General features: G+C 61.7%; 57 protein-coding genes (1 of these 57 running past the window's edge). 27 read left to right on the top strand and 30 right to left on the bottom strand.

Translation table 11 applies throughout. The features are described from left to right. Positions 1–986 carry the 5' portion of a homoserine O-succinyltransferase MetX gene (gene metX / locus FLQ44_RS05885; RefSeq protein ID WP_147693511.1) on the bottom strand. Its footprint begins 157 nt before the window's first position, so 986 of the gene's 1143 nt are visible here — the first part of the coding sequence; its start codon is at positions 984–986; its stop codon lies beyond the left edge, outside the window. Positions 987–1167: 181 nt separating this feature from the next. Between metX and FLQ44_RS05880 the strand changes: the two genes are divergently transcribed. The 4 genes from FLQ44_RS05880 to ybaK all read left to right on the top strand — a co-directional run bounded on the left by FLQ44_RS05880 (position 1168) and on the right by ybaK (position 3507). Further along, a complete protein-coding gene (locus tag FLQ44_RS05880; protein ID WP_147693510.1) occupies positions 1168–1347 on the top strand; it encodes a protein MIGRI in 180 nt (59 codons plus the stop codon). A gap of 111 nt (positions 1348–1458) precedes the next feature. Next, positions 1459–2367: a protein-methionine-sulfoxide reductase catalytic subunit MsrP gene (msrP, locus tag FLQ44_RS05875; protein WP_147693509.1), complete on the top strand. Its 909-nt coding sequence runs from the start codon at positions 1459–1461 to the stop codon at positions 2365–2367. Further along, the gene (gene msrQ, locus FLQ44_RS05870; RefSeq protein ID WP_147693508.1) at positions 2367–2993 is read left to right on the top strand and encodes a protein-methionine-sulfoxide reductase heme-binding subunit MsrQ; all 627 of its coding nucleotides are present in this window, start codon (positions 2367–2369) and stop codon (positions 2991–2993) included. Before msrP ends, msrQ begins: the two co-directional genes overlap by 1 nt. A 31-nt stretch (positions 2994–3024) precedes the next feature. Beyond that, complete coding sequence (gene ybaK, locus FLQ44_RS05865; protein ID WP_147693507.1) at positions 3025–3507, top strand: Cys-tRNA(Pro) deacylase; 483 nt, start codon at positions 3025–3027, stop codon at positions 3505–3507. Positions 3508–3516: 9 nt separating this feature from the next. Here ybaK and FLQ44_RS05860 read toward each other — a convergent pair whose 3' ends face one another. Beyond that, on the bottom strand, positions 3517–4719 hold the full coding sequence (locus FLQ44_RS05860) for a multidrug effflux MFS transporter (protein ID WP_147693506.1): 1203 nt from the start codon (positions 4717–4719) through the stop codon (positions 3517–3519). Between the two features lie 71 nt (positions 4720–4790). On the opposite strand from FLQ44_RS05860, the gene arsC reads away from it, so the two are divergent. Further along, positions 4791–5135: an arsenate reductase (glutaredoxin) gene (gene arsC, locus FLQ44_RS05855; RefSeq protein ID WP_147693505.1), complete on the top strand. Its 345-nt coding sequence runs from the start codon at positions 4791–4793 to the stop codon at positions 5133–5135. A gap of 162 nt (positions 5136–5297) precedes the next feature. Here the strand turns inward: arsC and FLQ44_RS05850 are convergent, their stop codons facing one another. Continuing rightward, positions 5298–7676 carry a penicillin-binding protein 1A gene (locus tag FLQ44_RS05850; RefSeq protein ID WP_147693504.1) on the bottom strand — a complete coding sequence of 793 codons (2379 nt, stop codon included), beginning with the start codon at positions 7674–7676 and terminating at the stop codon, positions 5298–5300. A gap of 215 nt (positions 7677–7891) precedes the next feature. Here FLQ44_RS05850 and FLQ44_RS05845 point away from each other — a divergent pair, with 215 nt between their 5' ends. From FLQ44_RS05845 to FLQ44_RS05810, 8 genes are all read left to right on the top strand, one after another. Beyond that, entirely contained in the window at positions 7892–8932 is a 1041-nt protein-coding gene (locus tag FLQ44_RS05845; RefSeq protein ID WP_147693503.1) for a pilus assembly protein PilM, read from the top strand. Beyond that, positions 8933–9502 (top strand): PilN domain-containing protein, encoded by a 570-nt coding sequence (locus FLQ44_RS05840; RefSeq protein ID WP_147693502.1) that lies wholly within the window; start codon positions 8933–8935, stop codon positions 9500–9502. Next, a complete protein-coding gene (locus FLQ44_RS05835) occupies positions 9499–10107 on the top strand; it encodes a type IV pilus inner membrane component PilO (RefSeq protein WP_147688513.1) in 609 nt (202 codons plus the stop codon). The genes FLQ44_RS05840 and FLQ44_RS05835 overlap by 4 nt, the downstream gene beginning before the upstream one ends. A gap of 2 nt (positions 10108–10109) precedes the next feature. After that, positions 10110–10625 (top strand): pilus assembly protein PilP, encoded by a 516-nt coding sequence (locus FLQ44_RS05830; RefSeq protein WP_206208685.1) that lies wholly within the window; start codon positions 10110–10112, stop codon positions 10623–10625. Beyond that, positions 10622–12757: a type IV pilus secretin PilQ gene (locus tag FLQ44_RS05825; protein ID WP_147693500.1), complete on the top strand. Its 2136-nt coding sequence runs from the start codon at positions 10622–10624 to the stop codon at positions 12755–12757. Before FLQ44_RS05830 ends, FLQ44_RS05825 begins: the two co-directional genes overlap by 4 nt. Before the next feature lie 33 nt (positions 12758–12790). Beyond that, positions 12791–13333, top strand: coding sequence for a shikimate kinase AroK (aroK, locus tag FLQ44_RS05820; protein ID WP_206208693.1), 543 nt, complete (start codon positions 12791–12793; stop codon positions 13331–13333). 5 nt (positions 13334–13338) lie between these two features. Beyond that, positions 13339–14424, top strand: coding sequence for a 3-dehydroquinate synthase (aroB, locus tag FLQ44_RS05815; RefSeq protein WP_147693499.1), 1086 nt, complete (start codon positions 13339–13341; stop codon positions 14422–14424). An 84-nt stretch (positions 14425–14508) separates the two neighbouring features. Further along, the gene (locus tag FLQ44_RS05810; protein WP_147693498.1) at positions 14509–14895 is read left to right on the top strand and encodes a type IV pilus assembly protein FimV; all 387 of its coding nucleotides are present in this window, start codon (positions 14509–14511) and stop codon (positions 14893–14895) included. A 1-nt stretch (position 14896) separates the two neighbouring features. On the opposite strand, the gene FLQ44_RS05805 is transcribed toward FLQ44_RS05810, so the two are convergent. The 12 genes from FLQ44_RS05805 to cysG form a co-directional block, all read right to left on the bottom strand. After that, complete coding sequence (locus tag FLQ44_RS05805; RefSeq protein WP_147693583.1) at positions 14897–15313, bottom strand: type IV pilin protein; 417 nt, start codon at positions 15311–15313, stop codon at positions 14897–14899. Then, entirely contained in the window at positions 15313–15825 is a 513-nt protein-coding gene (locus FLQ44_RS05800) for a GspH/FimT family protein (protein WP_170252839.1), read from the bottom strand. Before FLQ44_RS05800 ends, FLQ44_RS05805 begins: the two co-directional genes overlap by 1 nt. Before the next feature lie 254 nt (positions 15826–16079). Then, positions 16080–17825: a lipid A export permease/ATP-binding protein MsbA gene (gene msbA, locus FLQ44_RS05795; protein WP_147693496.1), complete on the bottom strand. Its 1746-nt coding sequence runs from the start codon at positions 17823–17825 to the stop codon at positions 16080–16082. A gap of 2 nt (positions 17826–17827) precedes the next feature. Further along, positions 17828–18931 carry a glycosyltransferase family 4 protein gene (locus FLQ44_RS05790; RefSeq protein ID WP_147693495.1) on the bottom strand — a complete coding sequence of 368 codons (1104 nt, stop codon included), beginning with the start codon at positions 18929–18931 and terminating at the stop codon, positions 17828–17830. After that, positions 18924–20228, bottom strand: coding sequence for an O-antigen ligase family protein (locus FLQ44_RS05785; RefSeq protein ID WP_147693494.1), 1305 nt, complete (start codon positions 20226–20228; stop codon positions 18924–18926). Before FLQ44_RS05785 ends, FLQ44_RS05790 begins: the two co-directional genes overlap by 8 nt. Then, on the bottom strand, positions 20225–21346 hold the full coding sequence (locus tag FLQ44_RS05780; RefSeq protein WP_170252836.1) for a glycosyltransferase family 9 protein: 1122 nt from the start codon (positions 21344–21346) through the stop codon (positions 20225–20227). Before FLQ44_RS05780 ends, FLQ44_RS05785 begins: the two co-directional genes overlap by 4 nt. Further along, on the bottom strand, positions 21343–22488 hold the full coding sequence (locus FLQ44_RS05775) for a glycosyltransferase family 4 protein (RefSeq protein WP_147693492.1): 1146 nt from the start codon (positions 22486–22488) through the stop codon (positions 21343–21345). Before FLQ44_RS05775 ends, FLQ44_RS05780 begins: the two co-directional genes overlap by 4 nt. Then, positions 22485–23567 (bottom strand): putative lipopolysaccharide heptosyltransferase III, encoded by a 1083-nt coding sequence (gene rfaQ / locus FLQ44_RS05770; protein WP_147693491.1) that lies wholly within the window; start codon positions 23565–23567, stop codon positions 22485–22487. Before rfaQ ends, FLQ44_RS05775 begins: the two co-directional genes overlap by 4 nt. Before the next feature lie 18 nt (positions 23568–23585). Beyond that, complete coding sequence (ptsP, locus tag FLQ44_RS05765; protein ID WP_147693490.1) at positions 23586–25325, bottom strand: phosphoenolpyruvate--protein phosphotransferase; 1740 nt, start codon at positions 25323–25325, stop codon at positions 23586–23588. Between the two features lie 34 nt (positions 25326–25359). Further along, entirely contained in the window at positions 25360–25629 is a 270-nt protein-coding gene (locus tag FLQ44_RS05760; RefSeq protein ID WP_017508632.1) for an HPr family phosphocarrier protein, read from the bottom strand. After that, positions 25610–26023 carry a PTS sugar transporter subunit IIA gene (locus tag FLQ44_RS05755; protein ID WP_147693489.1) on the bottom strand — a complete coding sequence of 138 codons (414 nt, stop codon included), beginning with the start codon at positions 26021–26023 and terminating at the stop codon, positions 25610–25612. The genes FLQ44_RS05760 and FLQ44_RS05755 overlap by 20 nt, the downstream gene beginning before the upstream one ends. A gap of 78 nt (positions 26024–26101) precedes the next feature. Further along, the gene (gene cysG, locus FLQ44_RS05750) at positions 26102–27526 is read right to left on the bottom strand and encodes a siroheme synthase CysG (protein ID WP_276607830.1); all 1425 of its coding nucleotides are present in this window, start codon (positions 27524–27526) and stop codon (positions 26102–26104) included. A gap of 161 nt (positions 27527–27687) precedes the next feature. Between cysG and FLQ44_RS05745 the strand changes: the two genes are divergently transcribed. After that, positions 27688–29349 (top strand): sensor domain-containing diguanylate cyclase, encoded by a 1662-nt coding sequence (locus tag FLQ44_RS05745; RefSeq protein ID WP_170252834.1) that lies wholly within the window; start codon positions 27688–27690, stop codon positions 29347–29349. Here FLQ44_RS05745 and FLQ44_RS05740 read toward each other — a convergent pair. Further along, positions 29346–30479, bottom strand: a complete 1134-nt coding sequence (locus FLQ44_RS05740; protein ID WP_147693487.1) for a GGDEF domain-containing protein — start codon at positions 30477–30479, stop codon at positions 29346–29348. The two genes, FLQ44_RS05745 and FLQ44_RS05740, sit on opposite strands and share 4 nt — an antisense overlap. A gap of 251 nt (positions 30480–30730) precedes the next feature. Further along, positions 30731–33535 carry a DNA polymerase I gene (gene polA / locus FLQ44_RS05735; RefSeq protein ID WP_147693486.1) on the bottom strand — a complete coding sequence of 935 codons (2805 nt, stop codon included), beginning with the start codon at positions 33533–33535 and terminating at the stop codon, positions 30731–30733. A gap of 19 nt (positions 33536–33554) precedes the next feature. Here polA and FLQ44_RS05730 point away from each other — a divergent pair, with 19 nt between their 5' ends. From FLQ44_RS05730 to FLQ44_RS05700, 7 genes are all read left to right on the top strand, one after another. Beyond that, a complete protein-coding gene (locus FLQ44_RS05730; RefSeq protein WP_147693485.1) occupies positions 33555–34283 on the top strand; it encodes an LOG family protein in 729 nt (242 codons plus the stop codon). 62 nt (positions 34284–34345) lie between these two features. Beyond that, positions 34346–34651, top strand: coding sequence for a DUF2782 domain-containing protein (locus FLQ44_RS05725; protein WP_147688475.1), 306 nt, complete (start codon positions 34346–34348; stop codon positions 34649–34651). Positions 34652–34660: 9 nt separating this feature from the next. Next, positions 34661–35599: a homoserine kinase gene (locus tag FLQ44_RS05720; protein ID WP_147693484.1), complete on the top strand. Its 939-nt coding sequence runs from the start codon at positions 34661–34663 to the stop codon at positions 35597–35599. Positions 35600–35714: 115 nt separating this feature from the next. Beyond that, positions 35715–36281: an outer membrane beta-barrel protein gene (locus FLQ44_RS05715; protein ID WP_170252832.1), complete on the top strand. Its 567-nt coding sequence runs from the start codon at positions 35715–35717 to the stop codon at positions 36279–36281. Between the two features lie 80 nt (positions 36282–36361). Further along, positions 36362–37063, top strand: a complete 702-nt coding sequence (locus tag FLQ44_RS05710; RefSeq protein ID WP_147688469.1) for a response regulator — start codon at positions 36362–36364, stop codon at positions 37061–37063. After that, positions 37060–38388 (top strand): ATP-binding protein, encoded by a 1329-nt coding sequence (locus tag FLQ44_RS05705; protein WP_147693482.1) that lies wholly within the window; start codon positions 37060–37062, stop codon positions 38386–38388. Before FLQ44_RS05710 ends, FLQ44_RS05705 begins: the two co-directional genes overlap by 4 nt. A gap of 149 nt (positions 38389–38537) precedes the next feature. Next, entirely contained in the window at positions 38538–39128 is a 591-nt protein-coding gene (locus FLQ44_RS05700; protein ID WP_170252830.1) for a porin family protein, read from the top strand. 168 nt (positions 39129–39296) lie between these two features. Here the strand turns inward: FLQ44_RS05700 and FLQ44_RS05695 are convergent, their stop codons facing one another. The 10 genes from FLQ44_RS05695 to FLQ44_RS24555 all read right to left on the bottom strand — a co-directional run bounded on the left by FLQ44_RS05695 (position 39297) and on the right by FLQ44_RS24555 (position 49384). Further along, entirely contained in the window at positions 39297–40493 is a 1197-nt protein-coding gene (locus FLQ44_RS05695; protein ID WP_147693480.1) for an EAL domain-containing response regulator, read from the bottom strand. A gap of 108 nt (positions 40494–40601) precedes the next feature. Beyond that, positions 40602–41693: a protein-glutamate methylesterase/protein-glutamine glutaminase gene (locus FLQ44_RS05690; protein ID WP_147693479.1), complete on the bottom strand. Its 1092-nt coding sequence runs from the start codon at positions 41691–41693 to the stop codon at positions 40602–40604. Next, entirely contained in the window at positions 41690–42229 is a 540-nt protein-coding gene (locus tag FLQ44_RS05685) for a chemotaxis protein CheD (RefSeq protein WP_147693478.1), read from the bottom strand. Before FLQ44_RS05685 ends, FLQ44_RS05690 begins: the two co-directional genes overlap by 4 nt. Then, complete coding sequence (locus FLQ44_RS05680) at positions 42226–43026, bottom strand: CheR family methyltransferase (protein ID WP_147693477.1); 801 nt, start codon at positions 43024–43026, stop codon at positions 42226–42228. The genes FLQ44_RS05685 and FLQ44_RS05680 overlap by 4 nt, the downstream gene beginning before the upstream one ends. Before the next feature lie 86 nt (positions 43027–43112). Then, a complete protein-coding gene (locus tag FLQ44_RS05675; protein ID WP_147693476.1) occupies positions 43113–43670 on the bottom strand; it encodes a chemotaxis protein CheW in 558 nt (185 codons plus the stop codon). Between the two features lie 14 nt (positions 43671–43684). Continuing rightward, positions 43685–45331: a methyl-accepting chemotaxis protein gene (locus FLQ44_RS05670; RefSeq protein WP_147693475.1), complete on the bottom strand. Its 1647-nt coding sequence runs from the start codon at positions 45329–45331 to the stop codon at positions 43685–43687. Positions 45332–45370: 39 nt separating this feature from the next. Beyond that, positions 45371–47518 (bottom strand): chemotaxis protein CheA, encoded by a 2148-nt coding sequence (locus tag FLQ44_RS05665; protein ID WP_147693474.1) that lies wholly within the window; start codon positions 47516–47518, stop codon positions 45371–45373. Next, on the bottom strand, positions 47508–47804 hold the full coding sequence (locus FLQ44_RS05660) for an STAS domain-containing protein (RefSeq protein ID WP_147693473.1): 297 nt from the start codon (positions 47802–47804) through the stop codon (positions 47508–47510). The genes FLQ44_RS05665 and FLQ44_RS05660 overlap by 11 nt, the downstream gene beginning before the upstream one ends. 51 nt (positions 47805–47855) lie before the next feature. Then, complete coding sequence (locus tag FLQ44_RS05655) at positions 47856–48224, bottom strand: response regulator (protein ID WP_147693472.1); 369 nt, start codon at positions 48222–48224, stop codon at positions 47856–47858. Positions 48225–48241: 17 nt separating this feature from the next. After that, positions 48242–49384, bottom strand: a complete 1143-nt coding sequence (locus FLQ44_RS24555; protein WP_170252828.1) for a methyl-accepting chemotaxis protein — start codon at positions 49382–49384, stop codon at positions 48242–48244. A gap of 342 nt (positions 49385–49726) precedes the next feature. On the opposite strand from FLQ44_RS24555, the gene hemF reads away from it, so the two are divergent. The 4 genes from hemF (at position 49727) to FLQ44_RS05630 (ending at position 52623) form a co-directional block, all read left to right on the top strand. After that, a complete protein-coding gene (gene hemF, locus FLQ44_RS05645) occupies positions 49727–50635 on the top strand; it encodes an oxygen-dependent coproporphyrinogen oxidase (protein WP_147693470.1) in 909 nt (302 codons plus the stop codon). Positions 50636–50637: 2 nt separating this feature from the next. Beyond that, positions 50638–51219, top strand: coding sequence for a hypothetical protein (locus tag FLQ44_RS05640; protein ID WP_147693469.1), 582 nt, complete (start codon positions 50638–50640; stop codon positions 51217–51219). An 18-nt stretch (positions 51220–51237) separates the two neighbouring features. Continuing rightward, positions 51238–51636 carry an HIT family protein gene (locus FLQ44_RS05635; RefSeq protein ID WP_147693468.1) on the top strand — a complete coding sequence of 133 codons (399 nt, stop codon included), beginning with the start codon at positions 51238–51240 and terminating at the stop codon, positions 51634–51636. 147 nt (positions 51637–51783) lie between these two features. Further along, positions 51784–52623: a sulfurtransferase gene (locus tag FLQ44_RS05630; RefSeq protein WP_147693467.1), complete on the top strand. Its 840-nt coding sequence runs from the start codon at positions 51784–51786 to the stop codon at positions 52621–52623. Positions 52624–52692: 69 nt separating this feature from the next. Here FLQ44_RS05630 and FLQ44_RS05625 read toward each other — a convergent pair whose 3' ends face one another. Together FLQ44_RS05625 and FLQ44_RS05620 are read right to left on the bottom strand one after the other, a co-directional pair. Next, complete coding sequence (locus FLQ44_RS05625; RefSeq protein ID WP_147693466.1) at positions 52693–53289, bottom strand: RBBP9/YdeN family alpha/beta hydrolase; 597 nt, start codon at positions 53287–53289, stop codon at positions 52693–52695. Beyond that, positions 53289–54062, bottom strand: a complete 774-nt coding sequence (locus FLQ44_RS05620; RefSeq protein WP_147693465.1) for an exodeoxyribonuclease III — start codon at positions 54060–54062, stop codon at positions 53289–53291. Before FLQ44_RS05620 ends, FLQ44_RS05625 begins: the two co-directional genes overlap by 1 nt. A 73-nt stretch (positions 54063–54135) precedes the next feature. Here FLQ44_RS05620 and pyrE point away from each other — a divergent pair, with 73 nt between their 5' ends. Beyond that, entirely contained in the window at positions 54136–54780 is a 645-nt protein-coding gene (pyrE, locus tag FLQ44_RS05615; protein WP_147688436.1) for an orotate phosphoribosyltransferase, read from the top strand. A 2-nt stretch (positions 54781–54782) separates the two neighbouring features. Further along, entirely contained in the window at positions 54783–55397 is a 615-nt protein-coding gene (locus FLQ44_RS05610) for a DUF4124 domain-containing protein (protein ID WP_147693464.1), read from the top strand. Positions 55398–55403: 6 nt separating this feature from the next. Here the strand turns inward: FLQ44_RS05610 and FLQ44_RS24025 are convergent, their stop codons facing one another. After that, complete coding sequence (locus FLQ44_RS24025; RefSeq protein ID WP_206208684.1) at positions 55404–55598, bottom strand: hypothetical protein; 195 nt, start codon at positions 55596–55598, stop codon at positions 55404–55406. Positions 55599–56033 lie beyond the last annotated feature (435 nt).

The following is a 56033-nucleotide window of genomic DNA, read 5'->3' as shown; positions in this document are numbered from 1 at the left end:
CGCGAGCGCTCGGGCGAGAAGCGCCAGTCGCTGGTAAAGCTGGCCACCATGAAGCTGGCGGTAGCGCGCTGCAGTGCGGCCACCAGGTCGCCGCCGTAGTCTTTGGCCGGGTCGAAGTAGTCCAGCGCCTTGGTCATCAGCAGGTAGGTGTTGGCGTCAAAGTAGTCGGAGAACTTGTCGCCCTGATAGCGCAGGTAGCTCTCGATCTCGAACTCCACGTCGTAGCCGAACTTGTACTCGCCCGAGCGCAGCATGCGGCCGAATTTCTCGCCCATGCCGTCGTCGGACAGATAGGTAATGTGGCCCAGCATGCGCGCCAGGCGCAGGCCGCGGCGCGGGATGGTGCCCTGGGCGTAAAAATCGCCGCCGCAGAAATCGGGGTCGGTAATGATGGCCTGGCGCGCCACGTCGTTAAAGGCGATGTTCTGCGCCGACAGCTTGGGCGCAGAGGCAATCACCAGCGCGTTGGCCACGCGGTCGGGGTAGTCGATCGCCCACTGCAGCGCCTGCATGCCACCCAGGCTGCCGCCAATCACCGCCGCCCAGCGTTCCACGCCCAGGCGGTCGGCCAGGCGGGCTTGCGCCGTGACCCAGTCGGGCACGGTGACCACCGGAAAGCGCGAGCCCCAGGGTTGGCCGCTGGCCGGGTCGAGACTGGACGGGCCGGTACTGCCGTGGCAGCCGCCCAGGTTGTTCAGCCCCACCACAAAGAAGCGGTTGGTATCGATGGGCTTGCCAGGGCCGATCATATTGTCCCACCAGCCGGCAGCTTTATCGTCTTCGCTATAGCGGCCTGCCACATGGTGGTGGCCGGACAGCGCGTGGCAGATCAGGATGGCGTTACTGCCTGCGGCGTTCAGCTGGCCGTAGGTTTCAAATACCAGCTCGTAGCTGGGTAGCACCGTACCGCCGGCAAGCGGCAGGGGTGTGTCGAACAGCGCGCGTTGTGCGCTGACAATACCGACAGAGGATGCGTTACTGGACATGGTTGTCTCTTTGATAGTCGGCCAGGGGCGGGTAGCGTGGCTACAGGTGGCCTTTGCGGCTCTGCCGCCCCTTTTTCAAGGCTTCTCCCGGGCAATGCTGCGATTATATAGGCATCGCTGGCTTGCGCACCTGTCCTGTCGCTGCCAATAATCGTGCCCTCCCTGCTGATGGATGCTTTTGATGATAGGTCGCCTGTTTCGTCTGGCCCTGCTGTGCCTGGTGCTGGTGATGGTGGTGCGCTGGCTGCTGAACCGCCGGCAACGCGCCACTGTGCACGAGTTTATCCATACCCTGGCCATTGCCCTGCTGGTGAGCGGGGTGCTGTTTCTGGGCCTGGCACTAGCGGGTATCCGCCTGTAGGCGCATGCTGGGCACAGGGGCCACCGGCCGCCCGAGAATTTTTCTGCCACGGGCCTGTCAGAAAGCCGGCTGCCAAACGACTGACTGTCGATACCCTCCGGAGCCCACGCCATGCTGATACGCCGCGCCACCGATATCCTGCCATCCGAGATTACCCCGCACAGTGTGTACCTGAACCGCCGCCAGTTCATGCTGGGCAGCGCGGGCCTGCTGCTGCCGGTGGCGTCCATTGCGGCGCTGCCGGCCAGCAAAAGTGGCTATTCCACTACGGAAAAGCCCAATAGCCGCCAGGACATCACCAGCTACAACAACTATTACGAGTTTGGCACCGGCAAAGACGAGCCGGCGCAGTACGCCGGGCGCCTGAAAACCCGGCCATGGGCGGTGGCCGTGGGCGGCGAAGCGGGCAAGCCGCGCAGCTTCAGCATCGAGGAGCTACTGAAGTTTCCGCTGGAAGAGCGCATTTACCGCCTGCGCTGTGTGGAAGGCTGGAGCATGGTGATACCGTGGGTGGGCTTCCCGCTGGCCAGCTTGCTGAAACAGGTGGACCCTACCAGCCGCGCCAAATACGTGGCGTTCGAAACCGCCCTGCGCCCGGGCGAAATGCCCGGCGTGGCGCGCCGCGTGCTGGACTGGCCGTACCGCGAAGGCTTGCGCATGGACGAAGCCATGCACCCGCTCACCATCCTGGCCGTGGGCCTGTACGGCGAGGCGTTACCCGGCCAGAACGGCGCGCCGGTGCGCCTGGTGGTGCCGTGGAAGTACGGTTTCAAGAGCATCAAGTCCATCAGCCGCATCACGCTGCTGGAAAAACAGCCGCCCACCAGCTGGAATATGGCCGCCCCCAGCGAGTACGGCTTTTACTCCAACGTGAACCCGGCGGTAGACCACCCGCGCTGGAGCCAGGCCAGCGAGCGCCGCATCGGCGAATTCCTTAAACGCAAGACGCTGCCATTCAACGGCTACGCCGACCAGGTAGCCGGCCTGTACCGCGGCATGGATCTGGTGAAAAACTTCTGATGCGGCCAACCTTGCTCTCCAACCCCACGCCAGCCATGATTGGCCGCATCAAGGCGCTGCTGTTCGTGCTGTGCCTGCTGCCGCTGGCCGCCAGCCTGTGGCAAGCCCTCAGCGGCCAGGCGGTGAACCCGGTAGAAACGCTCACCCGCGACAGCGGCAGCTGGGCGCTAAACCTGCTGCTGGCCGGGCTGGCCATCACCCCGCTACGCCGCCTGGGTGCGCCTGGCTGGCTGCTGCGCCTGCGCCGCATGCTGGGGCTGTACGCCTTTTTTTACGCCAGCGTGCACCTGCTGATCTACCTGTGGCTGGACCAGCTGTTCGACTGGGGCGCCATCGGCCACGACATTATCAAGCGCCCGTTCATTACCGTGGGCATGGCCGCGTTTGCCCTGCTGCTACCGCTGGCCATTACCTCTACCGATGGCTGGCTGCGGCGGCTAAAACGGCGCTGGGGCCAGCTGCACCGGCTGGTCTACCCGCTGGCGGTGCTGGCGGTGATCCACTATCTGTGGCTGGTGAAGCGCGATCTCACCGAGCCGCTGCTGTACGCCGCCGTGCTGGCGCTGCTGCTGGGCCTGCGCCTGTGGTGGCGCTTGCGGCCAACCCTGGGCCGGCAGGTACAATAGCGCCCTGTCCTACCCTGCCCTATCGATAGCCATGTCCAAGGAAAAAGCCCCGGTCACCCAGGCCGTGCGCATGCTGCGCGAACACCAGGTGGCCTACACCGAGCATCTGTACAAATACGAAGAAAAAGGCGGCACCCGCGTGTCGGCCCGCGAGCTGGGCGTAGACGAGCACGCGGTGATCAAAACCCTGGTGATGGAAGACGAACAGCGCAAGCCGCTGATTGTGCTGATGCACGGCGACTGCGAGGTGGCCACCGGCATGCTGGCCAAGCAGATCGGCGCCAAGAAAATTACCCCCTGCGACCCGAAAACCGCCGACAAACACAGCGGCTACCAGGTGGGCGGCACCAGCCCGTTTGGCACCAAGAGCAAGATGCCGGTGTATATGGCCGCCGGCATTGCCGCGCTGCCGCGCATCTACATCAATGGCGGCAAACGCGGCTTTCTGATCGGTCTGGCGCCCGCCGAGCTGCAGCGCGTGCTGCAGCCGGTGCTGGTAGACGCCAGCGCCTGAGCGCGGCGGCTACACTGGCCGCTGGATACGGCGGCGGTAGGCGCTGCGCAACACAAAGCCCGCCACCAGAAACACCAGCATGGTCAGCGCCAGGCTTTGCACGCTGCCCCACACCAGCGGTGAAATCCCCCCCGCCAGCAGGGTGGAAAACATGGTCTGCACAAAGCCCTGTACCGACGATACCGTGCCGCGCAGGTGCGGAAACTGGTCCATCAGCGTCAGCGTCATCGACGGCGCCGACATCGACATGCCCGTGGTGTACAGCGCCAGCGGCAGCACCGCCCACGGCACCGCCGGTGTCAGCAGGAAAGCCTGCAGCAGGTTGGCCGCAGTGGCGGTAAACATCAGCGTGTAGCCGATATTGACGATGGTGCGGGTATCGCGCCGCCCCGCCAGCTTGCCGGACAAAAACGCGCCAAACATGATGCCGGACACGATGGGCCCGAACATCCACAAAAAGTCGTTATGCCCCAGCCCCAGGTGCTGCATGACAAACACCGGTGCCGACGGGATGTACACAAAAAAGCCGGCAAAATTGCACGATACCGCCAGCGCCAGCAGCTGGAACTCGCGCTTGCGGCCAACTTCCAGGTAGTTGGCCAACAGCTGCCGCCAGGCAAACGGCGTACGCGCCGCGACCGGGTGGGTTTCCGGCATGGCACGCCAGCACACGGCAAAAATCGTGAGCCCCAACAAGGCCAGAAACACAAAGATGGACCGCCAACCCAGCGCGCCAAACAGCAAACCGCCCACCAGCGGCGCCACCGCGGGCGACAGCGAAAACAGCATGGTGACCTGCGACATCATGCGCTGCGCATCATGGCCATGGAAGGTATCGCGGATAATGGCCCGCCCCACCACCAGCCCGGCCCCGCCACACAAGCCCTGCAGGCCACGGAACAGCAGCAAGGTGCCCAGGTTGGGTGCCAGCGCGCAGCCCACCGACGCCACGGCGAACACCAGCGTGGAGGCCAGAATCACCGCGCGGCGGCCTACCGAGTCGGAAATGGCGCCGTGCCACAGCATCATTACCGCGTAGCAAAACAGGTAGATCGACAGCGTCTGCTGCATTTCGATAGGGGATGCGCGCAGCGATGCGCCCATATCGTGCATGGCCGGCAAAAAGGTATCGATGGAGAACGGCCCCAGCGATGCCAATGCGGCCAACATCAGCGCCAGCACGCCAAAACGGCGGTTTGATGAATCAGACATGTGAAAAAAGACTTTCTTGCCCAGAAAACTGCGATATAAAAGTGACACTCTCGCAGCACATGGAAAGCATCATGATTCGTTACTACCACAACCCGCGCTGCTCGAAATCCCGCGAGGGCCTGCAGCTGCTACAGCAGCATGGCGCCCAGCTAGAGGTGATCGAGTACCTGAAAACCCCGCCCAGCGCCACCGAGCTGGCTGCCATCATTGCCCTGCTGGGGGGCGACCCGCGCAGCATGATGCGCAAGAAGGAAGAGGAATACACCGCCCTGCACCTGGACGATGTCACGCTGGAAGACAAGCATCTGATACAGGCCATGCTGGCGCACCCCAAGCTGATAGAGCGCCCGCTGGCGGTCAGCGACAGCAAGGCTGCCATCGGCCGCCCGCCGAAAAACCTGTTATCGGTATTATAAGGCAAAGCCGGGGCGCGCTTGCGCCATGGCCTGGCCTGCAGGCCTGCCGGCACTGACACGCCAGCCCGGCGCCTCAAAAAGGTTATTCATTTCAATAAGATAAAAAAATCCCCGGCATGCCGGGGATTGTTCTTGCTGGTAGACCAGTGTGTTTACCGCCTTTTAGAACAGCTGGTCTTTCACATTTTCCACCGCATCCTGTACCGGAGCGGCAGGTTCTTCGGCCCCCGCTTCGGATGCATCGGTTTCGGTGCTGCGGCCAGCGCCAGGTACCGAGCCACGGTTATTGATGCGCAGCTCCGGGTTGGTACGCTGGAATTCTTCCAGATAATACTCATCGTTACCACGCAGGCCGGCACCAGGCTTCACTACCACGCCAGCAGGCGGCGGCAGCTCGACATCCGGCACGCCTTTCAGCGCGTTACCCATGTAATTGACCCAGATAGGCAGCGCCGCCGTACCACCGTAGCCGTAACGGCCCAGGCTACGCGGCTGGTCGAAACCCACCCAGGTAACGGCCACCAGATTAGGGTTGAAGCCGGCAAACCAGGCATCGCGGAAATCGTTGGTGGTACCGGTTTTACCGGCGATATCGTTACGGCCCAGCGCCATGGCGCGGTTGGCCGTGCCGTAGCGCACCACGTCGCGCAGCATATTGCTGATGATGAAAGCATTGCGCGGGTCGATGGCCTGCGGGGCGTTCTGCCCGGCAATGGCCGGCAGGGTACGGGCCAGCACGCGGCCGCCGGCGTCTTCGATACGGTCGATAAAGTAGGCGCGGGTGCGGTAGCCACCGTTGGCAAACACCGAGTAGCCTTCGGCAATCTGCATCGGTGTCGCGGTACCGGCGCCCAGCGCCATGGTCAGGTAGGCCGGAATATTCTTGCCATCAAAACCGAAGCGCTGCACGTACTGCTGGCCAAAATCGGTACCGATAGACATCAGGATGCGGATGGACACCAGGTTTTTGGACAGCGCCAGCGCACGGCGCATGGTGATCATGCCGGCGTAACGGCCGTCGTCGTTTTTCGGGTCCCAGCTCTGGCCGCCGATGGTCTGCGGGTCTACCGTGATCGGTGCATCGTTGATCATGGTAGACGGGGTAAAGCCCCGGTCCAGCGCGGCAGAATAAACAAACGGTTTAAAAGTAGAGCCGGGCTGACGGATGGATTGCGTCACATGGTTGAACGGGCTGCGGTTAAAGTCGAAGCCCCCCACCAGCGAGCGGATGGCGCCGGTGCGCGGGTCCATCGACACAAAACCGCCTTCCACCTCCGGCATCTGGGTAATCTGCCAGCCACCCTTGGCGTCTTTCACCACGCGTACATGCGCCCCAGGGCGCAGGCGCTGCGCCGGCGTTACGCGCTCGGATAGCGCCGAGCGGGCAAAGCTCAGGCCGCTGCCGGTGATATCGACTTTTTTGCCGCCGCGCAGATAGACACGCACACGGGACTGGCTGGCGGCCAACACGATGGCCGGCTGCATATTGCCACTGTCGCGGATGGCAGCCAGCGATTCGTCCAGTGCCTCTTCCAGCTCTTCCGGTGCAATGGCCGACAGATCGGTAAACGACTCGGGGCCACGATAGGCCTGGCGACGGTCGTAGTCGATCAGGCCGGCACGCAGCGAATCGAATGCCCACTGCTGATGCTTGCTATCCAGCGTGGTGTAAACACGGTAGCCCTCGGTATACGCCGCCTCTTTATAACGGCCATACATCGCCTGGCGCACCATCTCGGCCATGTACTGTGCCGGCAGGCTGGCCTCTAGCGCGGGCTTGGCCAGCACCATGGGTTCGGCCTTGGCCTGCTCGTATTCGTCCGTGCTGATGAAGCGCAGCTCGTGCATGCGGCGCAGTACATACAGCTGGCGCAGGCGTGCGCGTTCCGGATTAACAACAGGATTGTAGCTGGACGGGGCTTTGGGCAAACCGGCCAGCATGGCCATTTCGGCCACGCTCAAATTGGCCAAAGGCTTGCCATAGTAGGCTTGAGCGGCCGCAGAAAAGCCGTAAGCACGTTGGCCGAGATAGATTTGATTGATATACAGTTCTAAGATTTGGTCTTTCGATAAAGTATGCTCAATTTTGAATGACAACAAAGCTTCATTGAATTTACGCGTGAAAGTGCGCTCACTCGATAAGAAGAAATTTTTTGCCACTTGCATAGTGATGGTACTTGCACCAGAGTGCGCGCGACCGGATACTATATTGCCTACCGCCGCACGTAATACGCCCAGGTAATCGATACCACCGTGTTGATAAAAGCGTTCGTCTTCGGCAGCCAGCAGTGCTTGCTTCATGTGCTGCGGCACATCCTGGATACGGGTAAAAGAGCGGCGCTCTTCGCCAAATTCGCCAATCAGGACGTTATCGGCCGAATAAACACGCAACGGCATCTTGGGCCGGTAGTCGGTTAGCACATCCAGACTAGGCAAGCGCGGGTAGGTAATCACCACGGCAATCAGCAACAAGCCCGCTACAATAACGGCCAAGCCGGCAAGCAGGCCTGCGGTAACGGTAAAGAAGCGCTGGAGCATCATTGTTCTAGCCTATAAAAGTGATGGCGCATTATAACCGCAAGGCAGCGCCTTAAGACGAATCGCAAACGCGCACCCTAGTGTGCACTGCAACAAGGAGGTTGGTGACCAGCCCGCGATGGCGGCACCAGATAATGATGCCCGGAGAAAAAAGTCGTTTCGATAGAAACCGCCTTCAACAGCTGCTGAGCAGCTGGCTCCCCTCCTCACGTCAATCCATGCTTGGCCTGGATATCAGCTCCACCTCCATCAAGATGGTAGAACTCAGCCGCAGCGGCCGTACCCCGCAGCTGGAGCGCTATGTGGTGGAGCCGCTAGCCAAAGACCTGATTACCGACGGCAACATCAATAATATGGACGAAGTGGCCGACGCCATTCGCCGTGCCTGGCACCGTCTGGGCTCGCCGACACGCCGCGCCGCCATTGCTCTGCCTACGTCCATGGCCATTTACAAGAAAATCCTGGTGCCGGCCGGTGCATTGGGGGATGACCTGGAAATGCAGGTTGAAAACGAAGCCAACCAGTACATCCCGTTTCCGCTGGACGAAGTAAACCTGGACTATCAGGTACTGGGCCCCTCCAGCAATAGCGCCGACGACCTGGACGTGATGATCTGCGCCTCTCGCAAAGAAAAAGTGGAAGAGCGCGTGGCAGTGGCCGAAATGGCGGGCCTGAAGGTAGAGATTGTCGACATCGATGCCTTTGCCATGATGACCGCCTTCGAGCAGATCCAGCAGCAGCTGCCAGACCAAGGCATGAATCAGACGTTTGCCTTGTTTGATATCGGTGCCAGCAAGATTCACTGCTCGGTAATACGTAATGGCCAGCAGCTTTACTACCGCGAACAGGTGTTTGGCGGTGTGCAGCTCACGCGCGACATCCAGCGCCGCTATGGCTATACCTACGAAGAAGCAGAAGCCGGCAAACGCAGCATGTCGCTGCCGGACGGCTACGAGTCAGAGCTGCTCTATCCCTTTGTGGATTCGCTCGCGCAGGAAATCCAGCGCGCCTTGCAGTTTTTCTATACCACGGTGAGTGTGTCGCAATACCTGCGCGTGGACTACATCCTGCTGGCCGGCGGCTGCAGCATGCTGTCCGGCCTGGACGACGCCATCCTGAACCGTACACAGATCAGCACCATGATTGCCAACCCGTTTACCACCATGACACAGGCACAAGGCATACAGCTCAAAGAGCTGCTGCTCGATGCGCCGTCGCTCCTGGTGTCGTGCGGCCTGGCCCTGCGGAGATTTGACTAGATGATCCGCATTAACCTGCTGCCACATCGCGAACAGAAAAAAGCGGCCCATCGCAAACGCTTCCAGACCTTGCTGCTGTGTAGCGTGCTGGTAGCGCTAGGTCTGACCTACCTGTGCCACATGGCACTGGAAGACCAGAAAGCCAGCCAGCTGGCACGCAATCAGCGCCTGGAAGAAGAAATCAACAAGATCAATAGCAAACTCAGCAATATCGAGACTCTGCGCCAGAAAAAAGCCGTTCTGCTGTCACGCAAGCAGCTGGTAGAAAAACTGCAGTTTGACCGCACACAGGCAGTCTACGTTTTTGATGAGCTGATCCGGCTGGTTCCCGAAGGCGTCTACCTGAAAGATTTCCGCCAGACCGGCAGCAGCATTGCGCTCAGCGGCTATGCGCTCTCTAGCGCCCGCGTATCTGCCTTCATGCGCAATATGGCGGAATCCAGTACTTTTGCCGACCCGGTATTGATCGAAGTCAGCGCGGCCAACGTAGACAAAATACGCGCCAACCAGTTTAGCCTGAGCGTGGCACTCAAAGCCCAGCACACGCCCAGCACCGGAGCACCACAATGACCCTAGACGAAGTACGTAATCTCGACTTCAAGGACATGCCGAACTGGCCCCTGCCCGGGCAGCTGGCGGCCCTGTGCCTGCTGGTATTGCTGGTATTGGGTGCAGCGTACATGGCTGTGTTCTCGTCGGTGCAGGACGAGATCGAACAAGCCCGGCTACAAGAAGAGCAGCTGCGCCAGACCTTCGTCGACAAAAAGCGCCAGGCCAGTAACCTGGTGGCACTGGAAAACCAGCTCAAGCAGATAGAAGTCTCCTTCGGTACGCTACTCAAACAGCTGCCGACCAAGTCGGAAATGGATTCGCTGCTCACCGAGATTAACCAGGCCGGTATCGGCCGCGGCCTGCAGTTCGAGCTGTTCCGCCCGGCAGGCGAGGTAAAAACCGACCAGATGGCCGAGCTCCCCATCCAGATACGGCTTACCGGTACCTATAACGAGTTGGCCGCGTTTGTTACCGACGTGTCCCAGCTGTCGCGCATCGTCACCATCAGCGACATCTCGCTCACCCCCGTGGGCGACGCAAAGAGCAACCGCCTGGTCATGATGGCCACCGCCAAAACCTACCGCGCGCTGGAGGCAGAAGAGAAACTCTCTGCACCGAAATGACCATGACGCGACTTATTCCCCTTCTGCTGCTACTGGCAGGCTGCAGCTTTACCGAGCAGGACGACCTGGAACAATGGATGCAGCAGGCCGGTAGCGGCCTGCACGGCCAGGTAGAGCCTCTGCCGCAGATCGAACCCTACAAACCTTACCAGTACCGCGGGCAAGACCTGGTCTCGCCATTTGAAACCAACCGCCTGCAGATAGCGCGCAAGAACACCGCAGGCAACCTGCCAGATACCGGCAGGCCGCGCGAAATACTGGAAAACTACGAGCTGGACAAGCTCAAGCTGGTCGGCACCATACTGCTGAAATCAGAGCGCCTGGGGCTGATCCAGACACCGGAAGGTGGCATTTACCGTGTACGGGTGGGCAGCTTCATCGGCCCCAATTACGGCATGGTACGTGCCGTGGCAGAAACCGAAATCAAACTGGAAGAAACTGTCGAGGATGTGAACGGCGAGTGGGTAAAACAGGACAACAACCTCTACCTGCTTCAGGAACAAGGAAAAACACCATGAAAACAATGACCCTGACGCACCTCGCTTGTGCCATGTTGCTTGCCGGCCTGACCCAGGCAGCGTGGGCGGCCAATGGTATTACCGGTATCGAGCTGATCAAGAACAGCCAGGACCAGCAAGTACTGGCGCTGACCTTCAATACCGCCCTGCCTGCCGCGCCCAATAGTTTTGCCATTTCGAACCCGCCACGCGTCGCCTTCGACTTCCCCGACACACGCAACCTCACCGGTAAAAGCCAGCTGCCATTTGCGGCCAGCCTGCTTAACACGGCCACCCTGGTAGAAGGCCAGGGCAAGGCACGCCTGGTGCTGAACCTGAGCAAATCCACCGCGTACACCAGCGCGATGCAGGACAACAAACTGCTGATCACCCTGAATGGCCCCAGTCACGCCAGCCAGCAAAACCCGATAGTTGGCCGCACCGAAACCCCGACCGAGATTTTGCCCCCTGTCGTGGCAGCCGCCCCGCACGCCATGGCGCCGAATGGCGTGGTGCAAAATGTTGATTTCAAACGGGGCGACAATGGCGAAGCGCGCATCCTGATCGACCTGAACAGTGCCAGCACACCGGTAGATATCAAGCGCGAAGGCAAGTCCGTCGTTATCGACCTGGCTGGCGTGAAAGTACCGCGCCACCTGGAGCGCCGCCTGGATGTGACCGACTTTGCCACCCCGGCACGCCGTATCGATGCCACCAACCAAGGCAGCGGCAGCCGTATCACCGTGCAATCCGAAGGCGACTGGGCTTACTCCTCTTACCAGACCGACAAACGCCTGGTGGTAGAAGTACGCAAGAGCTCGGCCGAAGAGGTAGAAGCCGCACTGCTGGCACAAGGCAAGGCCAACTATAAAGGGGAGAAACTGTCGCTGAACTTCCAGAACGTGGAAGTACGCTCCCTGCTGCAAGTCATTGCCGAATTTACCGGCATGAACATCATCACCAGCGACTCGGTCAACGGCACGCTGACACTGCGCCTGAAAGACGTTCCCTGGGACCAGGCACTGGACTTGATCCTGGCACAAAAAAACCTGGAAAAACGCCAGGTCGGCAACGTGGTACGCATCGCCCCGCGTGAAGAGCTGCTGGCCATCGAGCGCCAGGCCGCCGAATCGCAAAAACAGCGCACCACCAACGAGCCCATCATTACCGAAACCTTCCAGATCAAATACCGCGCTGCCGAAGAGATTCGCGAGGCGCTGAAAGACCTGGCCGGTTTCTACAGCGAAAGCAGCACCTCGGCACAAGGCGGTAGCAGCAGTAACAGCACCAAGGCAGCCATTCTGGTTGACCCGCGCTCCAACAAGATCATCATCCGCGAGCGTATCTCCGTCATAGAAGAAATCCGCAAGGTGATTCAGACACTGGACATGCCACTACGCCAGGTGCTGATCGAGGCGCGTATTGTCGAGGCAAAAGACAACTTCCAGCGTGACCTGGGCGTACGCCTGCAATACACCCGTGCCGGTGGCGATACCTCGGTCGGCTCGCTGGCCAATGGCGGTACCGTGCCTATTGGCGGCATTCCTGGCGGCGACGTAACTTTCAACCCGAACGTGAGCCTGCCATCGTCGCTGTCTGGTGCCTCGATTGCGGCCATTTTCAAGGGGGCCAGCTCGATTATCGGCCTGGAGCTGTCCGCCATGCAGGCAGAAGACCGCGGCAAGGTGGTATCCAGCCCGCGTATTCTCACCGCGGACCGCACCAAAGCCACCATCACGGAAGGGACGGAAATCCCCTACCAGACCGTAGACGACAACGGCAAATCGTCCACCACCTTCAAGAAAGCCAACCTGAGCCTGTCCGTTACCCCGCAGGTAACACCAGAGGACGATATTGTCCTGAAGCTGAATATCACCAAAGACACCCCCAACACCAAGCTGAAAGTGGGTGAAAACCCGGCTATCGATAACAAGACCGTGGACACCGAAGTACGCGTAGAAAATGGCGGCACCGTGGTGATTGGTGGCATTTATATCCAGGAACAAAACACGGTAGAAAACCGTGTGCCCCTGCTGGGTGACCTGCCTGTGGTCGGTGCATTGTTCCGCAACAGTTCCAATACCAATAACCGCCGCGAACTGCTGGTTTTCATCACGCCACGTATCGTGGAGAATGAGTTCATCAGCCGCTAAGCTAGCAGACACGTTATGAAGTCATCCGATACAATGCCTGCCATGGAACTGGCAGGCAATTTTTTTCTGGTGGGCCTGATGGGCTCCGGCAAAACCACGGTTGGCCGCACACTGGCAAGGCATACGGGCAAAACCTTCTACGACTCGGACCATGAAATCGAGCGTCGTACAGGCGTGCGTATCACCACGATTTTCGATATCGAGGGTGAGCCGAAATTCCGCGAGCGCGAACGCGATACCATCGCCGAGCTATGCCAGCAGCAAGGCATTGTGCTGGCCACCGGCGGCGGCGCCATCCTGGCGCCGGAAAACCGCCAGGCACTACGCAAGCACGGCACGGTGATCTACCTGCGCGCCCAGATCGATGACATCCTGGCACGCACTCAGCACGACAAGAGCCGCCCTCTGCTACAAACTGCCGACCCGCGCAGCAAGCTGGAAGAGCTGTTTGCCGTACGCGACCCGCTGTACCGTGAAATTGCCGACATCGTGATAGACACCTCGCACCAGAATGTGAACGTGCTGATTCACCGGCTGGAACAACGGCTGTTATCCCTTCAAAGCAAACCCCGCTAAACGCCATGATCACGCTAAATCTCACCCTGCCAGACACACGCTACCCCATCTATATCGGCCAGCACATCCTGGGTAATGCCGAGCTGCTCTTGCCCCATCTGAAGCAGAAAAAAGCCGTGATCATCAGCAATACCACCGTGGCGCCGCTCTATCTGGCACCACTCAAAGCCGCACTGGAACAGCACGGTGTCAGCATTCTCACCGTCACCCTGCCCGATGGCGAAGACTTCAAAACCTGGGAAACCCTGAACCTGATTTTTGACGCCTTGCTGCGCCATAAATGCGAGCGCAGCACCACCCTGATTGCCCTGGGCGGTGGCGTGATTGGCGATATGGTGGGGTTTGCTGCGGCCAGCTACCAGCGTGGCGTACCGTTTATCCAGGTACCGACTACCCTGCTGTCGCAGGTAGATTCCTCTGTCGGTGGCAAAACAGCCATCAACCACCCGCTTGGCAAAAACATGATTGGTGCGTTCTACCAGCCCAAAGCCGTTATCGCGGACATGATGCTGCTGGACACCCTGCCGGAGCGCGAGCTGTCGGCTGGCCTGGCCGAAGTGATCAAGTACGGCCTGCTGGGCGATGCCAGCTTTATTGGCTGGCTGGAAGACAATATGCCGGCGCTACGCGCCAAAGACAAAACCGTGCTGGCCGAGGCGGTACGGCGCTGCTGTGCCATGAAAGCCGATATCGTGAGCCAGGACGAGCGCGAAAGCGGTGTCAGGGCGCTACTGAACCTGGGCCATACCTTTGGCCATGCCATCGAAGCCGGGCTGGGGTTTGGTACCTGGCTGCACGGCGAGGCCGTAGCAGCGGGCATGATGCTGGCAGCAGAAGCCTCCCGCCAGCTAGGTTATCTGAGCGATGCCGATGTTGGCCGCATCGAAGCCTTGCTGCATGCCGCTGGCTTACCCACCGTCAGCCCCAACCTGGGTTATGGCGAATGGCTGGAGCACATGAGCCATGACAAAAAAGTGAGCGATGGCGCCATCCGCTTCGTGCTGATGCGCGAACTGGGCCATGCCATTGTCGCAACGCTACCAGATACGGTACTGCACGCCACCCTGCACAGCCGCTTCATCGCCGAATAGCACCGTACGGATACTACGAATTTCTACGAATAGGCAGCGCGGATAGAAGGCTGGACAATAGCAACACTCGCTCAGGAGATTGCTATGTTAGGCCTTGCCAAAATACTCGCCGATAAAGTGCAGACCAGCCAGGAATGTGGCCTGCTCAGCCACCGTCTCAGCCCGTGGCGCTATGTGCCGCCACGCGAAAGGCTGATCGACCCTATCGGGGAAGCCGAAGTTTTCCTGGCCTACGGTAAGCGCCGCGAAGCATTTCAGGTGCTAAGCCATACATTGCGCTGCGAGCCGGATAACCTGGAGGCCAAGATGCTGCTACTGCAGACACTAGCCTACCTGCGTGACATTCCAGGCTATTGCAAGCTGGCAAGAGAGCTGGCCCCTCAGCTTTCCGGCCAACCATCCTGGCATACCATCTGTACTGCAGGGCAGGAGCTGGCCCCTTACGAACCCCTGTTCATGTACCAGGCCTGAGCTAGGCCAAACGGCAGCGTTCTTTGCTGCCATCGGGTACGCAGTATTTCATGATGCCGGTCTGCGTCAGCTCGACATAGCCCAGCTGCTCATCCTCCGCTGTGGCCCGCAAGACAAAATAGCCATTGTCTGTATTGCGTGCGGCAGAAGCAAAAGCCAACCTATAACGCGCAGTACCCTGTGCCGGGTACTGCGTATGCGGCAAACCAGGCCAGCTTGCCGCCGTTTCTTTGTAACGGCCATGCTGGCTGTAGTATTGCTCCATGAACACGGCATTGTGGTGAAGTAGTGCTGCCACGGCAGCCTGGGCTGCACGCTCTTGCTCGGCCTGATAACGCCATGCGGCCAACATGGTCAGAATGGTGGCGATCGCCAGTGCCACCATCATCTCCAGCAGCGTAAAGCCGCGGCTGGCCATCAGCAGTCACTCAGCTTGCGAAAGCCCGTCGCACTGACCTGCAAACGCCGGCACAAACCACTCCCCAGGCCACGAGCGGTATAGCTGACGCCACCATGGGCAGACAGCACGCCGCTGGGCTGTATACGGTAGCTGGGGACGCTGCTGAACAACTGCAGGCGCATACCAGGCGGTAACGTCAGTACATCCATGGCTTCCTTGCTGTCGTACAAGCCCGGCCTGCCGCCAGCACTATCGATGAAGAACAGGATGCCCTCGGACAAAGGGTAGCCATTTGCTTCCATAGCGACTTGCTGGCAGCCCTGGATATCCAGGTTTGATTTCAAATTGCCGATGCAGATATGCACCGAGGCATTGCGGGTAATCGCTTCGCTGCGCACCCGCATCAAGCCGGATGCAATGCGCGATAGCTGCGTATCGACGGCTTGCTGCTCCTGGAAACGCGCATACGGGGCGGCCGACCAAGTCCATAGCAATAGCAGCAAGGCCATCACCAGCAGTAGCTCCAGCAAGCCTATTCCGTGTTGTGTCCGAGACATCTTCCCCCCCGCGCCAACCCGGCAGCACAAGTGTGGCTGTGATGCAGGATGAATGAGATGTGGCAGCTTAGGAAAGCACTTTTATCCATGTCAATGTATTTTTCAGCAGCGGTACACCGACTGTATCTATTCATGAAAGTGGTTCAAGCAGCACCGACTATTCAATAATCCATGCCCAAAATAAAAAACCGCAGCACCCGGCTGCGGTTTGGTCTGCCCAGTATCGGCTATTCCGTAAATTGCATGCTGTGTAGCCTGGCGTAAAAACCTTCGGCTGCCAGCAGCGATTGATGGGTACCGGTCTCGACGATCTCGCCCTGATGCATCACCACGATACGGTCGGCTTGCTCAATCGTAGACAGACGATGCGCAATCACCAGCGTGGTGCGGTTCTTCATCAGGTTATCCAGTGCCGCCTGCACCAGGCGCTCGGACTCGGTATCCAGTGCAGAAGTCGCCTCATCCAGAATCAGTAACGGTGCATTTTTTAACAGGGCACGTGCAATGGCCAGACGCTGGCGCTGTCCACCCGACAGACGGGTGCCGTTTTCACCGATTTCGGTATCAAAGCCTTGTGGTAGCGCCTCGATAAAGTCCAGCGCGTTGGCCGCACGCGCCGCCTCGATAACCTGCTCGCGGCTTACCTGATTCAAGGCACCGTAGGCAATGTTGGCCGCCACGGTATCGTTAAACAGCACCACGTCCTGGCTCACCAGTGCTATCTGCTGACGCAGCGCCGGCAGAGCGTAGTCTGCCAGTGGCTTGCCATCCAGCAACAGCTGGCCGCTTTCTGGCTCGTAAAAACGCGGCACCAGGCTAGCCAGCGTGGTTTTGCCCGAGCCGGACGAGCCCACCAATGCGACAGTTTCACCGGCACGAATGGCCAGATTGATCTGCTGCAAGGCGCGCTTCTCTACCCCCGGGTAGCTAAACGACAGGTTAACGATCTCCAGTTCGCCACGGGTCTTGTGCAACATGGCCGCACCGGTGTTTTTCTCTTCCGGCTCATCCAGAAACTGGAAAATGGTCTCGGCGGCAGCCAGACCACGCTGCAGCGCCTGCGAGATACCGGTGATGCGCTTGATCGGCGCGAACAGCAGCATCATGGCCGTAAGGAAAGACATGAAGTCGCCCGCACTGAAATCACCATGCTGTGCACGCAGCGCGGCGAAATACAGGATGGCAGCCAGCGCGCAGGCAATCATCAGCTGGGTCACACCCGTATTGGCCGAGCTGGCCGCGCTTTGCTTGACCTGATTACGGCGCAGCGCATCGGCGGCCTCGTGAAAGCGGCCGATCTCGTAGCTTTCGCCACCGTAGATCTTGACCACTTTCTGGCAATCGATGCTCTCGCTCACCACCTGGGTCATCTGGGCCATACGCAGCTGGTTTTCCCGCGCCAGGCCACGCAGGCGCTTGCCGACAAAATGCATGCAGGCGGTAACGGCAGGCATCACCACAAAGCAGATCAGCGTGAGCTGCCAATCGGTATACAGCAGCAATGCCAGCAAACCCAGCGTGGTGACGCCGTCTTTTACCGCCACGGTGATCACATTGAAACCCGCCTCGGTCACCTGGTTCACGTCGTTGGCAATACGCGAAATCAGCCGCCCGGACTGGCTTTCGTCGTAAAAGCTCACCGGCAGGCGCAAAAGCTTGGCAAACATCTCCTCACGCAGGGTCTGCACCAGGCGGCCAGTCAGCCAGCTGGCCGTGTATTCATTGATAAAGCTGGTGAGGCCACGCAGCATGAATACACCGATGATGGCCAGCGGCACCCAGCGGATGGTGTCCGGGTCTTTGCTGACAAAGCCGCCATCGATCAGCGGTTTGAGCAGGCGGGCAAACGCCGCCTCGGTCAACGCGGCGATGGTCATGGAAACCAACGACAGGATCAGTACTTTCCAGTAACGCTGGATGTAGGCGAGCAGCCGGCGATACACCCGCCAGCTATGTTTGAATGAGTCGTTCATGGTCACTTCACGGCAGTAGCGGCCAACCCTGCCAGCGCCAGCAGGCGGGCAGTATTGGTATGGGGTGAAAAGCGGTGGCGCACGTCCTGGCAACCTGCCTGGGCCAGGCTTTGCATCTTGTCGGGGTGCAATAAGGCATGGTCAATGGCGCCGGCCCAGGCCTGCACCTCACCCGGCGGCAGCAAGCAGCCGGTTTGCCCGTCGGTAATGGTTTCGGGAATACCGCCGGTACGGCTGGCCAGTACGGGCACGCCCAGGCCCAGCGCTTCGATCTGCGACATGCCCAGGGGCTCGTAGCTGGACGGCATCAGCACCAGGTCGGCCCTGGCCAGCAAGGCCGCCACCGGCTGCACCATCCCGGCTAACAAGACATTGTCTGCCAGGCCAAGACGGGTGATTTCTGACTGCAAATGCGCAAGCTCCGGGCCTTCACCCGCAATGACATAGCGCAGGTGCGGCCAACGTGCCCGCAGCAAGACCATGGCCTGCAAGATCGTCTGGTGGCCCTTTTCGCCGCGCAGCATGGCCGCCTGCACCAGCAGCGGGCCGGGGTGTTCGTGCAGCCACTGCTGCACGGGCAGGGGCAAATCGGCGCGGGCATCGCGGTCGATACGCTCAAAGTCGATACCCGGGTACACCACGTGCAAGCGTTCAGCCCGGATAGCCGGGTTCTGCAGCAGGGCATCGCGCAGATACTGGCTGGGCAGCATGGTGGCATCCACCAGCTGGTTATACGACCACGCCGAGGCCTTGCCCGGCTGATAGGTACGCGAGCGCAGCAGGAAAGGGCGATGGCGCACCAGGCGCGCCGCCATGGCCAGGTTGTTGCTGTCGTGCCCGCTATGGCAAATGGCCAGCCGAGGCTGATACGTGGCGATCCAGCGCCGCAGAATGGCAATGGATGGCAAATGCACGCTGTTACGGAAACGCACCGGCAGTACCTGCAAACCCTGCTCTTGCGCCACAGCAGCCACCCGGCTGCCAGGCCGGCAAGCCAGCACCGGCTGGTAGCCCAGCAAGGCCAGCTGGCGCATTTGCTGCATCAGCTGCAGTTCCTGCCCGCCGACATTGGGGGAGGATTCGGTGAAAAGAACGTGACTAGACATGTGACTTACCAGTCTGACCCTGATAAATCTGTGCAAGCAGTGCCGCTACGGTAAACAGGAAAATATGCAGCATATGATCTTTACTGACACTCTCCAGCACCATGCGCCCAAGAAAGCCACAAGTTACCAGCATCAATGCCAAGCCAGCAGCATCACGACGCAGAACAAAAGCCTTCAAACCGATCACAATCAGACTCACGCAGAAGGATAACCATAGCAGGACACCCGGTACGCCTAGCCCCACCACCATATCGATAAAACCGCTATGGCTATGGCCAATCTGGTTGGGTTTACCCACAGAAAACAGCGCCTGGCTAAATGCTCTCCTGTCATAACCGTATCCCATAGGCCGTTCAGCCACCAGATCCAGACCGGCACGAATCCACGCCACACGTTCATAAGCAGAGCTATCTACCGCCCGACCATCTTCAAGCAACGGGAAAGGCGCCATACGCAGCCATCCCAAGCCATCGCGATCCTGCCAACCCATCGTAACGGACTGCACAAAAATCTGATTACGGGCATCTTTCTGGATAGCTTTGGATACAAAACCGACCATCCCGATGCTCACTACCAACAACAAAACCACGAGCCGTGCTCGAGATAGCTGCTGACGATGTGTCAGTACATAAATGAAGGTAAATGACAGCACCAAGTAGCTCAGGCCGATCAAGCCATTGCGCGCGCCAGCGTGGAAGCTGGCAAAAAACATCAAGGCACCAATTGCCAGCAGGTACCACAGCGGGAAACGAGTCTTACCCTTACCAAAACCGGCAAGCACGGCCACAAATGCCATGGCAAAGTTCACAAAAAACGTGAACTCAAGCTTGGTCGCCGTAGTGAATACATCCATGTAAAGCCACGAGCCGTGCAGGTAGTAATAGCGCATCGCCATGAACACTTCCGCCGCCACCAGCAAAAGCCCTGCAGTCACTACGCAATCCATGATGGACAAAGGGCGTTGGCGGCTAAACAGTACTGTTCCAGCAATAAACCACAGCCCCCCCATCAGTAGCTGACTACGCCATTCGGCCAACGATGTGGCCATCCAGCCGGATAGCACCACACTGTGTAGCAGGGCATACAGCAGAAAGCTCCCCAACAGCAAGGTTGGTACCTGCCAACTGGATAGCGTACGCACTAGTACCTGTCTCTCGACAAAAGCCCACACCAGAAAAACAGTCAGCAGCACGTAACGCAGTGCGATCGTATGGGAAATATTGGATACGGTCAGAAAGATTATGGCCAGCAGAACCGCCCAATAACCCGGCTGACGCCATATGGCAAGCGCCTTCATGTGATGATTCCTGCAGTCAGAATAGATTGAAACACCGCCTCAGGCCTTACCGCCGCCATACATTGCACCTGCTTGCAGCCACCTGGCTGCTCGCCGGCAGGCCGGAAGCAACGTAGCGCCCAGTCCACCGGGCGATGGTGCACGCTACGCTGAAAACGGCAAGGAAACAGGGCCGGGCCGGCACCGACACAGGTGTACCGGCTAAAGAAATGGCTGGCACCAAACAGCGTTTCACTGCCCGGGCCAAACAGCATCACCAATGGCACGCCCGCAATCTTGGCCAGGTGGGCAATACCCGTATCAGGGCACACGCAGGCCTGGGCTGCGGCCAACACCGCACGCAGTTGCGGCAAGGAAAGCGTGCCAGAAATAACCTTATCTTGCGGCAGCGGGGCCACCCCCTCGATAAGGTGATCCTCGCCCGGCCCACCGGACCAGACCACCGCCAAACCCCGCTCGCGCAACGATGTCGCCAGGCTTTGCCAGTATTCGCTAGGCCAATAGCGCGTGGGGGAGCTGGCCCCCACGTGCAGCACCACATAGCGTGCGGGCAGGGCTGGCAGGCTTTGCTCACCCAGCGGCCAATGCGCCAGGTCGAATGGCTGGGGTGCCGGGCCGTCTACCAGCCTGGCGGCGGTATCCGTCCACGCTTCCGGCTCATCCGCGTAGGGGATGCGCTCATCCACCAGCCAGTTTTTGTAATGCGGTATCTCGCCGTCAAAGCCCACAATCCAACGCGCACCGATGGCGCGGGCCAGGTAGCTCAGGCGGTTCTCTCCCATCAGGTACACCATATCAACACGTGGCAGGGCAAACAGGCGGCGGATGCTGGCAAAGTCACGCGGGTGCCACGGGATGGCACGCACACCGTAGGGGCGGCTGTCGTACAGGCCGGCTTGCAGTGGCGGGCAGGCCAGCACGATGTCCGCCTGGGGGAAACGCTCGCGCAGCTTGGCCAGCAAGCTGGTAGCCATCAGCGCGTCGCCCAGCAAAAACTGGTGCAACACCAGAATGCGCTGCACGGTGTGCGGCTGCGGTTTGCGCCGCAGCCATTGCCACGGCAAACGGAACAACAAGGTAGCAAAAATCAGCACACGGCCAGGAAAGCGACCTTTCATGCCAGGCCCTCCGCGTCGGGCAGCAGCCGGGCGAACAAGGCCAGCATCTGCCCTACCATGCGCTGCTCGGTATAAGGCAGCACGGCCTGGCGCGCTTGTGCACCCATCTGCGGCCAGCTGGCGCGTGCGGCCAACCATTGGCCTACATTGTGCTGCCATTCGGCCGTGGCATCCGGTGCGGCCAGCCAGCCGGTTTGCCCCGGCTGCAGCAGCTCGCCACCACCGCAACGCGTGCTGGTAAGCACCGTCAGGCCGCAGGCCATGGCCTCGGCCACCACCAGGCCAAATGGCTCGTAGATGGAAGGCAGGATGAAGCCATCGGCCATGCCGTAGTAGCTGCGGACATCGCGCTGGGCGCCGGCAAAATGCACACGCGCCGCCACGCCCAGCTGCTGGGCTAACGCCTGGTAATGCCGGCTTTTCTTGTCGCTGCCCACCACCACCAGCTGCACCTCGGGGTGCGGCACGATGGCGCGCAGGGCTTGCGCCAGGCCTTTGCGCTCGAAACCGGAGCCGACATAGAGCAACACCGGTGCGTCGGCGCTGACACCGTATTGCTGGCGCAGGGTATCGCGCTGGGTGCGGGCATCCTGCGGGTTGAAAAACGCGCTGTCGATGCCGTTGTAGATAACGTGGCAACGCTCGGCCGGCAGGCCGGTGTACTGCATCACGTCGCGCTTGACCATCTCGGAGATACACACCACGCCGCGAAACGCCGGGTCGCGGTACATGCGCTGTTCCATGGCCAGCATGTAGTGGTGGTAAGGGTTCAGCGCCATCGCCACACGGGCAACCATGCCGCCACGCTGGCGGCGCACCGCGAGCCAGGCTGCGTGCACGCCATCATCGGCGCGGTACACATGGCAGCCGGGAATGCGCTCGTGCGATAACACCAGTGCCGCGTCCAGCGCCTGCCACAAGCGGCGCGCAGCGCGGGCAAAGCCCCAGTCCCGCCACACACTGCCCAGATAAAACGGGTTGACGCTATGCGCCTCGATACCCGGCACCGCTTCCCATTTCCGGTTTATCAACAAGGTATGCAGCGCAGCATGCCCCTGTAGCTGGCGCAGGATGGCGCTCACCACGCGCTCGGCACCACCGGCGGGGTTGAATTTCTGGCGGATGATGGCAATACGCTTCATGCCAGCTCCTCTTGCAGGCTATCTACCGCGGCCAACACCTGCTGTACGCTGATTTTTTCCAGGCACTCGCTGCGCCAGCTGCCCCCGCAACCGGCGTTGCCACAGGGGCGGCAGGCCATGTTGGCCGCTACCACGCGGTGTGCGACCTGCCACGGGCCCCATTCGATATCGCCGGACGGGCCAAACAAGGCCACGCAGGGCGTTTGCACCGCGGCGGCAATATGCATGGGGACAGAGTCCACGCCAATGTACAAACGCGCCGAGGCAATGGCGGCAGCCAGCTCTTTCAGGCTGAGCTGGCCTGCCAGGCTGACAACCGGCCGCTGCAAACGCGCGGTAATGTCAGCCAGCATGGCCATTTCGTCTGCGCTGGGGGCCGCCGTCAGCAAGATCTGCTCGCCACGGGCGGTAAGCTGGTTGATCAGCTCGGCCATTTTGTCTGCCGGCCAGCTTTTGAACAGCCAGCGCGAGGTGGGATGAACCAGCACGTAACCGCCAGGAGCCAAGCCCGATGCGGCCAACTTGGCGGCCAGGCTAGCCTCGGCGTCGGCACCGGGCAGTAGCGTGAGGCGGCGGGCGTCTGGCGCGGGATAGATACCGATACGGCGCAGCGCATCCAGGTGGATTTCCACGGTGTGGCGGCGGTTACCCGGCACCTGCAGGTAGCGGTGGGTAAAGGTTTTTTTGAAGAAGCGCCCATACGGGCCGTGCGGCCCTACCGACCAGCGCGGCTTGAGCAGGCGCACCAGCCAGGCACCACGGTTATGCTCGGTCAGGGTGATCACCAGGTCGTACTGACGGGCTTTCAGCGCCGACAGCAGCTGCCACTCGGCCCGCAGCTGGCCCAGCGGGCCATGCTTTTTCCACTGCCGGTCTATGGTGTGCAGCTGCGACAAAGCCGGGTGACCAGACAGCATCTCGCGCGTGTCGTGGTACACCAGCGCGTCTATCTCGGCGTGCGGGGCGTGCGTTTTCAGCGCCGACAAAACCGGCGAGGACAATAGCACGTCGCCGTGGTGGCGTAGCTTGATCAGCAATACGCGGCGCACGGCAGTCAGATCGATGGCGTCTATGAGCATGAAAAGAAAAAAGCCGGATCAGGCGTCCGGCCCGGCATTCAGTTGTGTCAACAAGTCAGCGATTCTATCAGGGTCTTCGCTGCGCAGGATACGCGCGACCTGCGGGGCCAGGGTATCCAGATCGCTGTTGAGCACATTCTGTTTCACAGCCAGCAGGTTGGCCGGGTGCATGGAGAAGCGGCGCAGCCCCATGCCCAGCAGCAGGCGGGTCAGGCGCTCGTCGCCCGCCATCTCGCCGCACACCGACACCTGCACGCCGGCTTTGGTAGCGGTCTTGATGGTGTGGGAAATCAGCTTCAATACTGCCGGGTGCACCGGGTCGTACAGGTGGCTAACCGAGTCGTCGTTACGGTCTACCGCCAGCGTGTACTGGATCAGATCGTTGGTACCGATAGACAGGAAGTCCACGTATTTGACAAAGCTGCCCGCCACCAAGGCGGCAGACGGGATCTCGATCATGGCGCCCACTTCGACCTTATCGGCAAAGGGGATGTTTTCTTCGCGCAGCTCTTTCTTGGCGTACTCCAGCTGCGCCAGCGCCTGTTTCAGCTCGCCCAGGCCGTTGATCATGGGAAACAGGATACGGATCTTGCCGTACACAGTAGCGCGCAGCAGCGCACGCAGCTGGGCACGGAACATCAGCGGCTCGGCCAGGCACAGCCGCACCCCGGTCAGGCCCAGTGCCGGGTTTTCGGCAGCGCCGTGGTTGAGCCAGCGCGGGTTCTTGTCTGCGCCCAGGTCCATGGTGCGGACGGTAACCGGAGCACCACGGGTAGCCTCGGCTACCTCGCGGTAGGCGGCAAACTGTTCGTCTTCCGACGGCAGGCTGTCGCGCCCCAGAAACAGGAACTCGCTGCGGAACAGCCCTACCCCGACGGCGCCAGACTCCAGGACGTTGGCCGCATCCTGCGGCAGCTCGATATTGGCCAGCAGCTCGATGGGGGTGCCGTCCTGGGTCAGCGCGTCGGTCTTGCGGATGCTGGACAGCTTGCGCCGTGCTTCTATCCAGTTACGCTGGCGGCGGCGGTATTCGGCCAACACGCTTTCTTCCGGGTTGATGATCAGCACACCTTGCTGGCCATCCACCACGATCAGCTCGTCCTCGCGAATGAGCTCGCGCGCGTGGTGCAGCGCGATCACCGACGGCAGGTCCAGGCTGCGGCCCAGAATGGCGGTGTGGCTGGTGGCGCCGCCCACGTCGGTCACAAACGCGGCGACGCTGGAATCCTTGAAATACACCATATCGGCCGGCGACAGGTCGTGCGCCACCAGAATGGCGTCTTCGTCCATGTCTTCGACAAACTGCAAGTCGGTGCTGTGGCCGGCCAGGTTCTTGAAGATGCGCTCCACTACCTGCAGCACATCGTGCTTGCGCTCGCGCAGGTAGTCCTCCTCGATGGCGTCAAACTGCTCTACCAGGGTGTCGCACTGCAGCTTCAGCGCCCATTCGGCATTGCAGCGCTGGCTGTCTATCAGGTCGCGCGGGTCGCGCGAGATGGTGACATCGGACAGCAACATGATATGCAGGGACAAAAATGCGCCCAGCTCGGCCGGGGCATTTTCGGGGATGCTGCCCCACAGCAGCTCCAGCTGCTTGCGGGTATCGCGCACGGCGCTATCGAAACGCTGCTGCTCGGCGGCGATCTCGCTGTCTTCCAGCGCCAGATGCACCACGTCGTCCATGCTTTGCGATAACAAATGCGCCCGCCCGATGGCGACGCCGCCACCGATCGGTACACCGTGCAGCACGATACTCATGTCTACTCCCCTGCCTGTTTATTATCGCGGGCGTTTATTCCGCCTCGTCGAAGCGGTTGTTGATCAGCTCGACCAACGCCGCCATAGCCTGCTCTTCGTCTTCGCCATTGGTTTCCAGCTCTACCGTGGCACCTTTGGCTGCTGCCAGCATCATCACGCCCATGATGCTTTTGCCGTTTACACGGCGGCCGTTGCGCGCAATCCAGACTTCGGCCTTGAAGCGGCTGGATATCTGGGTAAATTTGCTGGAAGCACGTGCGTGCAGGCCCAATTTATTGATGATTTCAATTTGCTGTTTTTGCATTTTTTCCCTCCGGAAGCATATAGAAGACCCCTTCCAGGCCCCCGGTAATGGCCTTGCTGACCACGATTTCCAATGGCTGGCTGCTATAACTCAGCGCCCGCACCAGCATGGGCAGGTTTACCCCCGCCACGGCTTCCACCCGGCCCGCCTGCACCAGGCGGCCGGTAATATTAGCGGGCGTGCCACCTACCATATCGGTTAGCACCACCACGCCATCCCCTTGTTCCAGCCGGGCAATCAGCTCCTGGGCTTCCTGGCGCTTGGCCTCGGGGTCGTCGTGCTTTTCCACCCCCATGATGGCCAGGTTGTCCGGCACGCGGCCCAGCACATGACGGGCACAGTCGGCCAGGCTCAAGCCCAGATTGCCATGCGAAATTAGTAGTACACCAACCATATTCTTCACCCCGGCGCATGCCGGCTATTGCCAACACGTCAAACACTGCCCGGCGGGCAGCCCCTGGAGGCCGTGCCCTCAGGCCCCGTCTACCGAGCTACGATACCAGCCCAGCTGCGGTGCCAGCGACACTACCTCACCCACGATAATCAATGCAGGTGAGCTGATACTATTCGCACGAATCAAGGCAGGCAAGGTTTCCAGTGTCCCCAGCACGGTTCTTTGCCGGGGTGTCGTGGCTTGCTCCACTACAGCCGCCGGTGTGCTGGCGGCTTTGCCATGACTAATGAATGCCTGGCAGAGTTCCTCCGCCATGGCCAAGCCCATGTAAACCACCACCGTTTGCCCGCTACGCGTCAGGGCGGGCCAGTCTAGCGTAATGCTACCGTCCTTTTTATGACCTGTGACAAAGGTCACCGACTGGGCATGGTCGCGGTGCGTCAGCGGGATGCCGGCGTAGGCTGCAGCGCCACTGGCAGAGGTAATACCCGGCACCACTTCAAACGGTATGTGGTGCGCCGCCAGCAGGGCAATTTCTTCGCCGCCACGGCCAAAGGTAAACGGGTCGCCGCCTTTCAGGCGCAACACGCGCTTGCCTTCCTGCGCCAGGCGCACCAGCAGAGCGTTGATGTCTTCCTGCGGCAAGGTGTGGTTGGCGCGCTGTTTACCCACAAACACGCGCTCGGCATCGCGGCGTACCAGCTCCAGCAGCTCGGGCGCCACCAGGTTGTCGTACAACACCACATCGGCCTGCTGCATCAGCCGCAGGGCACGAAAGGTCAGCAGATCCGGGTTGCCCGGCCCGGCCCCTACCAGATACACCGCACCTGCCGGCGCCGCATCCGCTGCGGCCAACCTGCGCTGCATGTCTTCACGCGCGGCGGTTTCATTGCCATTCATTACCTGCTCGGCCAGGGGGCCCTCCAGCACGGCTTCCCAGAACGCACGGCGCTCTTCCACATTACTGAAGCGCGCCTTCACCTGCTCGCGAAAACCCGTGGCAAAACGCGCCAGGCGGCCGAACCCGGCCGGGATCATGCTTTCCAGCCGGGCACGCACCAGGCGCGCCAGCACCGGCACACCGCCGCCGGTAGATACCGCAATCACCAGCGGGGAGCGGTCAACAATGGCGGGCGTGATGTAGCTGGACAGCTCCGGGTCGTCCACCACGTTCACCGGAATGCCCAGCGCCTGCGCGGTATCCGACACCACACGGTTTACTGCACGCACGTCGGTGGCGGCCACCACCAGCTTGTAGCGGTCGATATGTGCCGGTTCGAAGTTGGCCGCAATATGCACCACCTCGCCGCGCGCAGCCATCTGTGCCAGCTCCGGTGCCAGCTCGGGCGACACCACGGTAAGGCGCGCGCCTGCAGACAGTAGCAGCCGCGCCTTGCGCAGGCCTACTTCGCCCCCGCCTACCAGCAAGCAGGACTCGCCCTGCAAGCGCATGAAAATCGGAAAGTACTCCACATTGCCTCCTGCCAGAATGCGCTCGAGCATAACCCGCAGCGCCACGCTTGGCGACCGCCACACCACAGATAAGCCCAGGCAAATCATGAAAAAGGCATGATCTAGCATGCATTTCATGACACCGCGCCTTTTATCGCTACAATCCAGAGTAAGCACGGTCTGTCCGTGCGCGCCCAGCCATGGAGAACAATGTGCCGGCCATTGCTACACTGGAAACAGCCCTCAGCGCCCTGCCGGGTGGCTACCTGCTACTGGATGAAACGCACTGCGTGCGCTTTGCTACTGCGCGCTTTTATCAGCTATTGCATTGCGAACCACTGCAATGCGGCCAAGCCCTGCCTACCAGCCTGCTACCGGCGGAAATGCAGCCTGCATTGCTGGCCGGCCAGGCACACGCCAGCCAGCAGCTTTATGCCGGCCAGCTGCTGGACTGGCTGCTGACCCCGCTGCCGGATGGCACCATGCTGAGCATTCGCGAAGACCGGCAAACCTTCCGCAACCTGATAGAAAACTCGCCCGACATCATCAGCCGCTATAACCCGCAGCTGGTCTGCCTGTATGCCAATAGCGCCCTGGGCCGCTACTCGCCCATACCGCCAGCCTTGCACGTTGGTCTGGGCATAGAAGAGCGTGGTTTGCCGGCACACGTGTGCGACGCGTTTCGCCATGCCAGCAGCCAGGTGCTAGCCAGCGGCAAACCGGTGATCTTTGAAAACCAGCTGAACCACCACGACAAACACTACGTTTTTGAATCGCGGCTGTTTCCCGAAACCGACGAGCACGGCCAGGTGCAATCGCTGCTGTGCATCGACCGCGATATCAGCGAAGAACACGCCATGCGGCTCTGGCAGGCCGACGAAAACCGCCTACTGGAAATGATTGCCAACAACCGCCCCATGAAAGAAGTCATGGTGTGGACCTGCCATATGATCGAGTCGCAAATTGAAGGCTCGATGTGCTCCATCATGCTGCTGGACGATGAAGGCACCCACCTGCACGTGGCAGCCGGCCCCAGCCTGCCAGACGAATACAAGACACAAATTGACGGTGTCACCATAGGCGCCAGCGTAGGCTCGTGCGGCACGGCGGCCTTTACCGGCGAGGCGGTTATCGTGACCAACATCCAGCAGCACCCCTACTGGGCAGACTACGCAGCGCTGGCCAGCAGCCATCAGCTACGCAGCTGTTGGTCCTACCCCATCAATGCGCACGATGGCAGCGTACTGGGCACCTTTGCCATCTACTTTGCCCACCCCTGCGCCCCGGACAACCATAGCGAATACATTACCCTGCGCACCTCGCACCTGATGGCCATTGCCATCCAGCAAGAGCGCCGCGCCAGCCAGCTGTTCCAGCTGGCCACGCAAGATGCCTTGACCGGGCTGTACAACCGCCGCCATTTCATGACCCTGGCCGAGGAAGCGTGTGATAACACCCTGCTGCTACCCAAACCACTGTGCATGCTGATGTTTGACCTGGACCATTTCAAACAGGTCAACGACCGCTACGGCCATGCCGCCGGCGACGATGCACTGCGCTCGTTTGCCCGCATCCTGCAAGACAGCCTGCGCGCGCAAGATCTGGTCTGCCGCATGGGCGGCGAAGAGTTTGCCGCCCTGCTTACCGACACCAGCGCAGAAGATGCCATGAGCGCCGCACAGCGCATTTGCAACCTGGTGGCGCAAACCCCGGTACTGAGCCACGGCCAAAGCATCCCGCTCACCGTCAGCATCGGGCTGGCCCGCTGCGCACCCGGCCAGGCGCTGGGTGACATGATGCGCCAGGCAGACAAAGCGCTCTACGAAGCCAAAAACGCTGGCCGCAACCGCGTACATATTGCCCAGCAGCCCTAATCGCCCACCGCCCCCACCGCCACAACACAATTACGCCCGGCACGCTTGGCCTGGTAGAGCAAATCATCCGCCTGCTGCAAATATTGGTCGGGGTTTGCCTTGGTGTCTTCCCAAGACACCAGACCCGCCGAAAACGTACAATGTAAGGCGTGCCCGGCGGCCAGTACCGGCAGCCGGGCAAACTGCTCGCGCAGGGCATCGAGCTTGCGCAGTGCATCTGCCGGGCCGGCACCGGGTAGCAGCACACAGAACTCCTCGCCACCGTAGCGGGCAAACACATCCTGCTCGCGCAATGACTGCCGGCAAAACTGCGCCAGCTGGCGCAACACCTCATCCCCGGCAGCGTGGCCGTAGCGGTCGTTTACCTGCTTGAAGTGGTCCACATCCAGCATGGCCATTGCCACGCGCCGGAACGGCGGCACCGCCTGGCGCAGCTGCTGCAGCGCCTCGTCCAGGCCACGGCGGTTCAGCGCACCGGTCAGGCTGTCTTGCAGGGTTTCGCGCACCAGGTGCTGGGTACGCTGCCGCAAGATCACCATCAGAAAACCGAAGCTGCCATAGATGGTGGCAGTCGATACAAACAGGTACAGCAACGGGTCGGACATATCCAGCAACAGCATGCTGTCAGCCTGCCAGCCCAGCACGACCAGGCGCAGGGCAAACGTTATGGCGCCCAGCGCGTACAGCGTGGTCAGGATAGGGTAGCCGGGGCGGATATGCTGCTCGATCTGCCAATGCAACCACGACAGGCGTACAAACACCGCGCCCAGTGCCAAGGCATTCCACATGGCAGCCCACTGCAGCGGCAGCAAGGCGGTATTGGCCAGCAGGGTCAGCAGACACAACGCAGCATCTGCCACGTACCAACACCGACGCCGCTGCAGGCAGGCCAACACCAGCGCAAACTGCTGATAGCCACCCAGCAAGAAAACCATGCTCAGCGCGTCCAGCCAGCGCCAGTGCAGTACCGGCTGCGCCTCTACCACCAGGCCGCAGGCAATGCACAGGCAACCCTGCAGCCAGATACGCCGCTCGCGCACCAGCTCGGCCTGGCTGGCGGCAAAGCGCCAGCTGCTCCAGCCCACCAGAATGATGGTGAGGGCAATGGGCAGAATATGGACATCGATCATGACAAGCGCCGGCTTCGATAAACAGACTTACTGCTTTATAGCGCAGCACCCGGCACTGCTGCGGCCAACCATGGCAGCGGCCTGCACGATGCGGTGGCCATCAGCGCGGGCGGCCACGGCCAAAGGCGCCGCCAGCAGGCAAAGAAAAACCCTGGCTGCGGGGCAACCAGGGTGCGGTATCGGGGTAGCAAGGCCGCCCGCCGGGCGGCCTTGCGCTGGCCACTGCGGCCAACCTTTCAGGCAAGTACGGCTTAGTGCGCCGCCTCCCAGCTGTCGCCCACGCCCACCTCGGCCAGTAGCGGCACCTTCAGCGCCGCCACACCCGCCATCAGCTGCGGCAGGCGGCTGCGTACCACCTCCAGCTCGTCCTGCGCCACTTCCAGCACCAGTTCATCGTGTACCTGCATGATCAGGCGGCTGCGCAGGCCGTCCTGCAGCAGCCAGCCCTGCACCGCAATCATGGCCAGCTTGATCAGGTCGGCGGCGGTGCCCTGCATCGGCGCGTTAATGGCGGCGCGCTCGGCACCGGCGCGGCGTGCCTGGTTGCCGGCGCGGATATCCGGCAGGTACAGGCGGCGGCCGAATACCGTCTCCACATAGCCCTGCTCGGCCGCCTGCTCGCGGGTGCGCTGCATGTAGTCGGCCACGCCGGGGTATTTGCGGAAATAGCTGTCGATATACACCTGCGCCGCGTCGTTGCTGATGCCCAGCTGCGAGGCCAGGCCGTATTTGCCCATGCCGTAAATCAGGCCAAAGTTGATGGCTTTGGCGGCGCGGCGCTGCTCGGTGCTGACCTCGGCCAGCGGTGTGCTGAACACCTCGGCGGCGGTGGCCTTGTGAATATCCTCGCCACTGGCAAAGGCGGCCAGCATGCCCTCGTCGCTGGACAGATGCGCCATGATGCGCAGCTCGATCTGCGAATAGTCGGCGCTGACAATGACAAAACCCGGCTGGGCGATGAAAGCCTCGCGCACGCGGCGGCCTTCGGCGGTGCGCACCGGAATGTTCTGCAGGTTAGGCTCGCTGCTGGCCAGGCGCCCGGTAATGGCCACTGCCTGTGAATAAGTGGTGTGCACGCGGCCGGTCTGTGGATTAATCAGCGTCGGCAGCTTGTCGGTGTAGGTGGACTTAAGCTTGGCCAGGCCGCGGTACTGCAAAATCAGCTTGGGCAGCGGGTGGTCCAGCGCCAGTTTTTCCAGCACTTCTTCGTCGGTAGAGAAGCCCCCCGACGGCGTTTTGCGCACGCCCTTGGTGGGGATGCCCAGCTTGCCGAACAGGATTTCCTGCAGCTGCTTGGGCGAATTCAGGTTGAACGGCTGGCCGGCCAGCGCATAAGCCTGCTGCTCCAGCTGCAGCATCTCGCTACCCAGCTGGTGGCTTTGTGCGGCCAACTGCTCGCGGTCGATCAGCACGCCGGTGCGCTCCATGGCAAACAGCACTTCGGCCACCGGCAGCTCCATGTCGCGGTACACACTGCCCAGCGCGCCATCGAGCTGCGGGGCAAAGTGCTGCGCCAGGCGCAGGGTGATGTCGGCGTCTTCGGCGGCGTAGTTGGCCGCTACGTCTACCGCCACTTCAGCAAAGCCGATCTGCTTGGCGCCCTTGCCGCAGATTTCCTCGTAGGTCACCGTGGTTTCGCCCAGGTGGCGGCGCGCCAGGTCGTCCATGCCGTGGCGCTCGTGGCTTTCGATCACGTAAGACGCCAGCAGGGTATCGTCCACCACGCCGCGCAGGGTAATGCCGTGGTTGGCCAGCACGTGGCGGTCGTACTTCAGGTTCTGCCCCAGCTTGGGCCGGCTGGCGTCTTCCAGCCACGGTTTGAGCTGCGCCAGCGTGGCGTCGAAGTCCAGCTGCTGCGGCGCGTCCGGCCCGCAATGCGCCAGCGGCAGGTAGGCAGCCTCGCCCGCCTGCACGGCAAAACTCAGGCCAACGATGCGCGCCTGCATCGGCTCCAGGCTGGTGGTTTCGGTATCGACCGACACCACCTCGGCCGTGGCCAGCTTGTGCAGCCAGGCGTCCAGCTGGGCCTGGGTAAGGATGGTTTCATAGCTGCGCGCTACCGCCGGCGGCGGCGCCAGCTGCGGCTCGATACCCGCGGCGATGGCCGACACGCTGTCCAGGTCGTCGCCAAACAGGCTGCCGCTCACGTGCAAGGGCGCCTGCGCGGGCGCAGGGTTGGCCGCCACCGCACCGCCCAGCTTGTCGTTGACCTCGCGCAGGAAGGTGCGGAAGCCACACTGTGCAAACAGCACCGCCAGCTGCGCGTACTGCTTGCTGCCGTGGCGCAGGTTGTCCATGCCCTGCGGCAGCTCGTGGTACAGCTCCACGTCGCACTTGATGGTAATCAGCTCGCGCCCGCGCGGCAGCCAGCCCAGCACCGCGCGCAGGTTTTCGCCCACCTTGCCGCCCACGTTGGCCGCATTGTCCATCACCGCCGCCAGCGAGCCGTACTGCTCCAGCCATTTCACCGCCGTTTTCGGGCCGCATTTATCCACGCCCGGCACGTTGTCCACTTTGTCGCCGATCAGCGTCAGGTAGTCGATGATCAAGTCTGGCGGCACGCCGAACTTTTCCTTCACGCCGGCTTCGTCCAGGTTTTCGTTGGTCATGGTGTTCACCAGGCTCACCGCCGGGCTCACCAGCTGCGCCATGTCCTTGTCGCCGGTGGAGATGATCACCTTCATGCCGGCTGCCTCGGCCTGGCGCGCCAGCGTGCCGATCACGTCGTCGGCCTCTACGCCTTCCACCATCAGCAGCGGCCAACCACTGGCACGCACTACCTCGTGCACGGTCTCGATCTGCGCGGCCAGCTCGCTGGGCATGGACGGGCGGTTGGCTTTGTACTCGGGGTACAGGTCGTCGCGGAATGTCTTGCCCTTGGCGTCGAATATGCAGGCGCTATAATCGAATTGGACTTCCTTTTCCAATCGGGCCAGCATGTTCACCATGCCGTAGATGGCACCGGTGGGCTCCCCCTGCGGCGAACGCAAGTCGGGCATCGCGTGGAAGGCGCGGTACAGATAAGAAGAGCCATCGATCAATAACAAGGTTTTCATAATCAAAAAGGGCTAAGGTATGGGCTTGCACGATAAATTACCGCAAACAAGCGACCGTTACGCGATGATGCAACGCTTCCGGGCGCGCGAAGCGTGGCACGTGATGAAGATTTTGTCGGAATTCGTCGAATCCGCCGAAGAGCTGCAGACCATTACCCCGGCGGTGAGCATCTTCGGCAGCGCACGAACCCCGCGAGACCACCCGTATTATAAGCTCACCGAGGACATCGCCCGCCGCCTTTCGGACGCCGGCTTTTCGGTGATCTCCGGCGGCGGCCCCGGCATCATGGAAGCGGCCAACAAGGGCGCCTTCTACGGCAAGAGCCCGTCGGTGGGCCTGAACATCGTGCTGCCGCACGAACAGCGCCCCAACGAATACCAGGACCTGAGCCTGACATTCGACCACTTCTTCAGCCGCAAGGTGATGTTTGTCAAACACGCACTGGCCTACGTGGTGATGCCGGGGGGTTTTGGCACGCTGGACGAAATGTTCGAGGCGCTCACGCTGATCCAGACCGGCAAAAGCCGCAAAATGCCCATCATCCTGTGCGGCAGCGCCTTCTGGGGCGGCCTGCTGGACTGGGTACGCGAACGCCTGGCCGGCGACGGCATGATCAACCCGGCCGACCTGGACCTGCTGCAGCTGATCGACGACCCGCAGGAAATTGTGGAAACCATCTTCCGTTTTTACGAAACCCGCGGCTTCGAAACGCTGCCGGAGGAGCGCGAACAGCTGCTAAACCTGTAGAATTGGCCTGACAGAGGGGGCAATAGCCCCCCGCCACCAAGCCCAGGACCAAGGAAACCCTCATGCAGCGCCTTTTGCTGGCTACCCTCATGGCAGCCTCGCTCGCGGCTTACGCCGACACGCCCCCCGCCACCGTTCCGCCGCCACCGGCCACCCTCAGCGGCCCGCAGCCGGAAGTACGCGTTTACCAGAACGGCCCGGACACCGTGGAAGAGTACCGGATGAACGGCAAGGTCTATATGGTGAAAGTGACCCCGCAAGGTGCACCGGCCTACTTCATGATGGACGAAGAAGGCAAAGGCGTGATGCAGCGTGTTTCCCCCTCCCAGCAGCAGGTTACCCCGCGCTGGGTGCTGATGACGTTCTAGGAGGCCGCCATGTCCGTGTACACCTCGGTTTCCAACGATGACATGCAGGCCTGGCTACAGCGCTACGCGCTGGGCGAGCTGGTAGAACTCAAAGGCATTGCCGCCGGCATTACCAATACCAACTACTTTGTCACCACCACGCACGGCCGCTACGTGCTGACGCTGTTCGAAGTACTGCAGCTGGCCGAGCTGCCATACTTCCTGCAGCTCAAAAGCCACCTGTCGCGCCATGGCGTAGCCTGCCCGGCGCCCATTGCCGACCACAACGACCAGTTTGCCTCCCTGCTGGCCGGCAAGCCCGCCTGCCTGGTGAGCTGCCTGCAAGGTAGCGATGTCAGCCACCCCAATGCCGCACAGTGCCACGCCGTGGGCGAAATGCTGGCGCAAATGCACCTGGCCGGCAGCACCTTCCCGCTGCGCATGGCCAACCCGCGTGGCCCGGCCTGGTGGGCGCACACTGCCAGCACGCTTTACGACGCCATGCCGGCAGCCGACGCTGCCATGCTGCGCGACGAAATTGCCTTCCAGGCCAGCCACCGCTTCGACTTTTTGCCACAGGGCGTCATCCACGCCGACCTGTTCAAAGACAATGTGCTGATGGATGGCGACCGCATCGCCGGCTTTATCGACTTTTACTACGCCTGCAACGACATCCTGCTGTACGACGTGGCCATTGCCCTGAACGACTGGGCACGCCTGCCGGATGGCCAGATAGACGACGCCCTAGCCAGCGCCCTGCTCGCCGGCTACCAGGCGGTACGCCCGTTCAACAGCAGCGAAATCGCCGCCTGGCCGGTAATGCTGCGCGCTGGCGCGCTGCGCTTCTGGGTATCGCGCCTGCTGGATTACCACCAGCCGGCCAGCGGCGAGCTTACCTTTACCAAAGACCCGGGCGTGTTCCAGCAACTGTTGGCCGCACACCGCCAGCGCAGCAGCTTCTGGCTGTAATGGCAGAGAAAATTTATCGAAATGACAGGCTGCACACAATCATACATAGGTCATATTGCGACCGGTGCAGCTTGCCACTAACATGCAGCACTACCCCAACGCATGGAGCATCAAGATGAAAAAGAACCTGCTACTGCTGGCCCTGCTGGCACCCCTGGCGGCCTACGCGGTTGACAGCAGCAAAGACGAATACATCGGCGGCAACCTGTCGCTGAGCCGTCATAGCGTGAGCATGCCGGGCTTTACCACCACCAAAACCGACAACAACAGCAATGGCTACGGCCTGCGTGCCGGTTTTTATAGCCACGACCAGCTGTCGTGGGAGCTGGACTACCAGAACTACGGCACCAGCGAGCGCACCCTGAGCAACGGCAGCAAGGTCGAATCCGAGCTGTCCAGCGTCGGCATCAGTGCCATTGGCCACCTGCCGCTGAACGACAAGCTGGGCCTGTACGGCCGTGTCGGCATGGCCCGCGTAGAAAGCAAAACCACCGGCGCCAACAGCTTCAAGGCCCGCAAGACCGTGCCGGTTATCGGCCTGGGCGTAGAAACCCAGCTGCAACCGGATCTGCGCGCCTTTGTAGAAGTGGCCCAGACCGGCAAGGTAAAATCCAGCACCGGCGGCCAGGAAGATTCCCACTCCGGCACCCGCCTGAGCGGTGGCATCACGTATCATTACTGATACCGGCCTGCCGCACGCAACAGCCCGCCTGGCGGGCTGTTTTGCATTGATCGCCCCTAACCCGCTAGACGAGACACCGCATGTCCCCACGCCTGCTACTAGTAGAAGATGACCAACGCCTGGCCGACCTGGTACGCGTATACCTGAGCAAACACGGCTACGAGGTGCTGCACCATGGCCGGGGCGATACCGCGGCCGAGCTGATCCTGGCGGAAAACCCCGATCTGGTGATACTGGACGTGATGCTACCGGGCAAGGACGGCTTTGAAGTCTGCCGCGATGTCCGCCCGCGCTACCACGGCCGCATCCTGATGATGACCGCGCGCGACGAAGAAATAGACGAAATCCTGGGCCTGGAGCTCGGCGCCGACGACTACCTGACCAAACCGGTAGAGCCGCGCCGCCTGCTGGCGCGCATTCGTGCCCTGCTGCGCCGTAGCGAAGGCGAAGCCAGCCAGGCTGCAGAAGAAGGCCGCATCGTGTTTGGCCAGTTCAGCATCAGCCAGGCCACGCGCGAAGCCATGCTGGGCAGCGACACGCTGGAGCTCACCACCGCCGAATTCGACCTGCTGTGGCTGCTGGCCAGCCACGCCGGCGAGATCCTGTCGCGCGACGACATCATGAACGCCCTGCGCGGTATCGGCTTTGACGGCCTGGACCGCTCCATCGACGCCCGCATCTCGCGCCTGCGCAAAAAACTGGGCGACAACCCCGACACCCCCACCCGCATCAAAACCGTCCGCGGCAAAGGCTACCTGTTCTCGCGGAGCGACTGGGAGTGAAGCCCCCCGCCACGTTGGCCGCACTGTTTGCGCGCTATTTCGTGCAGACCATGCTGGTGCAGTTTGTCCTGCTGCTGGGCTTTGTCACCCTGCTGATCTTCCTGACATCCGGCGCCGACCGCGACCGCATACAGCAGCAAATGGACGGCACCGTGCGCATGATCCAGCGCCAGCTGCTGTCTCAGCAGCCGGCACGGCGCCCGGCCGAGCTGACCACCATCAACGAGCTGTTTACCTACCCCATCAAGCTGCTGCCCGCCATCCCCGCCAGCCTGGGCGACGAAGCCCGCGCCCGGCTGGCCAGCGGCCAAAGCTGGCTGGACTACGGCAGCGAGCTGCTGTACGCGCCGCTGCCCGGCACCCGGCAGATACTGCAGCTCGGCCCGCTGAACCAGGAGGCCGAACCACACAACTTCCTGCAAACCGAATGGGGGCTGTTCCTGCTGTGGTTCGGCTTTTTTGGCGTGCCCATGGGCCTACTGATCTACCTGAACCTGCGCCCGCACTGGCAGTCGCTCATTGCCCTGCGCAGCACGGCCAACCAGCTGGCAGAAGGCGATCTGTCGGCCCGCGCCGCCGCGCTGAACAGCCCCTTGTTTGCCCCGCTGGGTAGCGTCATCAACGATATGGCCACCGCGCTGGAACGGCAGGTAGAAACCCGCCAGGCCCTGGCGCACGCGGTAGCGCACGAGCTGCGCACCCCGGTAGCGCGCCTGCGCTTCGGGCTGTCCATGCTGGATGAGGCAGAAGACGATGACGAACGCCAGCAATACCGCGAAGGCATGGAGCGCGACCTCACCGAGCTGGACGAGCTGCTGAACATCAGCCTCAGCTACGCCAAACTGGACCGTGGCGAAGTGGCCCTGCAATACGAAACCATCGACCTGAACGAATGGTTCGACGACCTGATCAACCTGATGCAGCCGCTGTGCCCCGGCCCGCTGCAGCTGGGCCTGAGCTGCCAGCCCGGCAGCGCCACCTTCGACCGCAAGCTGATGTACGTGGCCACACGCAACCTGCTGCTGAACGCGTTCAAATACGCCAGCAGCCAGGTACACATGACGGTTAGCCTGGCCAACGGGCAGCTGCATATTGCGGTAGAAGACGACGGCCCCGGCATACCGGCCGCAGAACGCGAGCGCATTTTCGAGCCCTTCCAGCGCCTGGACCGCTCGCGCGACCGCGCCACCGGCGGCCATGGTCTGGGCCTGTCGTTTGTCCGGCTGATCGCCCTGCACCACGGCGGCCATGCCCACGCCGGCGTGGCCAGCCTGGGCGGCGCGCGCATGGCCATTACCCTGCCGCAGCACCCTGCGGCCAACTAGGGCCGCCCGGCGCCGGCGGCCCTGTCACACAGCGTCACACAACGGCATGTTGGCCGCACATTCCCCGCACGCAAGCGACATAGTGTTAAGCCCTCCTGCTGGGCACAATAGCCCCATCGAGATCACAGATGACCCAACAGGAGCCTCACATGAAAAAGCTGATTATTGCCACCCTCTTCGCCGCTGCCGGCACCACCGCATTCGCAGCCGATACCGGCACTTATGTATTCGGCAACCTGGGCGTGTCCGCCAACCAGTGGACCCTGAAAGACGGCTCGGCCGCCAAAGCCGGCGTGAGCGACAAGAAAGTGAAAAACGACGATGCCACATCGGGCATGTTCGAAGTGGGTGTTGGCCAGCGCATCAATGACAACTTTGCGGTAGAAGGCAGCTACCTGAGCCACGGTGATGCCACCGAACTCAAAGGCGCGGGCAAGCTGGACTACGACGCCTTTCGTGTCGCTGCACTTGGCATTATCCCTGTGAACGACCAGTTTGAAGTGTACGGCAAGGTATCGGCCAACCACATCCGCAGCAAGTTCACCAGCAGCACCGCCGCGCTGCAAGGCAGCAAGGACAGCACCTTCGGCATGGGCCTGGGTGTAGGTGCCAACTACAAGCTGAACAAACAGGTAAGCCTGCGTGCCGAATACGACGGCATCGGCAACATCAAGCATAAAGAGATCACTGACACCGCCCCGGTGGGCGCGCTGAAAGTGGGCCTGACTTACCGCTTCTAAGCCCCAGGGCGGCCTGACACAAGGCAACAGGCTGCCTGCATGACCCGTTTTACCCCGTTTCTCCTCGTGTGTATTCCCGGCCCGCTTTGCGGTGGGCCTCTCCTTAGTGAGTGCTAGTGCGTTGCTTGGCCCGTCCCCTGGACGGGCATTTTTTTTGCGGCCACGCGCTCAGGCGGGGGCACCTTCCGGCTGGCGGCGCTGGCGTATCCACGACTCGAACTGTGCCGGCGGCAAAGGCTTGGCGTACAGATAACCCTGCCCCAGCACGCAGCCGCGGTTGTTCAGGCACAGCTGGTCGCACTCGGTTTCTATACCCTCGGCCACCGTGGTCAGGTTCATGCGCTTGGCCAGCTCGATCACGCTATGCACCACGTTTTCCAGATGCGACTTGTTGCTGATGGACTGCACCAGCGACTGGTCGATCTTCAGCTCGGTAAACGGAAAGCGCACCAGCTGCTGCATGGTGGCAAAGCCGGTACCGAAATCGTCTATCGACAAACCAAAACCCGCCAGGCGCAGGCGCGCGGCCACGCCCATGGCTTCGGCCAGGTTGTCGGCCACCGCGGTTTCGGTAATCTCGAAAATGATATAGCGCGGCGGCACCTTGCTCTGCGCCACTTGCTGTTCGATGCGCCCCACCAGCTCGCCGCTATCCATGGACAACGCTGACAGGTTGATGGACATGGGCAGACGCAGGCCGCGCCGCGCCCACTGCTGCCACTGCGCCAGGCCCTGCTGCAGCATGAGCAGCGTCAGCTCGGTACTCCAGCCACAATGTTCGATAACCGGGATAAAGCGCGCCGGCATCACCACGTCGTCGCTTTGCGGCCAACGTGCCAGCAGCTCGGCGCCCTTCAGCAGCTGGCCGTGCAGGGTCACCTTGGGCTGGTAGTAGGGCACGATCTCGGCGCGGTCCAGCGCCAGACGGATATCGCTATCGGAGCACAAAGGCTGGCTCTGCCCGCTTGCCGCACCCTGCTGGTAGGCGCGGCTCACCAAATCACCCAGCTCGGCCAGGCTGATGGGCTTTTGCAAGGCACCCAGTACCGGCAGGCCCAGCTCGCGGCCCATCAGCTCTACCGTGGCAATCAGCATGGGGTCTTTGGCCGAGGCCACCACCACGGGTGTAATCAGCCCTTCGCGCGCCATGCGCTGCAGTACCTGCACGCCATCCACCTTGGGCATTTCCAGGTCGAGCAACAGCAAGGAGGGCAGGCGGCTGCGCATGGCCTGCAGCGCCTCCTCGCCATTACGCGCAGTACGCACCTCGCTCATGCGCATCTTGCGGCACAGCTCGGACAGCAGCACCAGCTGCGACGGGCTATCGTCCACGATCAGAACATCTTGCAATGTAAACTTGGGCATGGGCCGCCATTCTGCTAATGGGAAAGTACAAGCAGGCGCCTGGCATAAGGCGCCATATCATGTTTATATATTAAACACCTCTTATTAAAATTCAAGGACATACAGGCGCTAGTGTTTACTAATAGCCCCCGGTAGCGCATCCAGCGACAGCACGTCGCGGGCGGCGCCCAGCTTGATCGCCTCTTTGGGCATGCCGAATACCACACAGCTTTGCTCGTCCTGGGCAATGGTGTGCGCGCCGGTATCGTGCAGCTCTTTCAGCCCTTTGGCGCCATCGTCGCCCATGCCGGTCATGATCACCCCCAGCGCATTGCGCCCGGCAAACTTGGCGGCAGAACGGAACAGCACGTCCACCGACGGTTTGTGCCGACTCACCGGCGGCCCGTCCACAATGTCCACGTGGTAAAACGCGCCGCTACGCTTGATCATCATGTGCTTGCCGCCCGGCGCAATCAGCGCACGGCCGGGAATAATGCGGTCGCCGTTGGCCGCTTCTTTTACCTCGATCACGCACAGGCGGTTCAGCCGCTCGGCAAACGACGAGGTAAAGCGCTCCGGCATGTGCTGCACGATGGCAATGCCCGGGCAGCCGCGCGGCAGCCGGGTCAGAATATGCTCCAGCGCCTGCGTGCCGCCGGTAGAGGTGCCAATCACCACAATGCGCTCGGTGGTGCTGAACATCTCGCGCCCGGTGGGCGCATCCAGCACGGCGTCGGCCGATAGCTTGCTGGGCGTGGCCAGCAGTGGCTTGCCGCCCGCCCCCGCCGGCGACGGGGCCGGGGCAACACGCACATTGCCCATGCGCGCCGAGGCGGCGGCTTTTACCGCCTGCACCAGGGCGTTGCCATTGGCCTCCAGAAACGCTTTTACCCCGCCGGTAGGCTTGGCAATCACCTCTACCGCGCCCGCCGCCAGCGCGTTCATGGCCATGTCCGAGCCTTTTTGCGTGAGCGAAGAGCAAATCACCACCGGGGTTGGCCGCGTGCTCATCAGCTGTTTGAGGAAGGTGATGCCGTCCATGCGCGGCATTTCCACATCCAGCACGATCACATCCGGCCAGCGCGCTTTCATTTTCTCCATGGCCATGATGGGGTCGTGCGCCACGTCGGCTACCTCAATGCCTGTGGCTTGGGTAAACACGGCAGTCAGCACCTGGCGTACCACGGCGGAATCGTCTACCAGCATTACCTTGATCGTCATGTCGATGCCCTCCTTTTATGGCTTACGCGGCTGCCGGCCGGCACGTCGCGTTCATTACTCTGGCGTACCCATACATCGCCGCAGGCCACGTCAAACAACACCAGCCGTGCGCCGCTACCGCCAAAGTCTTCTGCCTGCACATTCAACCCCAGCTGGGTAGCCAGTAACCTGGCCATGACGATGTTTTCACCAGGCACATCGGTGACCTGGCCATCGCGCTCGGTGCCGGACAGTACCGACGCGCCGCCGATCAGCTTGACCTGGAACTCGCGCAGCGGCCGCCCGCTACGCAGCGCCTCGCGCACCAGCAGCAGCATGGCCTCGTCGGCGTAGCGGCCGCTGAAGGTGTCGCTGATTTCGCCATTTTTGCGCTGCGACAGCAGGTAGTGGCACATGCCGCCCAGCTTGAGGCGCGGGTGCCACAGGGTAATGGACACACACGACCCCAGCAGGGTCTTGATCAGCGCCTCGGCGCCGCCGAAATACCATTCGCCGGGTTTCAGGAATACCTCGGTACGCTGGTGGGATTCGCTCATGACAGCTTCCGGTAAATACCCGGCGCCACCAGCTGGATAGGCAGCGGCAACCCGTGCAGGCTTTCAGAATGGCTCACCAGCAGAAAGCCGCCCACCGACAAGCGGCCCAGCACGCGCTGCACCACTTGCAGCTTGGTGGCGGCGTCAAAGTAGATCAGCACATTGCGCAGGAAGATCACGTGATAGGGCCCGATAGTGGGCAGCTCTTTGTCCAGGTTGATCAGCTGGAAATTCACCTTGCGCCGCAGCTCCTTGCACAGCATGAAGGTGCCCGCGTGCTGGCGTACCCCTTTCAGGCAGAAGCGGCGCAGGTAGTCCGGCGGCATGCCTTCACAGCGCTGCAGGGTGTAGTGGCCTTTTTCGGCCCGCGCCAGCACCCCCTGGCTGATGTCGCTGCCCATCAGCGTCCAGTCGCCATCCATGCCGCGGATATCGGCCAGCAGCATGGCAATACTCCACACCTCTTCGCCGCTGGACGATGCCGCGCTCCAGATGCGCAGCGTGCCGGCTACCGGGTGCTGGCGCAGCTGCGATTCCAGCCAGTGAAAGTGCTTGGGCTCGCGAAAGAAAAAGGTTTCGTGCGTGGTTAGCAGGTCGATGGCCGCCTCGCGCTCGGCCAGCTCAGCCGGGTCTTGCAGCATGCGGAAATACGCCTCGAAGGTGGCCACATTGCGTGCGGCCAACCTGCGGGTCAGGCGCTGGTGCACCAGGGTTTTCTTGCCGATGGGGAAATGCACCCCGGTCTGGGCCTTCATCCACACAGCAAAACGTGAAAATGTCGCATCAGATAACTGCATGCTCCCCTCCTTACGGCATGCCGGCCGGGCGCCGGCAGCCAGTGCGCTGTGCAGCCTGCCCAGGCCGTAGCCACGGGCAGGCAGTTTTATACTTCGGCTTCGCGCAGGTCTGCCATCTCGCTGCCATTCATGGCAGACAGGGTGGCCATTTCTTCTACCGACAAGACTTTTTCCACGTCCAGCAGCACCACAAAACGGTTGTCTACCCTGGCCATGCCCGAGATGAAATCCACGCGGATGCGGCTGCCAAACTGCGGCGGCGGCTCGATATCGACAGCGCGTATCGCCAGCACCTCGTGCACCGCGTCCACCAGAATGCCGATGTACTGCTGCATCTCCTCGTTGGCCACCTCGATAATCACCACGCAGGTACGGCGCGACACCCCGGTTTCGTTACGGCCAAAGCGCACCGCCAGGTCGATCACCGGCACCACGGCGCCGCGCAGGTTCATCACGCCGCGGATAAACGCCGGCATCAGCGGCACCTGGGTCAGCGTGGTGTACTCCAGAATCTCCTTGATGGACAAAATACCGATGGCGTAGGTCTCGCCGCTAAGCTGGAAAGTCAGGTACTGCAGGACGTCCTCGTGGACCTCCTCTACCTGGGCGGCGTCCCGCCCACGGCGTATGGTGAGTGCACCCATAGTGGTCTCCCCGCTTAGAAGCGTACGAAGTCGTTTTCGTCCGTCTCGCCACCCGCACTGCCGGGCAGGTTGGCCGCAGACTGGCTGCTGGCCGTGCCGCGCGGTGTGTTGCGACGGCGGCCTATGCCCGACGTTTCGATACGGAAGAACGAAATCAGGTCTTGCAGGTTTTCGGCCTGGCCGCTCATTTCCTCGGCGGTAGACGCCAGCTCCTCGCTGGACGACGCGCTTTGCTGGGTGGCGGCGTTAATCTGCTGTACCGAGGCGTTGATCTGCCCTACGCCGGTAGCCTGCTCCATCGAGGCGGCAGAGATTTCCTGCACCAGGTCGGCAGTTTTCGAGCTGGAGCGCACGATTTCTTCCAGCAGCTGGCCGGCACGCTCGGCCATGGACACGCTGCCGCTGGCCACTTCGCCAATCTCTTGCGCGGCCACCTGGCTGCGCTCGGCCAGCTTGCGCACCTCGGCTGCCACCACGGCAAAGCCCTTGCCGTGTTCGCCCGCACGCGCTGCCTCGATGGCGGCGTTCAGCGCCAGCAGGTTGGTCTGGTAGGCAATGTCGTCCACGATGCTGATCTTGTCGGCAATCTGGCGCATGGCCACCACAGTCTGTTTCACCGCGTCGCCGCCTTCTGCTGCCTCGCGCGCGGCCTTGGTGGCAATGCTCTCGGTCAGTTTGGCGTTGTCGCTGGTCTGGTTGATGGACGAGGACATTTCCTCTACCGACGCCGAGGTTTCCTCCACGCTGGCGGCCGATTCGCTGGCACCCTGCGCCAGCGACTGCGCGGTGGCGCTCACCTGCTGCGAGGCGGAGGACAGGTTGTCCGCATTGCTGCGTACCTCGGCCATGATGCCGCGCAGCTTGTCGATAGTCATGGCAATGGACGCGGCCAAGCTGGTGGTGTCACCCGGTTTTACCGTCACATTCACCATCAGGTTGCCCTGTGCCACTTCGCGCATGGCATCGGCTACATAGTGCGGCTCGCCACCCAGCGCACGGGCGATGTTACGGATGATCAGGATGGCCACCACAATGCCGACCACCAGCGCGATGATGGACACGGTCAGCATCTGCACAAACGCGGCGTTGTATTTGTCGTCCGCCTCTTTGGCCATGTCAAAGCTCAGCTGGGTTTCGTAAGCCGACAGGTCCACAATCAGGCTGCGCAGCTTGCCCATAGCCGGGTTGGCCTGCGACTGCATCAGCGCGGATGCCTCTTCGTTCTGGTTGGCCGCCCCCAGCTGCACCACGCGGTCCACCAGCGGGAAGGCCACCGCCGCCTGCGCCGCAATCTGGTTCATCAGGTCGCGCTCTTTCTCGCTCATCGGCTCTACCTGGCCGGCAAACAGGTCTTGCAGCTTGCGGTAGGCTTCCGGATATTTGTTTTTGTTATTGTTATAAATCTCTACTGCCTTGCTCAGCTCGGCAGCGTCGGTAATGATGATCACGTTGCGGTACTGCACACGCATTTCCTGCACCGCGTCGTTCATGACGTTGATCTGCACCAGCTCGGGGTTATTCTCCTTGGTGATGGCGCTCATCTGCACATTGATCTGGCGAAAGCCATTCATGGCAATGACAAACACCAGCAGCATGAAGAAAATCACGGCACCAAAGCCCAGGCCCAGGCGCATGGCGACAGACATTTGTTTTGTGCTCATTTCTATACTCCCCCGCAGCCAGCGGCTGCCATGGTTGATTTAGTGATTACCGTGGCCACCACGCTGCTGTGCGTGTTCGGCGTGGCTGGCAAAACGCTCTGCTTCCTGGCTTGTTGCAAAATGAATCAACGACGGTACATCCAGAATCAATGCCACCTCGCCCGAGCCCAGAATGGTGGACCCACTCATGGCGCGCAGGTGGCGGAACAGGTTACCCAGCGGCTTGATCACGGTCTGGAACTCGCCCAGGAGCTCGTCCACCACCAGCCCGGCCTTGCTGTCGCCGTAACGCACCACCACCACGTTCTGGCGCTTGGCGTGCGGCTGGCCCAGCTCCAGGAAACGATTCAGCCCCAGTAGCGGCAGCACTTCGCCGCGCAGGTTCAGGCAGTTGTGCGCGTCGCCCTGCAGCGCATCGGGCGGTAGCTCGATGCACTCGATCACGGTTTCCAGCGGTATCACGAAGGTGGCGTTGCCCACCGACACCAGGAAGCCATCGATAATGGCCAGGGTCAGCGGCAGGCGAATGCGGAAGGTGGTGCCTTCGCCAGGGGCCGAGTCGATATCGATGGTGCCGCGCAGCTGTTCGATGCTGCGCCGTACCACGTCCATGCCCACGCCACGGCCAGAGATATTGGTGACCTGCTCGGCGGTAGAAAAACCGGGCTCGAAGATCAGCTTGTAGATATCGCCATCCGGCACCACGCTGTCGGCGGCCACCAGGCCGTTGGCTACCGCCTTGGCCAGGATTTTTTCCTTGCGCAGCCCGGCGCCGTCGTCGGCTACCTCGATCACCACGCTACCGCTTTCGTGGTAGGCGTTCAGCCACACATTGCCTTCGGCGGGCTTGCCTGCGGCCAACCTGGCCTCGGACGACTCGATGCCGTGGTCCATGGCGTTGCGCACGATGTGCATCAGTGGGTCGCCCAGCTTGTCCACCATGGATTTATCCAGCTCGGTGTCGGCACCGGACACATTCAGCTGAATGCTCTTGCCCAGCTCCTTGGACACATCGCGCACCACGCGCGGGAAGCGGCTGAAAATATCGCCGATCTGCACCATGCGCATGCTCAGCGTGCCAGCGCGGATCTGCTCGATCAGGTTGGCGATGGCGATGGTGGATTCCACCAGCGCGCTTTGCGCGGAACGCCGGGCCATCAGGTTGGCCGCCGCGCCGGCAATCACCAGCTCGCCGATCAGGTTGATCAGGCTGTCGAGTTTGGCGGCTTCCACCTTGATAAAGCGGCTTTCGCTACCGCGCGGGGCTTTGGCTTCCGCCACGCTGGCGGCCGGCTTGTCGGCTTTGTCGGTAGCTTTGTCTGCCGGTTTGGCTACTGCCACAGCGGGCTCCGGCGCGGTAGCAACGCTGGCGGGGGCATCGGGGCTGAGCCCCAGCGCGTGCCAGGCCTGGCGCACGGCGGCTTGCTCGGCTTCGTCGGCGTGGGCGATCAGCTGCGGCCAGTGCGCGGCAGCCTCGCTTACCGGAAAGATGTGGATCTGGCTGTCTTCGCGCACAAACTCGAACACGTCCAGCAGCATTTGCTGGCTGGCATCGCTGGAAAACAGCAGCTCGAAGCGCAGGTAGCAGCTTTCCGGGTCAAAGCGCTCGGCCTGCGGCAGGCGGCACAGTACCGGCTGCACAATCAGGAATTCGCCCAGTAGCCGCAGGTAGCGAAAGAAAGCAGACGGGTCCATGCCGTTGCGCAGCACGTCGTCGTTAAAGCGTAGTGACATTACCCAGTCGCGCAGGCCGCCTGGCTCGGGCACGCTGGCGTGGCCGGTGTTGGCCGCCTCGGCCGCGGCGGCGGGCTGGGCGTAGTGGCGCAGCTCGTCCAGCAGGCTGGTTTTCAGCATCTCCTGCTGCATGGCTTTGTCGTCTACCACGGCCAACATGGCTTTGACGTGGTCGTGGCAGCGCAGCAGCAGGCCGGACAGGTCTTCGCCTAGCGCCAGGTGGCCACCACGCAGCAGGTCCACCACGTTTTCGGCTTCGTGGGTGAAGTGCACGATTTCGTCCATGCCAAACAGCCCGGCCGAGCCCTTGATGGTGTGCATGGCGCGAAACAGGGCGTTGAGCTGCTCGTCGGTGGTGTCGGTGGCTTCCACATCCAGCAGGATGCGCTCCATGTCTTCCAGCAGCTCGCGCGCTTCTTCCAGAAACGTTTGCTTGGCGGCGTCAAGATTCATGGCCGGCCTCCTCTTCCACGATTGGCAGGTATATCAGCAGCCCCAGCATGGTGAGCAGCTCGCGGGCGGCGGCAGACAGGTGTACCAGCGATAGCTGTTTTTGCAGGCGCGCGGCTTCGCTGTGCAGCCACAGCAGCACCTGGGCGGCCGAGCTGTCCATTTCACCGACCGCCGACAGGTCTACCGTCAGGCTGTCGCTGGCCATCAGGGCATCGGCGAGCTGCTGGCGCAGCTGGGCCGCTTGGTAAATGGTGCATTCTTCGTCCAGCTTGATGGTGGATGACATGGCGTGCCTCCGGCAGCGTGGCAGTGTGGCCCTGGTGGCGCGCGGCCGGGGCTAGGGCAGAATCAGCTTGGAAATGGCCGACAGCAGGATGGGCGGCTGGAAGGGCTTGACGACCCAGGCTTTGGCGCCGGCTTCCTGGCCGCATTTTTTCTTTTCGTCGCTGGTTTCCGTGGTGAGCATGATCACCGGGGTAAATTTGTACGATGCGTGCTGCTTCACGTTTTTCAGAAAGGTGATGCCGTCCATGATGGGCATGTTCACGTCGGACACGATCAGGTGGATCTTGCGGCCATCCAGCTTTTGCAGGCCTTCCTGGCCGTTACCCGCTTCTATTACGTCGTAGCCGGCGTCCATCAGCGCAATTTTCACCACCTGGCGCAGGCTGGCAGAGTCGTCAACAATCAATATGGTCTTTGCCATGGCAAGTCTCCCCGTTATCAGAAAAAGGTTACTTCTTCGCTCGCGCTACCGCCCTGCGCCTTGCCGCCGCTGTGCAGTGAGTGCTGCTCGTGTGTGGTGTAGGTGCGCTTCAGGTTGGCCAGCCAGCCCTGGGTGTCCGGCGGTGGTGGCGGCTGGTCGTGCGGCGCGGCCAGGGCGCTGCCCAGCGTGCTTTCCAGCCGCTGCATGTCGTCCATGACATGGCCCAGGATCTGGCTGATGCGGTCCTGGAACTGCAGGTTCACCAGCACATCCTGGATTTCGTCGCGCACATGGCTGCCGCTGGCAGACAGGCTCTGCTGGCTGTCTTTCAGCTCGCGGGTCACGTGCTGGTAGGTCTGGATCACCTCGGTTACCGAGCTGCTGGCCTCGCCCATCAGGGCTTTTTCTTCTTGCCCCAGCTGTTGGGCGCGCTGCGCGGCAGAGTCCAGCTCGCCCACAATCAGCTCCACGGCGCTGGCCATGCTCTTGCCGGTGTCGTTGGACTGCATGGACAGCTTGCGCACCTCGTCGGCCACCACAGCAAAGCCACGGCCGGCTTCGCCTGCGCGGGCGGCTTCAATCGCCGCGTTCAGCGCCAGCAGGTTGGTTTGCCCGGCAATGAAAGACACCGACTCGGCCATGTCTTGCAGCTTGTGCGTATGGCCCTGCAGCTGGGTAATGCGCTCGATCAGCTGGTTACGCTTGGTCACAGACTCATCCAGCACACGCAGGGTTTGCAGCAGCTTTTGCTCGGCCTGCTCCAGCTGGGCAAAGTCGCTGATACCGCTAGGCTTATCGCCCAGCGACTGGCGAATGATGTCGTTCATGCTGGCAAAGCGAGCCGCCAGCTTGCTAATGGCGTCTTCCACCTGCCCTGCGGCCAACTGCACCTGGCCAGACCACAGTGGCAGCACCTGGTTTACCAGGCGGCCGACTTCTGGCCAGTACGGCGGCTGGGCGGGCTCCGGCAGCCCTGGCGGCTCGGCGTCGCTACTGTCTTGCGGCGCGCCTGGCAGCAGCAACACCGCCAGCACAGGCAGGACAAACAGCACGGCCGCCAGCCACCAGGCGCTGCCGGCAACCCAAGCCAGTAGCGGGCCCAGCACGGCAGACCCGGCCAGATAAGCAATATGCGAGGTATTTTTTTGCAGGCTCAGCACGGGATGACTTTCTTGTTTTATGAGTTTCACTAGTGCTATAGCTGCCATTTTTTATAGTTTCAATGTAAGACTGAGCACCCAACCCGATACAAACCCATAGAAAACCCACGTGACCTATCTAGATCAAATACTTGCCATATCGCCGCATAGGCATGCAAATGGCAGGCGTGGCTGCCACATGAAATAACGTGGTGATATTTTTGCAGCACAACATGGCTGCTTCGGGCTGGCAGGCGCGACACACAAGGGTGGGAGTGCGCCAGCGGCCTGATGCATGCCCAGTCGTTTGTGCCACCGTTTGCCATTACAATCCGGCATGACTTTCGAACCCGGACTACGCGCATGAGCCACCCGCACGCCAATCAGGTAAAACAGTTTCTTTTGGGTCTGCAGGACCACATCTGCCAGGGCCTGGCCACCGCCGACGGTGCGGCCAACTTTATCGAGGACAGCTGGCAGCGCCCGGCCGGTGGCGGCGGGCGTAGCCGCGTGCTGACCAACGGCGCGGTATTCGAGCAAGCCGGGGTGAACTTCTCGCACGTATCCGGCGACGCGCTGCCTGCCAGCGCCACCGCGCACCGCCCGGAGCTGGCAGGGCGCCGCTTCGAGGCCATGGGTGTGTCGCTGGTGATCCACCCGGAAAACCCCTACGTGCCCACCAGCCACGCCAATGTGCGTTTCTTCATTGCCGAAAAAGACGGCGAGGCGCCGGTATGGTGGTTTGGCGGCGGCTTCGACCTGACGCCCTACTACGGCAACGTGGACGACGTGGTGCACTGGCACAGCGTGGCACGTGATCTGTGTGCGCCGTTTGGTGCAGACACCTACCCCAAATACAAGCAGTGGTGCGACGAGTACTTCTATCTGAAACACCGCAGCGAGGCGCGCGGCGTGGGCGGCCTGTTCTTCGACGACCTGAACCAGCCGGATTTTGATACCAGCTTTGCCTTCATGCAGGCGGTGGGTAACGGTTTTACCGACGCTTACCTGCCCATCGTGGCGCGCCGCAAGGCCACGCCGTGGGGCGAGCGCGAGCGCCAGTTCCAGCTGTACCGCCGTGGCCGCTACGTAGAGTTCAACCTGGTGTGGGACCGCGGCACGCTGTTCGGCCTGCAAACCGGCGGCCGCACCGAATCCATCCTGATGTCCATGCCGCCGCTGGTGCGCTGGGAATACGGCTACCAGCCGGAAGCCGGCAGCCCGGAAGCCGCGCTGTATACCGACTTTTTGCCGCACCGCGACTGGGTATGAGCATGCTGCGGCCAACCTGGCGCCAGCTTGCCGCCATGCTGATGTTGCTACCCGCACTAGCTAGCCAAGCGGCCAACCCGCCAGCCGACGTGCAAGCCGTGCTGCCTGCCGGCCAGACACTGCTGGCCTGGGAAGCCGCCGACCTGAACCGCGATGGCCGGCCCGACGCCATCATGGTGAGCGAAGCCAAGGCAGCCAGCGAAGATGATGGCCCCAGGCTGCTGCAAGTACTGCTACGCCAGCCGGACGGCAAACTCAAAGCGGTAGTCCGCAGCACGCGCGCGGTGATGTGCCGCCAGTGCGGCGGCATCTTTGGCGACCCGTTTGAAGGCGTCCAGACCCAGGCCGGTGGTTTTACCCTGCTGCACTACGGCGGCAGCAACTGGCGCTGGCGTGCAGACTTCCGCTTTGCCTGGTCGCGCCGCGACCAGACCTGGCAGCTGGTGGCGGTAGACAGCCTGAGCTACCACACCAGTGACCCCGACCAGCAAAAACAGCAACACGCCCGCCCGCCACGCGACTTCGGCCTGATCAACCTGGCCGACTTCGACTACGAAAACTGGCAAGGGCGCGGCCAACGTTAAGCCCGTAAAGGACACACCATGCACTGCGAACTGTGCCACCAGGACGGTGGCGACATCCTGTACCGCGACGACAAACTGCGCGTGATCCTGGTAGCCGACGCCGATTACCCGGCCTTCTGCCGCGTAATCTGGCACGGCCATGTGAAGGAAATGACCGACCTGGCCCCGGCCGACCGTGCCCACGTGATGGACTGGGTCTACCGCACCGAGGCGGCGCTGCGCAGCCTGCTGAACCCGGACAAAATCAACCTGGCCAGCTTTGGCAATATGGTGCCGCACCTGCACTGGCACGTGATTCCGCGCTTTGCCGACGACAAGCACTTCCCGCAGCCGCTATGGGGCCAGCCCCAGCGCGATGGCGTGGCACACGGCGTGCCACAGTTGGCCGCCGCCCTGCGCGCCGCACTGGCCGGCTGAAGCCCGGCCGTGCTATGGTGGTCAACGTTTAATATTTCAAACAACGCTTGACCACCGTCAACGGCAGCCCGCCTGCCCAGGACGCCTTGCGAAGCCGGCCACCGGCTGGCTTCGCAAGGTGCCCAAGCGTGTGCAAAGGAGAACCCCATGTACCGTACCCTGATCAGCGCAGCAGACCTGCAACAGCACGACACCGCCGACCTGGTGCTGCTGGACTGCCGCTTCCAGCTGGCCGACCCATCCTACGGCCCTACCGTCTACGAAGCCGGCCACCTGCCCGGCGCCCACTACCTGCACCTGGATTACCACCTGTCCGGCGCCAAAAACGGCAATAACGGCCGCCACCCACTGCCGGATGGCCAGCGCCTGGCGGTGAACTTTGGCGCACTGGGCATCGGCCCCAATACCCAGGTCGTGACCTACGACGACGCAGGCGGCATGTACGCCGCCCGCGCCTGGTGGCTGCTGCGCTGGCTGGGGCACGAGGCCGTGGCCGTGCTGGATGGCGGCTTCCAGGCCTGGCAGGCCGTGGGCGGCACCGTAACCACCGACGCACCAGAGAAAAACAGCACCCGCTTCGTGATGCGCCCGGCGCTGGAGCAGCTGTTCGATGTGGACATGGTGGCGGCCAACCTCGATAAAGCCGAACGCGTGCTGATCGACGCCCGCGCTGCAGACCGCTTTGCCGGCCAGAACGAAACGCTGGACCCGGTAGGCGGCCACATACCCGGCGCGCGCAACCGCTTCTTCCAGCTCAACCTGCAAGATGGCCGCTTCAAACCGGCCGACGTGCTGGCCGCAGAATGGCAAGCGGTACTGGAGGACACGCCCGCCAGCAACGTGGTGCTGTACTGCGGCAGCGGCGTCACCGCCTGCCACAACCGCCTGGCCATGGCGCACGCCGGCCTTGACGGCGCCGCGCTGTACGCCGGCAGCTGGAGCGAATGGTGCAGCGACGACAGCCGCCCGGTGGCCACTGGCGATTAAGCCCCGCTCACCCGCACATGAAAAAGGTTGGCCGCATGCGGCCAACCTTTTTTGCTTCTCAAGCCAGATTCAACCCAGCATCAGTTGCTGAATCAGCTTCTGCCCGGCCTTCCAGTCGCCCAGCCCGCTGTGGCTGCCCATATGGCCGGCGTTGCCGGCGTCCAGCAGCGGTACACCCCAACGTGCCGCCATGGCTTCGCTGCTGGCGTAATCGCAGAACAGGTCATCACGGCTGGCCACCATGCGCGCCGGCACCGGCACACGCATGTCACGCGGCGCGGCAAAGCCATCAAAGCCAGGCAGCGCCGCCTCGTCTGGCAGCTCACCGCTGGCACGGGCCCGCGCCTCGGTTATTGGCAAGGCTGGTGGTGCCACCAGCAGCAGGCCTTTTACCTGGCGCTGCTGCAGCAGGCTGGCCTGGCCCAGCCATTCCACCGCGGTATGGCAGCCCAGGCTGTGTGCGGCCAACACCACCTTGCCGCTGCAGCCGTCTACCGTGTCGGCCAGGCGCTGCACCCAGGCATCACGGTTGGGGTACAGCCAGTCGTCCTGCTCCACACGGCGCGCCAGCGGGTAGAGCATTTCCCAGTAGCTTTGCCAGTGTTTGGGGCCGGAGTTACCCCAGCCGGGCACGGTAATCAGGAAGATATCGTCGTCATCCCACATCACAGGCTCCGCTCGTAATCGACGGTCAGCGGCGCATGGTCGGAGAACTTCTCGTCTTTGTACACGTTGGCCGCACGCGCCTGCGCCATCAGGCCGGGGCTGACGATGTGGTAGTCGATACGCCAGCCCACGTCCTTGGCGTAGGCCTGGCCACGGTTGCTCCACCAGCTGTAGCCGGGCGCGTCCGTGTACAGCGTGCGCCACACATCGCACCAACCGCTGCCCAGCAGCTGCGTCATCCAGGCGCGCTCTTCCGGCAGAAAGCCGGAATTCTTCAGGTTGCCCTTCCAGTTTTTCAGGTCGATCTCGTTGTGGGCGATATTCCAATCGCCACAGATCACCACGTCGCGGCCGCTGTCGCGCAGGGTATTCAGGTGCGGCATGAACACGTCGAGAAAATCAAACTTCACCTGCTGGCGCTCGTCGCTGCTGGAGCCGGACGGCAGGTAGAGCGACACCACCGACAGCTTGCCGATATCCAGCTGCAGGTAGCGGCCTTCGGCGTCGATCCAGTCCACGCCCAGGCCGGTAATCACGCGGTCCGGCACGTGGCGGGTGTAGATACCCACGCCGCTATAGCCCTTTTTCTCGGCATAGTGAAAGTAGCCGGTCAAGCCATCGGGGTTCTGCATGCGCGGGCTCAGGTCGCCCGCCTGCGCCTTCAGCTCCTGCAGGCAGACAAAATCCGCCTGGTGGCCGGCCAGCCAGTCAAAAAAACCTTTCTTGTCCGCCGAACGGATGCCGTTCAGGTTGGCGGAAACGATTCGAAGCATGGGGTCTCCCGTGGTATCCTTGCGGCGATTTTTCAGCCACGTCAACGCGTTAAAAGTATATAGGGGTATTCAGATGAGCGATTTCCGCCAGGATTTTATTCGTTTTGCGCTTAAGAAGCAGGTATTGCGCTTTGGCGCCTTCGTCACCAAGGCTGGCCGCACTTCCCCTTACTTCTTCAATGCCGGCCTGTTCAACGACGGCGAAAGCACGCTGCAGCTGTCCCGCTTTTACGCCAAGTCTATCAGCGAGAGCGGCGTAGCATTCGATATGATCTTCGGGCCAGCTTATAAAGGCATCATCCTGGCCGCAGCCACCACCATGGCACTGGCCGAGCAGGGCCGCAACGTGCCTTTTGCCTATAATCGTAAAGAAGCCAAAGACCACGGCGAAGGTGGCACCCTGGTAGGCGCCCCGCTGCAAGGCAAGGTGCTGATTATCGATGACGTGATCTCTGCCGGTACCTCGGTACGCGAATCGGTACAGCTCATCCGCGCCGCTGGCGCCGAGCCAGCCGGTGTGGCCATCGCGCTGGACCGCATGGAACGCGGCACGGGCGAGCTCTCCGCCGTGCAAGAAGTGGCCCGTGACTACAATCTGCCGGTTATTGCCATTGCCAACCTGAAAGACTTGCTCGGTTTCCTTGAAGGCAGCCCGGAACTGGCCGACAATCTGGAAGCTGTACGTGCCTACCGCGCCCAATACGGAGTCAACGACTAATCATGCGCCCACACCACCTCGCCCTGCTTATCACCCTGCTCGCCCCGGCAGCAGGGGCAGAAGGTCTGTACAAATGGACCGACGAACGCGGGGTGGTGCACTACAGCGATTACCCGCCACCGACAGAACAAAAAAGCGGTGTCAGCAAGCTGAACAAACAGGGCATCCTGCTGCGCAAGGGCGAAAGCGAGGCGGACAAGCGCGCACACGAAGCCGAGCTGGAGCGCAAAAAACAAGAGCAGGCACAGCGGGCCGAGCAGCTACGCTACGACCGCGCACTGCAAGAGCGCTACCGCTCTGCCGCAGACATTGCAGCAGAACGCGACAAGCAGGTAAAAACGCTGCAAACCGGCCTACGCACACTGGAAAGCCAGCTACGCATGGCCAGTGCACAGCTCACCGACCTGAACAACGAAGCCAACAAACTGCGTAGCAGCGGCAAGAGTATCTCCCAGGGCCTGAGCAGCCAGCTGCAAGAAAAACAGCGCCTGCAAAACGAAACCCTGGCGCTGATCCAGTCCCGCCGCGCAGAAATCGAACGCCTGCGCATAAAAGCCGCACAAGACATGCTGCGTTTGCAAGAGCTGAACCAGATCACCGCGACACCCACCCGATAAAACCCGTTACTGCCCTTCTTTCTGCTGCCAGGCATCACGCAAACGCTGCGTAGCCTGCTGCATCGCGGTATCGGCGGCCGCTTTATCCGCCAAGGTTTGCTGCTGTCGCTGCATGGCCTGCTGAACCTGCAGCTGGGCATCGGCCAAACGCTTTTGCGCCTGCTTCAACTCTTCCTCCACCTGCAGCAACCGCTTACGCACCTGATCCTGCTTGCCATCTGCCTCCTGATACGCCATCTGCGCAGAAAGCAGTAGTGCATCTACATTCGCCGTTTGCGCCCATACGGGCAGGCTTGCCAGGCAGCAAAGCAACATCACAGCCTTCTGTTTCATGACTTACCCCAATAATGAAAAAACCAAGCTTAACGTATATGCCTGCAGGCTGCCCAGCACCACCTCAGCCGCTAGTAAGGCAGGCGACAAAGTAAACAGGGCACCAGGTGTAGATCAATAAAAAAGCCCGCGCAAGCGGGCTTTTGTTTTGTTTTGACATCGATGCGGCCAACGTTGGCCGCGGGGGCTCGGGTTTCCGTCGCCACAAAGCACAAAGCCCAGCTCGTATGAGCTGGGCTTCGGTATCGGGCGTCTGGCGGTGTCCTACTTTCACACAGGTATCTGCACTATCATCGGCGCTAA

This window comes from Vogesella mureinivorans (assembly GCF_007644035.1).
GTDB lineage: Bacteria > Pseudomonadota > Gammaproteobacteria > Burkholderiales > Chromobacteriaceae > Vogesella > Vogesella mureinivorans.
The sequence above is the reverse complement of the archived record's forward strand: the minus strand, read 5'-3'. Positions and strand labels throughout refer to the sequence as shown.

Bases quoted from the DNA above. Each gene is read 5' to 3' on its own strand.
- FLQ44_RS05660 (WP_147693473.1), bottom strand. From the start codon at position 47,804: ATGTCATCCACCATCAAGCTGGACGAAGAATGCACCATTTACCAAGCG.
- FLQ44_RS05610 (WP_147693464.1), top strand. From the start codon at position 54,783: ATGCGCCCACACCACCTCGCCCTGCTTATCACCCTGCTCGCCCCGGCA.
- FLQ44_RS05740 (WP_147693487.1), bottom strand. From the start codon at position 30,479: ATGATCGATGTCCATATTCTGCCCATTGCCCTCACCATCATTCTGGTG.
- pyrE (WP_147688436.1), top strand. From the start codon at position 54,136: ATGAGCGATTTCCGCCAGGATTTTATTCGTTTTGCGCTTAAGAAGCAG.
- FLQ44_RS05715 (WP_170252832.1), top strand. From the start codon at position 35,715: ATGAAAAAGAACCTGCTACTGCTGGCCCTGCTGGCACCCCTGGCGGCC.
- FLQ44_RS05805 (WP_147693583.1), bottom strand. From the start codon at position 15,313: ATGGCCAGCCGCGGCTTTACGCTGCTGGAGATGATGGTGGCACTGGCG.
- ptsP (WP_147693490.1), bottom strand. From the start codon at position 25,325: ATGAGTATCGTGCTGCACGGTGTACCGATCGGTGGCGGCGTCGCCATC.
- FLQ44_RS05775 (WP_147693492.1), bottom strand. From the start codon at position 22,488: ATGAAGCGTATTGCCATCATCCGCCAGAAATTCAACCCCGCCGGTGGT.
- FLQ44_RS05810 (WP_147693498.1), top strand. From the start codon at position 14,509: ATGTTAGGCCTTGCCAAAATACTCGCCGATAAAGTGCAGACCAGCCAG.
- FLQ44_RS05760 (WP_017508632.1), bottom strand. From the start codon at position 25,629: ATGCAAAAACAGCAAATTGAAATCATCAATAAATTGGGCCTGCACGCA.
- FLQ44_RS05665 (WP_147693474.1), bottom strand. From the start codon at position 47,518: ATGAATCTTGACGCCGCCAAGCAAACGTTTCTGGAAGAAGCGCGCGAG.
- FLQ44_RS05785 (WP_147693494.1), bottom strand. From the start codon at position 20,228: ATGAAGGCGCTTGCCATATGGCGTCAGCCGGGTTATTGGGCGGTTCTG.
- FLQ44_RS05835 (WP_147688513.1), top strand. From the start codon at position 9,499: ATGACCCTAGACGAAGTACGTAATCTCGACTTCAAGGACATGCCGAAC.
- hemF (WP_147693470.1), top strand. From the start codon at position 49,727: ATGAGCCACCCGCACGCCAATCAGGTAAAACAGTTTCTTTTGGGTCTG.
- FLQ44_RS05630 (WP_147693467.1), top strand. From the start codon at position 51,784: ATGTACCGTACCCTGATCAGCGCAGCAGACCTGCAACAGCACGACACC.
- FLQ44_RS05695 (WP_147693480.1), bottom strand. From the start codon at position 40,493: ATGCCCAAGTTTACATTGCAAGATGTTCTGATCGTGGACGATAGCCCG.
- msrQ (WP_147693508.1), top strand. From the start codon at position 2,367: ATGCGGCCAACCTTGCTCTCCAACCCCACGCCAGCCATGATTGGCCGC.
- ybaK (WP_147693507.1), top strand. From the start codon at position 3,025: ATGTCCAAGGAAAAAGCCCCGGTCACCCAGGCCGTGCGCATGCTGCGC.
- FLQ44_RS05670 (WP_147693475.1), bottom strand. From the start codon at position 45,331: ATGAGCACAAAACAAATGTCTGTCGCCATGCGCCTGGGCCTGGGCTTT.
- polA (WP_147693486.1), bottom strand. From the start codon at position 33,535: ATGAAAACCTTGTTATTGATCGATGGCTCTTCTTATCTGTACCGCGCC.
- FLQ44_RS05640 (WP_147693469.1), top strand. From the start codon at position 50,638: ATGCTGCGGCCAACCTGGCGCCAGCTTGCCGCCATGCTGATGTTGCTA.
- FLQ44_RS05840 (WP_147693502.1), top strand. From the start codon at position 8,933: ATGATCCGCATTAACCTGCTGCCACATCGCGAACAGAAAAAAGCGGCC.
- FLQ44_RS05830 (WP_206208685.1), top strand. From the start codon at position 10,110: ATGACGCGACTTATTCCCCTTCTGCTGCTACTGGCAGGCTGCAGCTTT.
- aroK (WP_206208693.1), top strand. From the start codon at position 12,791: ATGCCTGCCATGGAACTGGCAGGCAATTTTTTTCTGGTGGGCCTGATG.
- FLQ44_RS05720 (WP_147693484.1), top strand. From the start codon at position 34,661: ATGTCCGTGTACACCTCGGTTTCCAACGATGACATGCAGGCCTGGCTA.
- FLQ44_RS05620 (WP_147693465.1), bottom strand. From the start codon at position 54,062: ATGCTTCGAATCGTTTCCGCCAACCTGAACGGCATCCGTTCGGCGGAC.
- FLQ44_RS05690 (WP_147693479.1), bottom strand. From the start codon at position 41,693: ATGACGATCAAGGTAATGCTGGTAGACGATTCCGCCGTGGTACGCCAG.
- FLQ44_RS05675 (WP_147693476.1), bottom strand. From the start codon at position 43,670: ATGGGTGCACTCACCATACGCCGTGGGCGGGACGCCGCCCAGGTAGAG.
- FLQ44_RS05845 (WP_147693503.1), top strand. From the start codon at position 7,892: ATGCTTGGCCTGGATATCAGCTCCACCTCCATCAAGATGGTAGAACTC.
- FLQ44_RS05780 (WP_170252836.1), bottom strand. From the start codon at position 21,346: ATGAAAGGTCGCTTTCCTGGCCGTGTGCTGATTTTTGCTACCTTGTTG.
- FLQ44_RS05790 (WP_147693495.1), bottom strand. From the start codon at position 18,931: ATGTCTAGTCACGTTCTTTTCACCGAATCCTCCCCCAATGTCGGCGGG.
- FLQ44_RS05725 (WP_147688475.1), top strand. From the start codon at position 34,346: ATGCAGCGCCTTTTGCTGGCTACCCTCATGGCAGCCTCGCTCGCGGCT.
- FLQ44_RS05680 (WP_147693477.1), bottom strand. From the start codon at position 43,026: ATGCAGTTATCTGATGCGACATTTTCACGTTTTGCTGTGTGGATGAAG.
- rfaQ (WP_147693491.1), bottom strand. From the start codon at position 23,567: ATGCTCATAGACGCCATCGATCTGACTGCCGTGCGCCGCGTATTGCTG.
- FLQ44_RS05730 (WP_147693485.1), top strand. From the start codon at position 33,555: ATGGGCTTGCACGATAAATTACCGCAAACAAGCGACCGTTACGCGATG.
- FLQ44_RS05635 (WP_147693468.1), top strand. From the start codon at position 51,238: ATGCACTGCGAACTGTGCCACCAGGACGGTGGCGACATCCTGTACCGC.
- msrP (WP_147693509.1), top strand. From the start codon at position 1,459: ATGCTGATACGCCGCGCCACCGATATCCTGCCATCCGAGATTACCCCG.
- FLQ44_RS05860 (WP_147693506.1), bottom strand. From the start codon at position 4,719: ATGTCTGATTCATCAAACCGCCGTTTTGGCGTGCTGGCGCTGATGTTG.
- aroB (WP_147693499.1), top strand. From the start codon at position 13,339: ATGATCACGCTAAATCTCACCCTGCCAGACACACGCTACCCCATCTAT.
- FLQ44_RS05825 (WP_147693500.1), top strand. From the start codon at position 10,622: ATGAAAACAATGACCCTGACGCACCTCGCTTGTGCCATGTTGCTTGCC.
- FLQ44_RS05685 (WP_147693478.1), bottom strand. From the start codon at position 42,229: ATGAGCGAATCCCACCAGCGTACCGAGGTATTCCTGAAACCCGGCGAA.
- FLQ44_RS05625 (WP_147693466.1), bottom strand. From the start codon at position 53,289: ATGTGGGATGACGACGATATCTTCCTGATTACCGTGCCCGGCTGGGGT.
- FLQ44_RS05850 (WP_147693504.1), bottom strand. From the start codon at position 7,676: ATGATGCTCCAGCGCTTCTTTACCGTTACCGCAGGCCTGCTTGCCGGC.
- cysG (WP_276607830.1), bottom strand. From the start codon at position 27,526: ATGCTCGAGCGCATTCTGGCAGGAGGCAATGTGGAGTACTTTCCGATT.
- FLQ44_RS05880 (WP_147693510.1), top strand. From the start codon at position 1,168: ATGATAGGTCGCCTGTTTCGTCTGGCCCTGCTGTGCCTGGTGCTGGTG.
- FLQ44_RS05755 (WP_147693489.1), bottom strand. From the start codon at position 26,023: ATGGTTGGTGTACTACTAATTTCGCATGGCAATCTGGGCTTGAGCCTG.
- FLQ44_RS05700 (WP_170252830.1), top strand. From the start codon at position 38,538: ATGAAAAAGCTGATTATTGCCACCCTCTTCGCCGCTGCCGGCACCACC.
- arsC (WP_147693505.1), top strand. From the start codon at position 4,791: ATGATTCGTTACTACCACAACCCGCGCTGCTCGAAATCCCGCGAGGGC.
- msbA (WP_147693496.1), bottom strand. From the start codon at position 17,825: ATGAACGACTCATTCAAACATAGCTGGCGGGTGTATCGCCGGCTGCTC.
- FLQ44_RS05710 (WP_147688469.1), top strand. From the start codon at position 36,362: ATGTCCCCACGCCTGCTACTAGTAGAAGATGACCAACGCCTGGCCGAC.
- FLQ44_RS05655 (WP_147693472.1), bottom strand. From the start codon at position 48,224: ATGGCAAAGACCATATTGATTGTTGACGACTCTGCCAGCCTGCGCCAG.